This is a genomic window from Pseudomonas sp. PA-5-4B (genome assembly GCF_021606215.1).
Classification (GTDB): Bacteria; Pseudomonadota; Gammaproteobacteria; order Pseudomonadales; family Pseudomonadaceae; genus Aquipseudomonas; species Aquipseudomonas edaphica.
This window is the reverse complement of the sequence record NZ_WKDB01000049.1, coordinates 1-51,934: the sequence shown is the minus strand read 5'-3', so window position 1 is coordinate 51,934 and position 51,934 is coordinate 1. Positions and strand designations below refer to the sequence as shown.

The following is a 51,934-nucleotide window of genomic DNA, read 5'->3' as shown; positions in this document are numbered from 1 at the left end:
CGATGGCCGAACGCAGGCTTGAATCCGTGGGTAACCCGGCAGGACGCCGGGTTAGCCGCGCTGGGCCAAGGATGGCCCATCGCGGCGGCCCACGGATTCAAGCCGGAGTGAGGGCATGCCGAGCCTAGGCGAGGCACCGAGTGGTGGGGCGAAGACCTTTTGGTTACTTTTGGGGCGTTTGCTGTACGGACCGGACACATGGTTGACACATGTGCGGGGACATGGTGGACGCATTATTGACCATAATCAGGCTTACTAATGTCGATTGTTCGCAAAAAGTGATGGCAGAAATAGACGTCGAACAGACCATCGCTTTCTGCGTTCGGGCGGATTGCTATGTGCTGTCCTACCAAGCCTTTTGCGATGCTGAAGTAGCGTTTTTGGAAGCGAAAACGGCTGTGATAAACCTTGGCTAACACGTCGTCTGGTCCGTATTCAAACTCAGGTAGCTTTTGCGGATAAGCCCAAGGACTGCTGCGATAGCGGTCCATGGGCACCTTGTATTCCAGCGCCTGATGAGGACGTTGCAGGTTGTATATTTCACGCCATTGATCGAATGCTGATTGAGCATCCGCTAGCGTAGAAAAGTGACGCCCGTTAAGGACTTCTGCCTTGAGTGATCGATGAAAACGCTCGATTTTCCCATTTGTTTGCGGATGGTAGGGACGACTGAAACTTATCCGAATTCCCAAACGCACCAGCCAAATACTCAACTCTGTGATCTCGCCAGGATTACGCGGTGAGCCCCATGGCGCGCCATTGTCGACGTTGATACGTGCCGGTAAACCGTAAGTTTCAAATACCTCGCTCATCTTCTGTTTTACGGTGGTGCCTCGCTCGTTATCACACGCTTGGATGGCCAGGTTGAACCGCGAATGATCGTCCAGGATGGTCAGGGGGTGGCATCGGCCTTGCTGCATTGCAAAGTGGCCTTTGAAATCCATCTGCCAAAGATCGTTGGGCTCAGGATGTTCAAATCTCAGCCGGGCCTCTGGTTCTTTCTCTGAAGGCTTAATCAAGCTGTGCCGGTGCAGGACATTAGTGACAGTACTGGGAGCAATTCGCTTGTCCAGCATGCTGCTAATTGTGCGTCCGCCCCATGCCGGATGATCTTGGCGAAGTGCAACGACCTCAGCCTCCAGCTCGGCCCGGGTCAGTTTGGGGCTGCTGGCGGGCCTGCGTGACTTCTCTTGCAAACCTGCAGAGCCGCCGGCCTCGTAACGCTTTAGCCACTTGTAGGCGGTTTGCGGACTTATACCAAATCGTCGACACAGCTCTCGCTTATTACTGCCGGGTTTCTTTGCTAAGGAAACAAACTCTTGTTTTAGGCTCATGGCGTCTCTCGTGTTCCAGGGCATGATGGCCTCCCGGCGAAGCTGGCTTCGCCGAGAAGTGTCCACCATGTCCCCGCACACCCGTCAACCATGTGTCCGGTCCGTACATGTCTTTACAAAAGTGACCCGCCGTAAGGGCGGAACCCTAAGCAGCCGTTACCGCAGCAACGGATATGTACACCACCAAAAGACCGCCATCGCAGACAAGCCAGCTCCCACAGTCGGACTGTGTTGCACATCAGCATCAAAGCGCAGCCTTGACCAGCATCCCCGCAGCCACCACCACACACAGGCTGGCAAACCCCACCTGCAACGCCCGCGCCGGGATCACCGAACACAAACGCCGACCAGCCAACATGCCGACAATACTCGCACCGATAAACACCCAGCCCATCGGCTCAATGCTCACACCGGCCTGCATCGACCCAGCCACGCCGATCAGCGAAATCAGGCTGATCACCATCAAAGAGGTGGCGACAATCCCGCGCATCTGCACATCGGTCAGTTGCTTGAACGCCGGCACGATCAGGAAGCCACCACCCACGCCAAGCAAGCCCGATACCGCGCCAGTTACCGCACCCAACGCGGCCAGAGTGGCACTGCATTTGGCAGTCCAGGCCAGGCGCCCGGTCTGCTGGTTGAGCATGCAGTTTTTCTGGCCCCAGGACGCGGCGCCATGGTCGCTTGGCCCGGCCTCGACCTTTTCGCGTTGCAACATGCGCCACGCCACCAGCACCATCAAGGCGCTGAACAGGCCCATCAGCAGGTGTTCGGGCAACTGGTGCGCAATAAACACACCCAGTGGCGAAAACAGCGCACCGAGCAAGGCGATCAATAACGCGGCGCGGTAACGCACCAGGCCATGGCGCAACCCGTCAATGGCGCCGACCGCCGCCGCCGCGCCCACGGCGAGCAACGACACCGGCGCCGCCTGGGTCATGGTCAAGCCCAGCCCCAGCACCAACGCCGGCACCCCGAGGATGCCACCGCCCGCGCCGGTCAGGCCCATGACCAGGCCCATCAATAAACCCAACAGACTTGCCAGCAGCATTTAATCCACCTTGCTCAGGCGGGTCAGCCACTCGCGGCCCTTGAGCATGCCGTTCCAGTAGAACCACGGCAGCAGCGTGGCCTTGAGGAACCACATCGAGCGACGTGCCTGGGTCGGGTCCAGCGGGAAGGTCGGCAGCAGCTTGCCGCCATAGCCGAACTCGGCCAGCACCACCTTGCCCTTCTCCACCGTCAACGGGCAGGAACCATAGCCGTCGTACTTGAGCGGCAGCGGCGCCTGTTTGCGCAGGGCCAGCAGGTTTTCGGCCACCACCACGATCTGCTTGCGCACGGCGGCTGCGGTCTTGGCGTTGGTGGTGCCGCACACATCGCCGAGGCCGAAGATATGCGGGTAGCGCAGGTGTTGCAGGCTGTGCGGGTTCACCTCGCACCAACCGGCGGGGTCGGCCAACGAGCTCTGGCGGATAAAATCCGGGGCCACTTGCGGCGGGACCACGTGCAACAGGTCGAAGGATTTTTCTTCGACGGTGGCCTTGCCTTCGGCGTCTTTGACTTCAAACCAGGCTTTGCGCGCCGGGCCATCGACCTTGACCAGGTTGGCGTTGAACGCCAGGCGGGCGTTGTATTTCTCTACGTACTTCATCAATGGCGGCACAAAGGTCGCCACGCCAAACAGCGCGGCGCCGGCCAGGTTGAATTCGACGTCGATGTTTTTCAGGTTACCCTGCTTGAGCCAGTGATCGCAGGACAGGTACATGGCTTTTTGCGGCGCGCCTGCACATTTGATCGGCATGGCCGGCTGGGTAAAGATCGCCTTGCCGCCTTGCAACTGCTGCACAAGCTGCCAGGTGTAGGCCGCGTGCTCGTAGCTGTAGTTGGAGGTCACGCCGTTCTGGCCAAGGGTCTGTTCCAGGCCGTCGATTTTTTCCCAGGCCAGGCGCAGGCCGGGGCACACGATCAGGTTGTTCCAGCTCACGCGCTGGCCGTTGTCGAGCACCAGGGTTTGCTCGTCGGGCAGCAACTCGGCGACAGCGGCCTGCACCCAGGCGACGCCATTGGGCAGTACGTCGGCCAACGGCCGTCGGGTCTTTTTCAGGTCGTAGGCGCCGCCACCGACCAGCGTCCAGGCCGGCTGATAGCAGTGGTAGTCGTTAGGTTCGATGAGGGTGATGTTCAGCTGCGGGTCGCGTTTGAGCAGGCTGGCCAGCAGGCCGATGCCCGCCGAGCCGCCGCCGATGACTACGATGTCGCCACTGATGGTCGGTCCCCAGTGTTGCTCGGTCATGGTCTTTTGCCTTTTATCGTCAATGCACACAAGGGTCGTTGCCGTATGGCGTCACGCCCAGCTTTTTATGACCGCGCCGCAGTACAAGCCGGACAAGGTCTTCATCACTTGAATCACTTCGTGGCTGGCCAGCCCGTAGAAAATGTATTTACCTTCCCGACGGGTGGCGACCAACCCTTCGTCACGCAAAATGCCCAACTGTTGTGACAGGGTGGGCTGACGCACGCCGGTCATGGTTTCCAGCTCGCCGACGTTGCGCTCGCCCTGGGTCAACTGGCACAGGATCAACAGGCGGTCCTCATTGGCCAGTGCCTTGAGCAAGGAGCACGCCTTGGACGCCGATGCGCGCAACTGGGCGACTTCGCCCTCACTCAGAGTAGATTCCATTTGCCTCGGGTCCTTTATGTCACTTAAGCTCAAAACATTATGTGTAAACGTAAACTGATTGTAACCACTTTTTTCGTTTCCGGGGACCGCCGCCATGCCAGCGTTGATTCAAGCCTTTCTGGACGAGGCATCGTCGACCTTCACCTACGTCATTTATGAACACGATGGCGGCCCGTGCGCCATCGCCGATTCGGTACTCAATTACGACCCCGCGTCCGGGCGCACGGATACCGCCCAAGCCGATAAAGTCATCGCGTTCGTGCGTGAGCACGGCTTGCAGGTGCAGTGGCTGCTGGAAACCCATGCGCATGCCGATCACTTGTCCGCTGCGCCTTACCTGCGCCGCACGCTCGGCGGCAAAATCGCCATCGGCCAATCCATCAGTAAGGTCCAGGATGTCTTCAAGAGCCTGTTCAACCTGGAGCCGGAATTCCGCGTCGATGGCTCGCAGTTCGACCACCTGTTTGCGCCGGATGAAATCTTTCATATCGGCAACTTGAAGGCCCAGGCGCTGCATGTGCCTGGCCACACCCCGGCCGACATGGCGTACCTGATCGACGGTCGTTTGATTCTGGTAGGCGACACGCTGTTCATGCCGGATGTAGGCACCGCGCGTTGCGACTTCCCTGGTGGTGACGCGCGACAGTTGTATGCGTCGATGCGCAAGCTGCTGGCCTTTCCATTGGAGACTGAACTGTACGTGTGCCATGACTACCCGCCTGAAAGCCGCGAGGCCAAGTGCCTGACCACGGTCGCCGAGCAGCGCGCGGGCAATATTCATGTGCATGACGGGGTGGATGAGGCGGCGTTTGTAGAGATGCGCACCCAGCGTGATGCCGGGTTGGGAATGCCGACGCTATTGCTGCCGGCGATTCAGGTAAATGTGCGCGCGGGGAATATGCCGCCGGCGGAAGCAAACGGGGTGACGTATCTGAAGATTCCGCTTAACCAACTGTAAAAAGCGCCGATTCCTTTGTGGGAGCTGGCTTGCCTGCGATAGCGATGCATCAGTAACCCGTGTGTCAACTGGCCCACCGCTATCGCAGGCAAGCCAGCTCCCACAATTGTCCTGTGTTGTGTCAGGAACCCAGGCTGATGCCATTAGCCGGCAACGGCAGCGCGGTCTTGTAGCGCACCTGCTTGAGCGCAAAGCTCGAGCGAATATTGGCCACGCCCGGCACCTTGGTCAGAAAGTCCATCATGAAACGCTCCAGCGACTGGATCGTCGGCACCAGCACCCGGATCAGATAATCCGGGTCGCCCGCCATCAGGTAACACTCCATCACTTCCGGCCGGTCAGAAATCGCGCCTTCGAACTGCTGCAATGCCAGTTCATTCTGCTTTTCCAGGCTCACATGAATGAACACATTCACGTGCAGCCCCAGCAGATCGGCGTCCAGCAACGTGACCTGATCACGGATAAGCCCCAATTCCTCCATGGCCTTCACCCGGTTAAAGCATGGCGTGGGCGACAGGTTGACCGAACGGGCCAGGTCGGCGTTGGTAATGCGGGCGTTCTCCTGCAGGGCATTGAGAATGCCGATATCGGTACGGTCCAGTTTGCGCATGAGACAAAATCACCTGTTTATTATGTTTATGCAGTTTTTTTATCCGCAAATGGTCTTGAGCGCAATGAAACACAGATAAATATTCTTCTACGCCACGCCTATGATGTTTGTAGGACAAGATTTCTCCTATCCGGAGACTGACTGTCAGCTAGCGCGCCCACTACAAGAAATTCACAAGATCGAGCGTAGAAAGCCATGAACCAGCCGTATGCACCACTGCGCCTGCACGTTCCCGAACCCTCGGGCCGCCCAGGCTGCAAGACCGACTTTACCTACCTGCGCCTGACTGACGCAGGTACGGTGCGCAAACCCGCCATCGACGTAGAACCCGCCGACACCGCTGACCTGGCCAAGGGCCTGATCCGCGTGCTTGACGACCAGGGCCAGGCTCTTGGCCCGTGGGCTGAAGGGGTATCCGCCGAGATCATGCGTAAAGGCATGCGCGCCATGCTCAAGACGCGCATCTTCGACAACCGCATGGTGGTCGCACAGCGTCAGAAAAAAATGTCGTTCTACATGCAAAGCCTTGGCGAAGAAGCCATCGGCAGCGCCCAGGCGCTGGCCTTGAATATCGACGACATGTGCTTCCCCACCTACCGCCAGCAAAGCATCCTGATGGCCCGCGAAGTGCCGCTGGTGGACCTGATCTGCCAACTGCTGTCCAACGAGCGCGACCCGCTCAAGGGCCGTCAGTTGCCGATCATGTACTCGGTCAAGGACGCCGGGTTCTTCACCATTTCCGGCAACCTCGCCACCCAATTCGTGCAAGGCGTGGGCTGGGGCATGGCCTCGGCGATCAAGGGCGACACCAAGATTGCCTCAGCCTGGATCGGCGACGGCGCCACCGCCGAATCGGATTTCCACACCGCCCTCACCTTCGCCCACGTGTACCGCGCGCCGGTCATTCTCAACGTGGTCAACAACCAGTGGGCCATCTCCACCTTCCAGGCCATCGCCGGCGGTGAAGCCACCACCTTCGCCGGACGCGGCGTGGGTTGCGGCATCGCCTCCCTGCGTGTGGACGGCAACGACTTTATCGCCGTGTATGCAGCGTCTGCCTGGGCCGCCGAGCGTGCGCGCCGCAACCTTGGGCCAACCCTGATCGAGTGGGTCACCTACCGCGCCGGCCCGCACTCCACCTCGGACGATCCGTCCAAATACCGCCCGGCCGATGACTGGAGCCACTTCCCGCTCGGCGACCCGATTGCGCGCCTCAAACAGCACCTGATCAAAATTGGCCAGTGGTCCGAAGAAGAGCACACGGCAGTCAGTGCCGAGCTTGAGGCCGAAGTGGTCAAGGCGCAGAAAGAAGCCGAACAGTACGGCACCCTGGCCGGCGGCCAGATTCCAAGCGCCGCGACCATGTTCGAAGACGTTTATAAAGAGATGCCGGAGCACTTGAAGCGCCAGCGTCAAGAGTTGGGGGTCTGACATGAACGATCACAACAACAGCATCGAATTGGAAACCGCCATGACCACCACCACCATGACCATGATCCAGGCCCTGCGCTCGGCCATGGATGTGATGCTTGAGCGTGACGATAACGTGGTGGTGTTCGGCCAGGACGTCGGCTACTTCGGCGGCGTATTCCGTTGCACTGAAGGTTTGCAGAACAAGTACGGCAGCTCGCGGGTGTTTGACGCGCCAATCTCCGAAAGCGGCATCGTCGGCGTTGCCGTGGGCATGGGTGCCTACGGCCTGCGCCCGGTCGCCGAGATTCAATTCGCTGACTACGTGTACCCGGCCACCGACCAGATCATCTCCGAAGCCGCCCGCCTGCGTTATCGCTCGGCCGGCCAGTTCACCGCACCCTTGACCATGCGCATGCCGTGCGGCGGCGGCATCTACGGCGGCCAGACCCACAGCCAGAGTATTGAAGCGGTGTTCACCCAGGTCTGCGGCCTGCGCACGGTGATGCCGTCCAACCCGTATGACGCCAAGGGTCTGTTGATCGCCTCGATCGAAAACGACGACCCGGTGATCTTCCTCGAGCCTAAGCGCCTGTACAACGGCCCGTTCGATGGCCACCACGATCGCCCGGTCACACCCTGGTCCAAACACCCGCAAGCGCAAGTGCCGGACGGTTACTACACCGTACCGCTGGACGTGGCCGCCATCGTGCGTCCGGGCTCGGCGGTGACGGTGCTGACCTACGGCACCACCGTATACGTGTCGCAAGTCGCCGCCGAAGAAACCGGCATCGACGCCGAGGTCATCGACCTGCGCAGCCTGTGGCCGCTGGACCTGGAAACCATCGTCAACTCGGTGAAAAAGACCGGCCGTTGCGTGGTGGTGCATGAAGCCACCCGCACCTGCGGCTTTGGTGCCGAACTGGTGTCGCTGGTGCAAGAGCATTGCTTCCATCACCTGGAAGCGCCGATCGAACGCGTCACCGGTTGGGACACGCCCTACCCGCACGCGCAAGAGTGGGCGTATTTCCCAGGGCCGTCCCGCGTGGGCGCGGCGTTGAAACGGGTCATGGAGGTCTGAATGGGCACGCACGTTATCAAGATGCCGGACATTGGCGAAGGCATTGCAGAAGTTGAACTGTCGGTATGGCATGTAAAAGTCGGCGACCTGGTGGTTGAGGACCAGGTGCTGGCGGATGTGATGACCGACAAGGCGATGGTGGACATTCCCTCGCCGGTGCACGGCAAAGTGATTTCTCTGGGCGGCGAGCCCGGCGAAGTCATGGCGGTGGGCAGTATTTTGATCAGCATTGAAGTCGAAGGCGCCGGGAATGCCAAGGATGCGCCGGTGGTGGCTGAGCCGGTGAAAGCTGCGCCAGCGCCGGTGGTTGAAGCCAAGCCAGCGCCTGCGCCTGTGGCTGAAGCAAAGCCAGTTGCCAAACCTGCTGCGGCACCGGTTGCGCGTGACGCGAACGAACGCCCGTTAGCTTCGCCTGCCGTGCGCAAACACGCGCTGGATGCCGGCATTCAGCTGCGTCTGGTACAGGGCAGCGGCCCGGCAGGTCGGGTGCTGCACGAAGATCTGGACGCTTACCTGCAACAAGGTGCAACCCAGGCTTCGGCAACCGCCAACCCTTACGCCGAACGCAACAGCGAAGAACAGATCCCGGTGATCGGCATGCGCCGCAAGATCGCCCAGCGCATGCAGGACGCCACCCGCCGCGCCGCGCATTTCAGCTACGTGGAAGAAATCGACGTCACGGCGCTGGACGAGCTGCGCGTGCACCTTAATGAGAAGCACGGCGCCACACGCGGCAAATTGACCTTGCTGCCGTTTATCGTGCGCGCCATGGTCGTGGCGTTGCGCGACTTCCCGCAGATCAACGCACGCTACGACGACGAAGCCCAAGTCATCACCCGCCTGGGCGCGGTGCATGTGGGCGTCGCCACCCAAAGCGATGTGGGCCTGATGGTGCCGGTGGTACGTCACGCCGAAGCCCGCAGCCTGTGGGGCAACGCCGAGGAAATCGCACGTTTGGCCAGCGCCGCGCGCAATGGCAAGGCCAGTCGCGATGAACTGTCGGGCTCGACCATCACCCTGACCAGCCTCGGCGCGTTGGGCGGCATTGTCAGCACGCCGGTGCTGAACCTGCCGGAAGTCGCCATTGTCGGCGTCAACCGCATCGTTGAACGGCCGATGGTAATCAAGGGCCAGATCGTGGTGCGCAAGATGATGAACCTCTCCAGCTCCTTCGATCACCGTGTGGTCGACGGCATGGACGCGGCGCAATTCATCCAGGCCATTCGTGGCCTGCTCGAACAACCCGCCAGCCTGTTTTTGGAGTAAGGCATGCCTCAGACATTGAACACCACGCTGCTGATTATCGGCGGCGGCCCTGGCGGTTATGTGGCGGCGATCCGTGCCGGCCAGCTGGGCATCCCGACCATTCTGGTCGAGGGCCAGGCGCTGGGCGGCACCTGCCTGAACATCGGCTGCATTCCCTCCAAAGCCTTGATCCACGTGGCCGAGCAGTTCCAGCAAACCGTGCACCACAGCCAAGGGTCGCAACTGGGCATTGAAGTGGATGTGCCGACCCTGGACATCCGCAAGAGCGTGGAATGGAAAGACGGCATTGTTGATCGCCTGACCACCGGCGTGGCCGCCTTGCTCAAGAAGCATAAAGTGCAGGTGATCCACGGCTGGGCCAAGGTGGTGGACGGCAAGACCGTCGACGTCGGCGACCAGCGCATTCAGTGCGAGCACCTGCTGCTGGCCACCGGCTCGAAAAGCGTCAACCTGCCGATGCTGCCGATTGGCGGGCCGATCATCTCGTCAACCGAAGCACTGGCGCCGACCCGCGTGCCCAAGCGCCTGATTGTGGTGGGCGGCGGCTATATCGGCCTGGAGCTGGGCATTGCCTATCGCAAGCTCGGCGCCGAGGTCAGTGTGGTCGAGGCACAGGAGCGTATCCTGCCGGCCTACGATGGCGAACTGACGCTGCCGGTGGCCGAATCGCTCAAGCAGTTGGGGGTCAAGCTGTACCTCAGCCACAGCGTCACCGGTTTCGAAAACAACAGCCTGCAGGTACGTGACCCGAACGGCGACACGCTGTCGCTGCAAACCGATCAGGTGCTGGTGGCCGTGGGCCGCAAACCCAACACCCAGGGCTGGAACCTCGAAGCGCTGAACCTGGCGATGAACGGCGCGGCGATCAAGATCGACAACCGTTGCCAGACCAGCATGCGCAATGTGTACGCCATCGGCGACCTGAGCGGTGAGCCGATGCTGGCGCACCGGGCCATGGCCCAGGGCGAGATGGTCGCCGAACTGATCAGCGGCAAACACCGCGAGTTCAACCCGGCGGCGATCCCGGCGGTGTGCTTTACCGACCCTGAGCTGGTGGTGGTCGGCAAGACCCCGGACGAAGCCAAGGCGGCCGGCCTGGACTGCATCGTGTCGAGCTTCCCGTTTGCGGCCAATGGCCGGGCGATGACGTTGGAGTCGAAAACCGGCTTTGTGCGCGTGGTCGCGCGGCGTGACAACCACCTGATTGTCGGCTGGCAGGCGGTGGGGGTTGGTGTGTCCGAGCTGTCTACGGCCTTTGGCCTGTGCCTGGAGATGGGTTCGCGCCTGGAAGATGTGGCGGGCACGATCCATGCGCATCCGACCCTCGGCGAAGCGGTTCAGGAAGCGGCTTTAAGAGCATTGGGCCACGCGCTGCACCTGTAAAACCGTGGTGAGGCCATCGCAGGCAAGCCAGCTCCCACAGGGCAATGTATTCCAAATGTGGGAGCTGGCTTGCCTGCGATAGCGGTGTATCAGCCAATACACACGCTCAATGGTCCGCCCACCTGCTCCCACACCGGCCAAGAATGAAGTATTGTTGCGCCCATCCAGAAAAAAACCGACAAGCCTGCCTTCGACCAGGCGGTTGACCAGAGATAGAGGGTGTCATGGGTAACGAAAGCATCAATTGGGACAAATTGGGTTTTGACTACATCAAGACCGACAAGCGGTTTCTCCAAACCTGGAAAAACGGCGAATGGCAAACAGGCACCCTGACCGACGACAACGTGCTGCACATCAGCGAGGGCTCGACGGCCCTGCACTATGGCCAGCAGTGCTTTGAAGGCCTCAAGGCCTACCGCTGCAAGGACGGCTCGATCAACCTGTTCCGTCCGGACCAGAACGCCGCCCGTATGCAACGCAGCTGCGCACGCTTGCTGATGCCGCATGTGACCACCGAAGACTTCATCGAAGCCTGCAAACAAGTGGTCAAGGCCAACGAGCGGTTCATCCCGCCGTACGGCAGTGGCGGCGCGCTGTACCTGCGCCCGTTCGTGATCGGCACCGGTGAAAACATCGGCGTGCGTAGCGCACCGGAGTTTATCTTCTCGGTATTCGCCATCCCGGTCGGCGCCTACTTCAAGGGCGGCCTGGTGCCACACAATTTCCAGATCTCCACGTTCGACCGCGCCGCGCCACAGGGCACCGGCGCCGCCAAGGTCGGTGGCAACTATGCGGCCAGCCTGATGCCGGGCGCTGAAGCAAGGAAATCCGGTTTCGCCGACGCGATCTACCTGGACCCGATGACCCACTCGAAAATCGAGGAAGTCGGTTCGGCCAACTTCTTTGGTATCACCCGCGACAACCAGTTCATCACGCCGAAGTCGCCTTCGGTGCTGCCAGGCATCACCCGCCTGTCGCTGATCGAACTGGCCGAGACCCGCCTGGGCCTGAAAGTGGTCGAGGGCGACGTGTTCATCGACAAACTGGACCAGTTCAAGGAAGCCGGCGCCTGCGGCACCGCTGCCGTGATCTCGCCAATCGGCGGCATCCAGTACGACGGCAAGCTGCACGTGTTCCACAGCGAAACCGAAGTGGGCCCGATCACCCAGGCGCTCTACAAAGAACTGACCGGCGTGCAGACCGGCGACGTTGAAGCGCCAGAGGGTTGGATCGTCAAGGTCTAACCCCAAAAAACGCAAAACCCAATGTGGGAGTGGGCTTGCCAGCTCCCACATTTGATTTCGGTGTGCTCACAAGTCCTTGGGAATATTCACCGCAATCTTCTTGCCCATGCTGATCCTCGGCTCCACCCCATACCCCAACGCCTCGTAGAACCCCACCACCGCGTCATTGCCCCCCGTAATCTGCAGGTTGATCTTCATGCAACCCAACGCAGTCAACGCCTGCTCGGCATAGCGCACCAGCGAAGCACCCAGGCCCTGCCGACGATAATCGCGGTGCACCGCCACCGAATACAACCAGCCGCGATGCCCGTCATAGCCGGCCAGAATAGTGCCGATCACGGCCTTTTTATCCGTCGCCACAAAGAACAACCCATCGTTTACCGCCAGCTTTTTGTCGATTGCCAGGCTTGGCAGGTTGTGCGCGGTGTCATAGCCAAACGCCTGCTGCCACAGCGCCACCACCTGGGATCGGTGCGGACGATCGCGATATGGCCCGATGGGATGGCGCGATAACAAGGCCTTCTCCATCACGAGCGTGCGCTCATTGCCATGGTAAACGTCGCGTACCGTGTGAAAGCCCAGCTTGGTATAAAACGGCTCGGCCGTCAGCGATGACGGCACGCTCAGGACCGTCACCCCGGCTTCAACGGCCCGCAGCTCAATCTCGATCATCAGCAGCCGGCCAATGCCCTGCCCTTGCAACGCCGGGTTGACGAATACCGAGCGCACCACATTGCCATCAAGGGCGGCGGTGGCGACGATCATCTGATCCTGGGTCGCCACCAGCACCACCCGGCGCTGGAGCAAGGCCAGCACGGCGTCGGGTGTGAAGTTGCTGGCAACCCGAGCAATCACATCTGCCGGGTAGTCCCGCGCATTGCTGCTGTGCAAGGCTGCCAGGATGACCTGGCTGATGCCCTCGGCATCGGTGGGTTGGGCAAGACGAACAGCGGTAGACATGCATTCTCCTTCCTGGCTCGGGTTTCGCGACCGCCACCATACTAATGTGGGAGCTGGCTTGCCTGCGATAGCGGTCTGTCAGTCAGCGCATCTGGCGCAGACAGACCGCCATCGCAGGCAAGCCAGCTCCAACAGTTTGATTGCATTTCAACTCGCCAGCCGATTCGGCTGCCCTACCCCACTTTTCAGCTTTCCCGGCTGAGCCGCCCCGCTATATCAGCCGGGATTCACCCGCCACAGCGCACAAAATAGCCCCACTGCTCAACCCATGGATTCGTGCCCCCATGCAAACCACCAACACCGTCTTGATGATTCGCCCGGCGCGCTTTGCCTTCAACCCGGACACCGCGATCAACAACCGCTTCCAACGCCAGCCACTTGACCCGCTGAGCGTGCAGCAAAAAGCGCTGCAGGAGTTCGACGGTTATGTCGATACCCTGCGCCAACATGGCGTAGAGGTGCTGGTGGTGCAAGACACCCCGGCGCCCCACACGCCCGACTCGATCTTCCCCAACAACTGGTGGAGCAGCCACGCCGATGGCAGCCTGGTGCTGTACCCGATGGAAGGCCAGAACCGACGACTGGAGCGCAACAAAGGTGTGCTGCAAGTGCTGGAGCAGCGTTTTGCGATCCATAGCACCATCGACCTCAGCCCCCTCGAACAACAGAACATCTTCCTCGAAGGCACCGGCAGCATGGTGCTCGACCGCCAGCACCGTATCAGCTATGCCTGCCACTCCGGGCGCACCCACCAAGACGCCTTGCGCCAGTTCGCCGAACGCCTCGACTACCAACTCTGCGTCTTCCACGCCGTCGACCGCCACCACGCGCCGATCTACCACAGCAACGTGATGATGAGTGTCGGCCGCGACCTCTCGGTGGTGTGCCTGCAAGCCCTGCCCGATGCCAGCGAACGCCAGGCCCTGGAACGCTCGCTGCGCGACACCGGCAAAGACATCCTTGCCCTCGACTTCGACCAGCTCGAAGCCTTCGCCGGCAACATGCTTGAAGTCCACGACCGTGACGGCCAGCCGCTGCTGGTGATGTCGGCCAGCGCCTGGAGCGCCCTGCACCCGGCCCAGCGCACGCATGTAGAACGCCACACCCGCCCGGTGGTGGTGAACATCGACAACATCGAACGCATCGGCGGCGGCAGTGCCCGCTGCATGCTGGCGGAAGTGCACCTGCCCGCCCGCGCCTCATTTCAATAAGGAGTCTTGCCATGACCCGTTATATCGACGTCAACGACCTCAGCTACCTGGTTTCACAAAAAGGCCTGCAAACCTGCATCAGCGAAATGGCCGAATACATCCGCGCCGACTACCTGCGCTGGCAGGACTTCGAAAAGTGCGCGCGCCTGGCCAACCATTCGCCGGACGGCGTGATCGAGCTGATGCCGGTGTCCGACGCCTCGCTGTACGCCTTCAAGTACGTGAACGGCCACCCGAAGAACACCCTGGCCGGCATGCTCACAGTGATGGCCTTTGGCGCCCTGGGCGATGTCGACACCGGCAAGCCGGTGCTGCTGGCCGAAATGACCCTGACCACCGCGATCCGCACCGCGGCCACCTCTGCCCTGGTAGCCCGCTACCTGGCGCGCGACAACAGCCGCAGCATGGCGTTGATCGGCAACGGCTCGCAAAGCGAGTTCCAGGCCCTGGCCTTCCACGCCATGCTCGGTATCACCGAAATCCGCCTGTTCGATATCGACGCCAAGGCCACTGCCAAGCTGGCGGCCAACCTCAAGGCGTTCCCGGCGATCAAGGTGATCCTGGCCGCCAGCGTGGCCGAAGCGGTCAAAGGCGCGGACATCGTCACCACCGTCACGGCCGACAAGGCTTACGCCACCATCCTCACCGACGACATGATCGAGCCCGGCATGCATCTGAATGCCGTGGGTGGCGACTGCCCCGGCAAAACCGAGCTGGACCGCCGCATCGTCGAGCGCGCCCGGGTGATCGTCGAGTACGAACCGCAAAGCCGTATCGAAGGTGAAATCCAGCACATGCCGGAAGATTCGCCGGTGACCGAGCTGTGGCAAGTGATCAATGGCCAGCAGCCCGGCCGCGAGAACGCGCGCCAAGTCACGCTGTTCGACTCGGTGGGTTTTGCCATCGAAGACTACTCGGCCCTGCGTTACGTGCTGGACGTGGCCAAGGCGCTGGATGTGGGCAGCACACTTGAGCTGGTGCCGGACCTCGCCGACCCGAAAGACCTGTTTGCACGCCTGGCCCAACAGCCACGCGTACAGCACAAAAAGCGCGCCTGAAACCGCTCTGGCCTGCCGCTTTGCGCCCAAGGCAGGCCGGATTTACATCAGTTAAAAGCCGATTTTGCGCGTGCCGCAGCCGATTCCGCTGCATTGCGCTTTTTAACAGCGCAATTTGCGCTTTATGCACGGGGTAAACGACACAAAAAACGCACCACCATGAAGCATTCTCTGCTCCCAGCGATTCACCGCCCTTACATCAATTACAAAATATAGGGACTGTCACATGACTCCATTGCGATCACTCTTCGCCGCGTTGCTGTTGCCACTGTGCGCCAGCGTCGCCCACGCCCAGGACTGGAAAGAAATCCGCTTCGGCGTGTTCCCCGAATACCCGCCCTTTGAGTCCGTCGCCGCCGACGGCAGCCTGCAAGGTTTTGATATCGAGTTGGGCAACGCCATCTGCGCCAAGCTCGAAGTCAAATGCACCTGGGTGCACAACGAATTCGACGGCATGATCCCGGCCTTGCGCGCGCGCAAGTTCGACGCGATCATGTCGTCCATGGCGGTCACACCGGCTCGCGAAAAAGTCATCGACTTCAGCGACCGCCTGTTCCTCAGCCCCACCTCGGTGATCACCCGTAAAAACGCCGAGTTCGGCGACACGCCGGAGTCGCTCAAAGGCAAGCAGGTGGGCGTGCTGCAAGGTTCACTGCAGGAAGCCTATGCACGTGCGCACCTGGCCAGGCTCGGCGCGCAGATCAAGGCGTACCAGTCCCAGGAGCAGAACTACGCCGACCTGCAAAACGGCCGCCTCGACGCCACCCTGACCGACAAGCTCGAAGCCCAGCTCAACTTCCTGTCCAAGCCTGAAGGCGCCGACTACAAGACCGGCCCGGCCTTCAAAGACCCGACCTTGCCGCTGGATATCGCCATGGGCTTGCGCAAGAACGACGCCGAACTGCGTGCGCTGATCAATAAGGGCATCGCCGCCGTGCAGGCCGATGGCACCTACGCACAGATCCAGAAGAAGTACTTCGGCGATCAGGATATCTACAACGAGTAAGCCTGTGGGAGCGGGCTTGCCCGCGATAGCGGTGGGTCAGCCACTGTAAATGTTGACTGATAGGCCGCCATCGCAGGCAAGCCAGCTCCCACACAAGCCAGCTCCCACCGTTAATCTCTGTGCTTGATCGAGATCTCCTCAATGAACGAACTCCTCAACCTGCAAGGCTACGGCCCGATGCTGGCCCAGGGTGCCTGGATGACGCTCAAGCTGGCGTTGCTGGCGCTGACCCTGAGCCTCGCCCTGGGCCTGATCGCCGCCGGCGCCAAGCTTTCGAGCGCCAAATGGCTGCGCGTGCCCGCCACCCTGTACACCACGCTGATACGCAGCGTACCGGACCTGGTGCTGATCCTGCTGATTTTCTACAGCCTGCAACTGTGGCTCAACGACCTGAGCGAAGTGTTCGGCTGGGATTACTTTGAAATCGATCCGTTTACCGCCGGGGTGATCACCCTGGGGTTTATCTACGGCGCGTATTTCACCGAAAACTTTCGCGGCGCCATTCTCAGTGTGCCGGCCGGGCAACTGGAAGCCGCCACCGCCTACGGCCTGAGCCGCTGGCAGCGTTTTCACCTGGTGCTGTTCCCGCAACTGATGCGCTTTGCCCTGCCGGGCCTGGGCAACAACTGGCTGGTGCTGCTCAAGTCCACGGCGCTGGTGTCGATCATCGGCCTGTCGGACCTGGTCAAGGCTGCGCAAAACGCGGGCAAGACCACCAATGAGCCACTGTACTTCCTGATCCTCGCGGGCCTGGTGTACCTGGTGATCACCACCCTCTCCAACCGCATCTTCAAGCGCCTCGAACGGCGCTACAACCTCGGCATCAAGGGGATGGCGCGATGATCGAACTGTTCCAGCAATACGGCCTGGCCTACCTGTTCAGCGATGGCACAGGGTTGTCCGGAGTCGCCATGACCTTGTGGCTGTTTATCATCTCGGTGGTCGCAGGTTTTGTGCTGTCGATCCCGCTGGCGCTGGCGCGCGTCTCGCAGCACGTCTGGCTGCGCTGGCCGGTGGAGGTCTACACCTATCTGTTTCGTGGCACGCCGCTGTATATCCAATTGCTGATTTGCTACACCGGGCTTTACAGCCTGGAAGTGGTGCAGGACAACGCGCTGCTTAATCAGTTTTTCCGTAATGCGCTCAACTGCACGTTGCTGGCGTTTGTGCTCAACACCTGCGCCTACACCGTGGAAATCTTCGCCGGGGCGATCCGCAACATTCCCCACGGCGAAATCGAAGCTGCGCGTGCCTATGGCCTGCACGGCTGGCGCCTCAACCTGTTTGTGGTGGTGCCCGCCGCGCTGCGCCGTGCGCTGCCGGCCTACAGCAATGAAATGATCCTGATGTTGCACGCTACCTCGCTGGCCTTTACCGCCACCGTCGCCGATATCCTCAAGGTCGCCCGCGACGCCAACGCCGAGACGTTCCTGACGTTCCAGGCTTTCGGCATCGCCGCCCTGCTCTACATGCTGCTGTCCTTTGCACTGGTGGGCCTGTTCCGACTGGCCGAACGTCGCTGGATGCGTTTTCTTGTTCCTACCCGAGGCTAACCCATGAATCAGTCCGCGCAGGCCCTGGCCGCTTACCCTGTTGACGCCCCCGTTGCCAAACCGGCAACCGCTGCGATCAAGCTTCAAGTCGAAGGCATCCACAAACGTTACGGCGACCACGAAGTGCTCAAGGGCGTATCCCTCAATGCACGCAACGGCGACGTCATCAGCCTGATCGGCGCCAGCGGTTCGGGCAAAAGCACGATGCTGCGCTGCATCAACTTTCTCGAACAGCCGGACGCCGGGGTCATCACCCTCGATGGCATCAGCATCGAAATGCGCCAGGGCCGTGCCGGCACCCGCGCGCCGCACCAGGAACAACTGCAAAACCTGCGCACACGCCTGGCCATGGTGTTCCAGCACTTCAACCTGTGGAGCCACATGACCGTGCTGGAAAACATCACCATGGCCCCGCGCCGGGTGTTGGACGTGAGCGCGGCAGAGGCGGAAAAACGCGCACGCCTGTACCTGGACAAGGTCGGCCTGCCCGGCCGCGTGGCCGATCAATACCCGGCGTTTCTGTCCGGCGGCCAGCAACAACGCGTGGCCATCGCAAGGGCATTGGCGATGGAGCCGGAAATTATTCTGTTCGATGAACCGACCTCAGCGCTGGACCCGGAACTTGTAGGAGAAGTCCTCAAAGTCATACAGACGTTGGCCGAGGAAGGTCGTACCATGCTGATGGTCACCCACGAAATGGGCTTTGCTCGCCAGGTGTCCAGCCAAGTGCTGTTTTTGCACCAGGGCCGAGTCGAGGAACAAGGCGGCGCCGAGATCCTCGACCATCCCAACAGCGAACGCTTGCAGCAATTTCTTTCCAACCGTTTGAAGTGAACTCATGGATACCAAGGCCAACGGACCCCACTCTTCGCCCACGCTGGACCGCATCGATGAGGCGATCATCGACGTGTTGCGCCACCAGGGGCGTATCACCTACGAAAAGCTTTCCTCGCTTGTACACCTGACACCCAGGCCGTGCCTGGAACGGGTGCGCAAGCTGGAGCGACGCGGGGTGATCCGTGGTTATGGGGCGATCATCGATGTGCAGATGGTCTCGCCAGGGCTGTCGCTGCTGGTGCTGGTGGCCTTGTCCAATCAGAGCGGGCGCTCGGCGCAGAAGGCCTTTGAGGCCTGCGTCAAAGCCTGCCCGCAGGTGTTCGAGTGCCAACTGATCAGCGGGCCGTTCGACTACAGCTTGCGCATGCGCTGCCGGGATATGGAGCATTACCGGGTGCTGACGGAGACCTGGCTGAACAACGATGAGCTGCACATCGATAAGTTGGTGGCGCATCCGGAGTTGGCGGTGGTCAAAAACACCGCGACCGAACTGGCCTGAAACCCACGCTAGATCGTTCCCACGCTCCGCGTGGGAATGCATCCAGTGACGCTCCGCATCACGACCTCAAAGCAGACGCGGAGCGTCCAGGGCGGCATTCCCACGCAGAGCGTGGGAACGATCATCGAGCCAGCTCCCACATTTTTAACTGTGCCCGCTTGAGATTTTCTTGCCCGGTCTGGCCCCGATCAGCTTCGCCTGCCCATCCTTCTGCTTGCCCGTGCGCGCCTCGCTGATCAACCCCGGTATCAGCTTGCCCTCCGGCAGATTCTTCCAGAACCGGCTGGGCAAATGCCCTTCCATCACTTTGGGGTTTAGCCGCGCCGGGTTGAAGATATGGCTGTAATAGGTCAGCCACATCGCACTGTGTGGGTCTTCGACATTTTGCGCCAACTGTTGCCATGCCTCAGGGCACTGGCGTTGATGAATCAACTGCTCACCGTCGTAATACACACCGTCCAAAGGCGTTGCGATCATCCAGCGATGGCGGCCCATGCGCCCGACAAAATGCTGGCTGGCGGACTTCAAGATGTCATGGGCCGGCTCATGCCACGCCACATACTCCGGCAACTGCGGGCCGGCCTGCGCAGGCAAGGCAATAAACCGCACAAACGCATGCAGGTGATGGGCCTCGCGGCTGACCTGTTTGATGCGCCGCTGTAACTCACTGCCCAACTTGTCCCCGGCCAGCATCGCGGTGCGGTCGCCATGGCTGACACGCCACAACACCTCATACAACAGGCTCCAACGTTGATCACCGTGGTAACACGCGGCCGATTCCAACAACTCCAGCAACGCCTTGGGGATTCGTGCCTGAAACGGCCCGAGCTGCTCAGGCACAGGCTCGTCCGTGGCAAACAGGTCCGCCACTTCGGCCTCACCCCAGCTCACCTGGCTGGGGTCGACCTGATGGCTGAGCAGCCAGCGCGCCTGCTCGCGCCAGGTGCTGAACAGGTTGTCGCATTCCAGGCTGATCATCCCCACAGCCCCATTTGTTGCGGCTGAGGGCGATCGCGCAATTGCTCGCGCAGCAGCACGCTGGTGCTGTCTGCCTGTTGCGGGTGGTAGTCGCTGGTGATGAAAAACGGCTTGGCCTTGGCCAGCACGCAACGCATGCGCGCCAGGTCTTCAAAGCGAATTTTGCGTTCGCGGCGCAGGTCGACCAGGCGCTGGGTGGTGCGCAGGCCAATGCCGGGGATACGCGCGATCAGCGTGGGTTCGGCGCGGTTCAGGTCCAGCGGGAACACCTCGCGGTGCTCCAGCGCCCACGCCAGCTTGGGGTCGATATCCAGCGCCAGATGGCCTGGGCCTTCGAACAGCTCATTGGCGCTGAAACCGTAACTGCGCAGCAGAAAGTCGGCCTGGTACAGGCGGTGTTCACGCATCAGCGGCGGCGCGGCCAGCGGCACACTTTTGGGGCTGTTGGGGATGGGGCTGAACGCCGAGTAATACACGCGCCGCAGCTTGTAGTTGCCATACAGTGCCTCGGCACCGTGCAGGATGGTGCTGTCGTCGGTGTCATCGGCGCCGACGATCATCTGCGTGCTCTGCCCCGCTGGCGCAAAACGCGGTGCGCGCGGCTCGTTGAACACCGTCTGCTCGCCGGTGTAGATGGTCTGCATGGCTTGCTTGATCGAGCCGATCTGCTTCTCCGGCGCCAAGGTTTGCAGGCTGGCGTCGGTGGGCAACTCGATGTTCACGCTGAGGCGATCGGCATAACGCCCGGCTTCGACGATCAGCGCAGGGTCGGCTTCGGGAATGGTCTTGAGGTGGATGTAACCGCGAAAGTCATGCTCTTCGCGCAACAGTTTGGCGACTCGAACCAGTTGCTCCATGGTGTAGTCGGCCGAGCGGATGATGCCGGAGCTGAGAAACAGCCCGCTGACGCAATTGCGTTTGTAGAAGTCCAGGGTCAGGGTAACCACCTCCTCCGGGCTGAAACGCGCACGGGGCACGTCGCTGGAGCGGCGGTTGACGCAGTATTGGCAGTCGTACAGGCAGAAATTGGTGAGCAACACCTTGAGCAACGACACACAACGCCCGTCCGGCGTGTAGCTGTGGCAAATGCCCATGCCATCGGTAGAACCCAGCCCGGCCTTGCCCTCGGAGCTGCGCTTGGGCGCGCCACTGCTGGCGCAGGAAGCGTCGTACTTGGCGGCGTCGGCGAGGATGCTGAGTTTTTCGATCAACTGCATGAAGGGCTACCGATACTGGTTTTTTGTACAGTACCAATAGCCCGACGTTGTCACAAGTGCCGTCTGTAGGAGCGCGCCTTTTGTGGCGAGGGAGCTTGCTCCCGCTGGGCTGCGAAGCGGCCCCAAAAACGTGCGGGCGCTACGCACCCGAGCGGGAGCAAGCTCCCTCGCCACAGTAATCAGCTGGCAGTGGCCAGCAGTAAATCCTGCACCGAGCGCGCCTTGCCACGGTGACGATCGTTTTCATACAACGAGGCGGCAATCTCATCGGCCCGAATCGGCAGTACCGACAGCAAGGTGTCGCTCAAACCATGGCTGGCCTGGCTGAACCCCTGGATATAGATACCGGCCTTGCAGCGCTCGTCGGTGACGATCCGATAGTCGCGGGCCACTTCGAAGTCGCCCATATAGGCTTGCAGGGGCGCCAGCAGTTCGCGGTGCATCTGGCGCTCATAGCCGGTGGCCAGGATCACCGCATCGTAATGGCTCACGCTGGTGTCGCCGTTGGCGTTGTTGCGCAGCACCAGTTCGATGCCCAGCGGCCCGGCCGTGGCTTGCTCGACCACGGTCATGGTGCGGAAGGCCTGGCGGTTGATACCGGAGACTTTCTGGCGGTAAAAAATCCCGTAGATGCGCTCGATCAGGTCCAGGTCGACCACCGAATAGTTGGTGTTCTGGTACTCGGCCACCAGGCGCTCACGCTCGGCGCCGACTTGCTGGAACACCAGGTCGGTAAAGGCCGGCGAGAACACTTCGTTGACGAATGGGCTGTCGTCCGCCGGTTTGAGCGCCGAACCGCGCAGGATCATGTCCACCTGCACCGACGGGAAGCTGTCGTTGAGGTCGATAAAGGCTTCGGCCGCGCTCTGCCCGCCGCCGATGATGGCAATGCGCATAGGCTTGCCGTCCACGCACGGCTGCTGGGCCATGCGCTCGAGGTATTGGGAATGGTGAAACACCCGGCCGTCGTCCTTGAGCGCCTTGAACGCCTCCGGCACACGTGGCGTGCCGCCGGCGCTGACCACCACCGAACGGGTGGTGCGCACATGCTGTTCGCCCTGGGCATCACGGGAAATTACGCGCAACGCTTCAACCTGCTGCTGGTGCAGGATCGGCTCGATGGCCAGCACTTCCTCGCCATACCGCGCCTGGGCCTGGAACTGCCCGGCGACCCAGCGCAGGTAGTCGTTGTACTCCATGCGGCACGGATAGAAAGTGCCCAGGTTGATGAAGTCCACCAAACGGTCGTGGGCCTTCAGGTAGTTGACGAACGAGTACGGGCTGGTGGGGTTGCGCAGCGTCACCAGATCCTTGAGGAACGAAATCTGCAGTTCGCTCTGGGTGACCAGGGTATTGCCGTGCCAGCGGTAGTCGGCCTGCTTGTCGAGAAACACCACGTCCAGTTTGCCCTGGGCTTTTTCACGCTCCTGCAGGGCGATGGCCAGCGCCAGGTTCGAAGGGCCGAAACCGATCCCGATCAGATCGTGAACCGCGGGCGAAGCAATTGCCTGTGTCATTCCAGTGTCCTCTGGATAAGCCCCTTGGCGGTGGGGCGGGAATACCTGCAAAGCCTGAACAACAGGCCATGTGTTGATAGGAAACGAGGACAATGAAATAAAATTTAACTGATCTGTGATCAGTGCGCGTCCCACTCACGCATGCGCACCCGGCAATGCTTCATGGCGTTGACGATATGTTTTTCCACCAGGCTGCGGGAAATGCTCAGGCGCTCGGCGATCTGCGGGTGAGAAAGGCCGTCGAGCTTGCGCAGCAGGAAGCTGTCGCGGCAGGCGCTGGGCAGCTCGGCCAGGGCACGTTCGAGCAGGGCCAGGCGCTGGGCCTGATCGTGGCTGGCGTGGGGCGAACTGGTGGCGAAGCGTTCTTCGCTGTCCAGCACCTCCAGCGGCTCGGACTGGCGCAAGGCATTGCGCCGATGGCCGTCGATCACCAGGTTCAGCGCAGTACGGTACAAAAACGCGCGCGGCTGTTCGATCGGCGTGTCGCTGGCGCGCTCCAGTACTCGCACGTAGGCGTCATGCACCACATCTTCGGCCACCTGACGGTTGCCCAGCTTGGCGTTGAGGAAACACACCAGCTCGCGATAGTAGTTTTCCAACATGACTCCCGACCGTCTGGGGGGACGGCATCAGTTCCTTGAGTGCTTACGAAGACAGGCCATGGATGATGGCAGTTTGAGTGCGTGCAATTTATAGTAATTCTCATCTACTTTTAAAGAAGTCTTGCATCAACCGTCGATTTTTTTATTCGACAGAGCTGTTACTACCTATGTAAGCGCCTAAATCGTCGGGCAATTTTCTCGTATAACTGTCAGCCCTCCGCTAACTGCGGTCCACACTTCCCGGCTGGAACCAACGCATGAAACGCCCTCGCCCCGCCCGACGCGCCCTGCTGGTTGTCGCGTGCCTGATTCCCATCGTTGCCCTGGCGGCCTGGCAGATACTGCCGCCGGGCCGCGACAGCCTCGCCACTGTCACCGTCACTCGCGGCAATATCGAAAACAGCGTCACGGCGCTGGGCACCCTGCAACCACGCCGGTATGTCGATGTGGGCGCACAGGCATCCGGGCAGATCCGCAAGATCCATGTCGAGGCCGGTGACCAGGTCAAAGAAGGCCAGTTGCTGGTCGAAATCGACCCGGCCACGCAGCAGGCCAAGCTCGATGCCAGCCGCTATGCCATCGACAACCTCAAGGCCCAGTTGCAGGAACAGACCGCCCAGCACCAACTGGCGCGCCAGAAGTACCAGCGCCAGCAACGCCTGGTGGCCGGCAACGCCACCCGCGAAGAAGACGTGCAAACCGCCAAGGCCGAGCTGAGTGCCACCCAGGCACGGGTCGACATGTTTCAGGCGCAGATCCGCCAGGCCCAGGCCAGCCTGCGCAGCGACGAGGCCGAATTGGGCTATACACGCATCTTCGCGCCGATGAGCGGCACGGTGGTGGCGGTGGATGCGCGGGTCGGCCAGACCCTCAACGCCCAGCAGCAGACCCCGTTGATCCTGCGTATCGCCAAGTTGTCGCCGATGACCGTATGGGCCGAGGTCTCCGAAGCCGACATCGGCCACGTCAAACCCGGCATGACTGCTTATTTCACCACGCTCAGCGGCGGCGGCCGGCGCTGGACCAGTACCGTGCGCCAGATCCTGCCGATCCCGCCCAAGCCCCTGAATGAAACCAGCCAGGGCAACGGCAGCCCCAGCAGCACCAGCAAAAGCGGGAGCGGCCGCGTGGTGCTCTACACCGTGCTGCTGGATGTGGACAACGCCGACAATGCCCTGATGGCCGAAATGACCACCCAAGTTTTTTTCGTCGCCAGCCAGGTCAAGGATGTGCTCACCGTGCCGGTTGCGGCCTTGCTCGGCAGCCACGGCAGCGATAAACAGACCGCCCACGTCGTGGCCAAAAACGGCTCAATCGAAGAACGCGACGTGCGCCTGGGCATCAGTGACCGTTTGCGCGTCGAAGTGTTGGACGGCCTCAGCGAGGGCGACCACGTGTTGATCGGCCCAGCCGACGGCAATGGGGGTTGAGTTGACCACGCCGCTGATCGAACTCAAGAACATCCGCAAATCCTACGGCGGCGGTGACAGCCCGCAGGTCGACGTGTTGCGCGGCATCGACCTGTCGATCCACGCCGGGGAGTTCGTCGCCATTGTCGGCGCATCCGGCTCCGGCAAGTCCACGCTGATGAATATCCTCGGCTGTCTCGACCGCCCTTCCGAGGGCGACTACCTGTTCGCCGGCGAAAACGTCGCGCACCTGGGCAGCGACGAACTGGCCTGGCTGCGCCGCGAGGCCTTTGGGTTTGTGTTCCAGGGCTACCACCTGATTCCGTCCGGTTCGGCCCAGGAAAACGTCGAGATGCCGGCGATCTATGCCGGCATCAGCGCCACCGAGCGGCATGCCCGCGCCAAGGCCCTGCTCACGCGCCTGGGCCTGGCCGACCGCACCGCCAACCGCCCGCACCAACTCTCCGGCGGCCAGCAGCAACGGGTGTCGATCGCCCGCGCCCTGATGAACGGCGGGCATATCATCCTCGCCGACGAACCCACCGGCGCCCTCGACAGCCACAGCGGCGCCGAGGTGATGACGCTGCTGGACGAACTGGCGAGCCAGGGCCATGTGGTGATCCTGATTACCCACGACCGCGAAGTCGCGGCGCGGGCCAACCGCATCATCGAGATTCGTGACGGCCAGATCATCAGCGACTCGGCACACAGTGACACCCATGTACCGGCCATGGCCAACAGCGACGCGCTGCAAGCCGTCGACCTGCGCCAGCGCCTGGCCGACGGTGCCGAGCACAACGGTGCCTGGAAAGCCGAACTGCTCGATGCGGTCCGCGCGGCCTGGCGAGTGATGTGGATCAATCGTTTTCGCACCGCGCTGACGCTGCTGGGGATCGTGATTGGCGTGGCGTCCGTGGTGGTGATGCTGGCCGTCGGCGAAGGCAGCAAGCGCCAGGTGATGGCGCAGATGGGCGCGTTCGGCTCCAATATCATTTACCTCAGCGGCTCCTCGCCCAACCCGCGCACGCCGCCGGGTATCGTGACCCTCAACGATGTCGCGGCACTGGCGATGTTGCCCCAGGTCAAGCGCATCATGCCGGTCAACGGCAACGACGCGGGGGTTCGCTTTGGCAACCTGGATTACCTGGCCTATGTGGGTGGCAACGACGTCAACTTCCCCGAGATTTTCAACTGGCCGGTGGTCGAGGGCAGCTATTTCACCCAGGAAGACGAGCGCGCCGGCGCCACCGTCGCGGTCATCGGCCACCGTATCCGCGAAAAGCTGTTCAAAAACGTCGCCAGCCCGATCGGCCAATACATCCTGATCGAAAACGTGCCTTTCCAGGTCATCGGCGTCCTCGCCGAAAAAGGCTCCGCCTCCGGCAATAAAGACAGCGATGACCGGGTCGCCATCCCGTATACCGCCGCCAGCGTGCGCCTGTTCGGCACTTATAACCCCGAATACGTGGCGATTGCCGCCGCCGATGCGCGCAAGGTCCATGAGGCTGAAATGGCCATTGATCAACTGATGCTCAAGCTGCACAACGGTAAACGTGACTACCAGTTGACCAACAACGCCGCGATGATCCAGGCCGAAGCCCGCACGGCCAACACGCTGTCGCTGATGCTCGGTTCGATTGCGGCGATTTCCCTGCTGGTGGGCGGGATCGGTGTAATGAACATCATGCTGATGACCGTGCGTGAACGCACCCGCGAAATCGGCATTCGCATGGCCACCGGCGCGCGCCAGCGCGACATCCTGCGCCAGTTCCTAACCGAGGCGGTGATGCTCTCGGTGGTTGGCGGCCTGTTCGGCATCGCCCTCGCGCTGCTGGTGGGCGGCGTGCTGGTACTGGCCGAGGTGGCGGTGCAATTTTCCCTGGTGGCGGTGTTTGGCGCGTTTGGCTGTGCGCTGGTCACCGGTGTCGTATTCGGCTTTATGCCGGCCCGTAAAGCTGCCCGGCTCGATCCGGTTAAGGCGTTGACCAGTGAATAAACGATCTTCCCTGCTGGGCGTGTGCCTGTTGCTCAACGCCTGTACCGGCAACCCGCCGAGCGTCGACAGCGGCCTCGCGCCGCCGCCCGCCTGGCAGTACGCCGAACGCGATGCCACGCAGGCGACCAACCAACGCTGGTGGACACACTTCGGCAGCCCGCCGCTCAACCGCCTGATCGACCAGGCGCGACGCGACAGTTATGACGTGGCCGCCGCCATGGCACGCGTGCGCCAGGCCCAGGCGAGTGCGGTAATTGCCGGGGCGCCGTTGTTACCTGAGGTCAAGTTCAACCTCACCGCCAGCCGTGAAAAACTGCTGCGCGGCAGTGGCAATGCCTCGTTGGACGCCACCGACAGCAACAAGACCGTCGACAGTTTCGGTGCCAACCTCTCAGCCAGCTATGAACTGGACTTCTGGGGCGGCCGCGTTGCCGCCCGCGACAGCGCCCTGCAAAGCCTGCGCGCCAGTGAGTTCGACCAGGCCACCGTGGAGCTGACCCTGCTCAGCAACGTCGCCGACCGCTACGCGCAAACCCTCGCCGCGCAGCAACGCCAGCAGATCGCCGAGCTGAACCTGGCCAATGCGCGCAACGTGCTGGACCTGGTGCAAACCCGCTACAGCGCAGGCTCCGCCACCGCCCTGGAGCTGGCCCAACAGAAAAGCCTGGTGGCCGGCCAACAACGGCAATTGCCGCTGATTGCGCAAGTGGCCGAAGAATCGCGGATCACCCTCGCCGCCCTGCTCGGTCAACCCGTACAAGCCCTGGACCTGGGCACCGAGCCGTTCCAGGCGCTGACCTGGCCAACCATTGGCCCGGGCGTGCCGAGCCAATTGCTCAGTCGTCGCCCCGACCTGGCCCGCGCCGAGGCGCAACTGGCGGCGGCCAGTGCCGACGTCACGGTGGCACGCGCAGCGATGCTGCCCAGCGTAACCTTGGGCGCGACAGTTGGCTCCGGTGCCTATAAGGCCGAAGACATCCTGCGCAGCCCGTTCTACAACCTGACCTCGGGGCTGGTCGCGCCGATCTTCAACAATGGCCGATTAAGCGCCGAGCGCGACAAGGCTCGCGCCCGCCAGGATGAACTGCTGCAAACCTATCGCGGTGCGATCATCAACGGCTTTGCCGATGTGGAGAAAGCCCTCAGCAGCATCACGCGCCTGGACCAGCAACGCCAATGGCAGGCCGAGGAGCTGCAACAGGCCCAGGCCGCCTTCCAGATCTCCGAGAGCCGCTACCAGGCAGGCGCCGAGGACTTGCTGACGGTGCTGGAAACCCAACGCACCTTGTATGCGGCCCAAGACTCGAACGTGCAACTGCGGCTGTCGCGTCTGCAAGCCAGCATTGCCTTGTACAAAGCGCTGGGCGGCGGCTGGGATACGCAGATCCGACAATAAAACTGTAAACTCCTACACAAAGCGTTTATTCGCCCTACATTCTTCGACCCTGGGTCCTTGGTAAAAAAGCCGTCCTCATACGGCAGCCCGGACCCTCCTGATGAAACCCAGCGTTCTGGTAAAAAACCTGGCGTGTATCGGCCTCTGGCTGATCGCCGGCCAGGCGTTGCCCGAGCCGCTGATCGCGCCGACCGCGATTGACTGGCTGCTGGATTGCCCCTTCCCCGCCCAGGAGCGGCCGGACCCCGAAGTGCTGGAACGCACCCAATGCGCCAGTGTGAATGTGCCCCGCGACTATGCCGCGCCCAAACGCGGCAGTGTGCGCCTGGCCCTGACCCGCGTGGGCGCCCGCCAGCCGCTCAGCCGTGAAGGTGTGGTGTTTATCCAGGGTGGCGAGCCGCCAAAGGGCCAAGGCGCAACCTTCGCCCTGCACCTGACCAGCCGTTGGGAGTCCTATGCTACCCAGGCCTATCGCACCTTGACCAACCGCTATGACGTGATCGAACTGAGCCCCCGTGACCTGAGCCAGCCCAGCGGCGTAGAGCAAGCGGCGCGTGATATGGAGTATGTGCGCGCCCAACTCGGCGAGGCCCAGCTCAATTACCTCGGCAACGCGCAGGCCACCCGCCTCGGCAGCCGCTATGCCGCGCTGTTTCCCGAGCGCGTCGCACGCATGGTGCTGGTCAATGCCGAGCAGGCCGAGCCGGTCGCTGCCGGCATCGAGCAATTGCTGCTCAAAGAGCCAGCCCGGCCTGGCACCGCCGCCGGGTGCATTAACCGCTGGGTCGGCGATTTTCTCGTATTCGGCAAACAGCCGCCCGCGTCCACACGCTGCCTAGACCTCGGCAGCTGGGAATAACCCGCGCATTTGCGACCACTTCAGGCCGAAAACGACACCTTGCGTTGACGCTCCGGCTCAATCGTTATTAAGTGCTATTAATCCGCATTAATAGGATCAATAGAACAGCATGCTCAGCCGCCCGCTACGACGCAAACGCCAGAAGCTTTCCGATGTGATTGTCGAGTCGGTCAAACGCTCGATCGTCACCGACGCGCTCAAGCCCGGCGACCGCCTGCCTACCGAGCGCGAGCTGATGGAAAGCTTCCAGTGCTCCAAAGGCTCGGCCCGTGAAGCGCTCAAGGCCCTGGAAGTGGAAGGCCTGGTGAGCACACGCACCGGCCCCAGTGGTGGCGCCTACCTGAACCAGGCCGGCACTGAACCGGCCAGCCGCGCGTTGCGTAACTACCTGCACTTCCAGCACCTGGATGGCGAGCAGGTGTACCAACTGCGCAAGGTCATCGAGGTAGAACTGGCAGTATCGGTGCTGGGTCGTTTGAGCGAAGACGACTATCAAGCCCTGCAAGACAACGTGGATTTTTGCAGCGCACCCGAAGACAGCGAAGCCGGCCAGCGCGAACAGCGCCTGGCGGAACTGGAGTTCCACAACCTGTTGGCCAAGGCCTGCCCCAACCCGCTGCTGAGCTTTATGGCGCAGTTTCTCAACGACCTGTTGCGCGACCTGGTGGTGCTGAAAAAAGCCTACAAGCCCAAGCGCAAACAGTTTGACGCGGCCAACCTGGACTATCACAAGCAGTTGCTGCTGGCCTTTCGCGCCGGTGATGAAACGGCCGTGCGCAACCTGATGCATGAACATATGTGCGACGCCGAACACCACATGACGGCGCTGGAAGGCGAGGTCAGCCCGCACTTTTTGCTGGAGTTTGATCATAGCTGAGGCGCACCCCATCCCAATATGAAAACCCAATCAATGTGGGAGCTGGCTTGCCTGCGATGCGGGCGCCTCGGTGTATCAGTTGAACCTGACTGATGCCATCGCAGGCAAGCCAGCTCCCACACTTGAGCCGGTTCCAACCGTTACACCGTTTCACCCAATTTAATAACAGGCCTGCCCACAGGCCCTTGCTCCACCGTATCGCCCTTGCCGCTCCTGCCAATAACTAAACCAGGGAGTCACCCCATGCAGCGTCGTACGTTGTTGAAAGCCAGTCTTACCGCCGCAGCCGCGCTCAGCCTTCCGCTGAGTGTGCGCTCTGCATTCGCCGCCGAGCCTTTTACCTTTTACGGCCTCAAGTCCATGTCCGGCGCGTTTGCCAGCTATGGCAAGTTTGCCGACATGGGTTCGCGCCTGGCGGTGGAACAGCACCCCGAGTTACTCGGCCGCCCGCTCAACTACAAGGTCATCGACACCGAAGGCAATGCCGGCAAAGCCGTGCGCAAGGTCCAGGAAGCGATCCAGCAGGACGGCGCGCGGTTCTTCCAGGGCTGCACGTTGTCGTCCTCCGCGCTGGCGGTGGCCAAGGAAGTCGACAAAGTCGGCGGCGTGTTCATGACCCCGGTGGGCGCCGATGAAGTCACCGGCAAAGACTGCAACAAGGCGACCTTCCGCTGGTCGGTGCCCACCTACGGCGCGATCCGCGAAACCATGCTGCCGCTGATCAAGCTGCTGCCTGACGCCAAACGCTGGTACACCATCACCCCGCAGTACGTGTTTGGCGAAGCCTTGCTCGAAGGCGCGAAAACCGTGCTCAAAGACAACGGGCTGGAACACGTCGGCAACAGCTACCACTCATTGCAGGAACAGGAGTTCTCCGGCTACCTGACCAACGCCATCGCCGCCAAACCCGATGTGCTGGTACTGCTCAACTTCGGCAGCCAGTCGTCCAACACCCTGCGCCAGGCGGTGAACTTCGGTATCAAGGAGCGCATGAAAGTGCTGCTGGTATGGTCCGCCGGGCTCGACCAGTTCCAGGAACTGGGCAGCGACGTGCTCGAAGGCGTGTACCTCGGCGCCCAGTATTGGCACCAGGTCGACACCCCGCTCAACCGTGAACTGGTCAAGCTCACTCAAGCCAAATACGGCATCAACCCCACCTACCCGCTGGCGGCTGATTACATCAGCACCAAAGTCATGCTGGAAACCATCATCAGCACCGGCAGCTTCGACGGCCCGACCGTGGCCAAAGCCCTGCAAGGCTTGAGCTACGAAGGCCCGACCGGCAAGGAGTCGATCCGCGCCGGCGACCATCAGGTGATCAAGGATTACTACCTGCTGATCGGCAAAGCCACCAGCGACATGGCCGACAAGGACGACCTGGCCAAGGTGCTCAGCGCCGGGCAATCGTTCCCGCCGGTCGAGGCGACGGGCTGCACGCTCGCCTGATCCCCTGAATTGCTTAGCGCAGGGCCGCGCGAGCGGCTGCCTGCCGAGGGTTTCTGCATGCTTAATCTTTACCTGTTCCAGATCCTCAACGGCCTTGGGTTGGGGATGATCTACTTCCTGATCGCGGTCGGGCTGACGATCATTTTCGGCCTGCTCAACTTCGTCAACTTCGCCCACGGCGCGTTCTTTCTGCTGGGTGCGTACATCTGCTACACCGCCGTAAGCCTCACCGGCAACTTCTGGCTGGCGCTGCTGATCGCGCCGCTGGTGGTGGCCGCGCTGGCGTGGGTGATCGAGCGATTATTGATCCAGCGGATTTACCACTTGCCACACATGTTCCAGATTCTGGTGACCCTGGGGATCGCGCTGATCATCCAGGAAGCCAGCGTGATGATCTGGGGCCCGGTGGGCAAAAGCGTCGCCGTGCCGGAACTGCTGCGCGGCGTGCTGGTGGTGGGCGATTTCGTCTACCCCTACTACCGCCTGTTTCTCATCGTGTTTTCCGCGCTGATCGGCCTGGCCTTGTGGCTGCTGCTGGAGCGCACGCGCTTCGGCGCCCTGGTACGCGCCGGCAGTGAAAGCACCGAAACCGTGTCGCTGCTGGGCACCAATATCTTCCGTCTGTTTTCCATGACCTTTGCCCTTGGCGTGGCCCTGGCCGGTGTCGCGGGTGTGCTGTTTGCACCGTTGCGCGGCGCGCAACCCTTTGTCGGCCCGGAGATCCTCGGCGTGGCCTTCGTGGTGGTGGTGATCGGCGGCATGGGTTCGTTCAGCGGCGCGCTGGTCGGCGGTTTACTGGTGGGCGTGGTGCAAAGCCTGATGACCACATTCTGGCCCCAAGGCGCGAGCCTGATGATCTACGGCGCGATGGCCGTGGTGATTCTGGTGCGCCCTTACGGCCTGTTCGGGAGAGCCTGACATGAGCGAGAAAAACCCCCTGCCGTTTGCCAAAACCCAATCCAAAGCCATGTTGCTGTGGGTGCTGGCGGTGCTGATCGGCTTGCCGTTGATTCTACCCTCGGCCACCCTGGCCACCGAGATCCTGATCTTTGCCCTCGCCGCGCTGGCCTGCAACCTGTTGCTGGGCTACACCGGGCTGTTGTCGTTCGGCCAAGGCATCTTCTTTGGTGCCGGTGCGTATTGCGCGGCGCTGCTGATGATCCACTTGCAACTGGGCTTGTTCACCGCGTTGCTCGGCGCCGCCCTTGCCGGCGGTTTCCTGGCGTTTCTGGTCGGTGCGCTGGCAATCCGGCGCACCGGCATTTACTTCGTGATGCTCACATTGGCGTTCAGCCAGATGGCCTACTTCGTCGCCTACACCTTGAGCGACTGGACCGGCGGCGACAACGGCCTGCTCAGCGTGCCGCGCCCGGAGATCCGTCTCGGTGACACCGTGCTGCTGTCGCTGGCCGATGCCCGGGTGTTCTATGGTTTTGTCGCGGTGCTGTTCCTGCTGATCTTTATCGGCGCGCGCCGGGTGATCGCCTCGCCGTTCGGCAGCACCTTGATGGCGATCCGCGAAAACGAAACCCGCGCCTCGGCCATCGGCTATGACACGCGCCACTTCAAGATCCTGGTGTTCGTGCTGTCCGGCGCGGTCACCGGCATCGCCGGGGCGCTGTACGCCATGCTGCTGCACTTTGTGCCGCTGTCGAACATCGACCTGGCGATGTCCGAGAACATCCTGATCATGACCATCGTCGGCGGCACCGGCTCGCTGTTCGGCTCATTGCTGGGCGCAGGCTCCATCGTGCTGTTGGGGGACTTCCTCTCCGACCTGTGGCCACGCTGGCTGATGCTGCTGGGTGTGATCCTGATCTTTGTGGTGATCTTCATGCGCGGCGGCTTGTGGGGCGGCCTCGCATCGTTGTTCGAACGGGTACGCGGCAGCCGCAAGACCCCCGTCGTCGCCAAGGAGGAAGGGCTATGAGCATCCTGCTGGAAACCAAAGACCTGGAACTGGCCTATGGCGCGTTCCATGCGGTCAACGGCGTCAACCTCAAGGTCGAAGCCGGCACCATTCACACCATCATCGGCCCCAACGGCGCGGGCAAGACCAGCCTGTTTCACTGCCTCACCGGCGAGCGCCAGGCCACCGCCGGGGCGATTCATTTTGACGGCAAGAACCTGATACGCAAACCGGCCCACGGCCGTGTGGGCCTGGGCATGGCGCGCTCGTTCCAGCTCACCAGCCTGTTCCAGAACCTCAGCGTGCGCGAAAATCTGCGCCTGGCCGCCCAAGGCCGCGACGGCGCGCGGGCGCTGAACTTCTGGCGCCGCGTCGACAGCAAGCGCGAGCATCTGGAGATGGCCGATCAAGTCCTCGAACGCCTGCAACTGACCCGCCGCGCCGACACCCTGGCGGGTGAGTTGTCCCACGGCCAGCAACGCGTGCTGGAGGTGGGCATGTCGATCTGCTCCAAACCCAAACTGCTGATGCTCGACGAGCCCACGTCGGGCATGGGCATCGATGACATTCCGATCATGACCCAGCTGATCAGCGACCTTGGCCGCGACCACACGGTGCTGTTGATCGAACACAACATGAGCATTGTCATGTCCATCAGCCAACGCATCACCGTGATGAGTCACGGGCAGATCCTGGTGGAGGGTACGCCGGAGTTTGTGCGTGCCGATGAGCGTGTGCGTACGGCTTATCTTGGGGAGGCTGCCTGATGCTGATTGTCGAGAATATCCATTCCTACTATGACAAGAGCCATGTGTTGGAAGGCGTGTCGCTGACCGTCAACCCCGGTGAACTGGTGACGCTGCTGGGCCGCAATGGCGCGGGCAAGACCACCACGCTGCGCAGCATCCTCGGGATTATCTGCCCGCGCCAGGGCCAGATTCACTTCAACGGCCAGGCGTTGGTGGGCCAGAAGATCTTTGAAATCGCCCGTCAGGGCTTGGCGCTGGTGCCGGAGAACCGCGGGATTTTCCGCCTGCTGACGGTCGAGGAAAACCTGCGTATCGCCGTGCGCAAGACCAGCCGCTGGCAACTCGAAGACGTGTACGGCATGTTCCCGCGCCTCAAGGAGCGGCGTAAAAACGCCGGCCACGCGCTGTCCGGCGGCGAGCAACAGATGCTCGCCATCGCCCGTGCGCTGCTCAACGACCCCAAGCTGCTGATCCTCGATGAGCCCACCGAAGGCCTGGCGCCGGTGATCGTTGACGAGCTGGTGAAAATCCTGCGCAAGGTCAAGGACGACGGCCTGCCGGTGTTGCTGGTGGAACAAAACCTGATGGTCTGCGACAAGCTCGCCGACCGCCATTACGTGCTCGAACAGGGCCGCGTCGTATACGAGGGCAGCGCCGCTGACTTCCGCGCCGACCCGACCATCAAGAACCGCTACCTGGCCCTGAGTGCCTGACCGGAGATTTGCACATGAATAGTTTTGCGCAACCGCTCAAGAGCAATGCCCCGTTGATCAACCGCGACCGCTTGTGGCAATCGTTGATGGACTTGGCTCAGCTCGGCGCTACGGTCAAAGGCGGCGTGTGCCGCCTGGCGCTCACCGACCTCGACCGCCAGGCCCGCGACCTGTTTGTGCAATGGTGCGAGGCCGCCGGGTGCAGTGTCAGTGTCGATGCCATTGGCAATATCTTTGCGCGGCGTGCCGGACGCAATCCGGTCCTGGCGCCGGTGATGACCGGCAGCCATATCGACACCCAGCCCACCGGCGGCAAGTTCGACGGCTGCTACGGCGTGATGGCCGGGCTGGAAGTGATCCGCACCTTGAATGACCTGAATATTCAGACCCAGGCCCCCATCGAGGTGGTGGTGTGGACCAACGAAGAAGGCTCGCGCTTTCCGCCGTGCATGATGGGTTCCGGGGTGTTTGCCGGCAAGTTCGACTTGCAGGACACCCTCGACAAACTCGATGACCAAGGCCTGTCCGTGGGCGCCGAATTGCAGCGCATCGGCTACGCCGGCTCCCGCGCGGTGCTTGGCCACCCGGTCGGCGCATATTTCGAGGCGCATATCGAGCAAGGCCCGGTGCTGGAAGACCGCGCCACCACCATCGGCGTGGTCATGGGCTGCCTCGGCCAGAAGTGGTTCGACCTGACCCTTACCGGCGTCGAAGCCCACGCCGGCCCAACGCCCATGCACTTGCGCAAGGACGCCCTGGTGGGCGCCGCCGAAGTGGTCAGCGCGGTCAACCGCATCGCCCATCAACAGCAACCGCACGCCTGCGGCACGGTCGGTTGCCTGAACCTGCACCCCGGCTCGCGCAATGTGATTCCAGGCCAGGTGCACATGACCATCGACCTGCGCCACCTGCATGCCGACAAACTGCAAGCCATGGTCGATGAAGTGCGCGGCGTGATCGAAGCCACCTGCGCCCGGCATGGCCTGACCTTTGAACTGACGCCCACCGCCGACTTCCCGCCGCTGGACTTCAACCCAGCCTGCGTCAACGCCGTGCGTGACGGTGCGCAGGCATTGGGCTTGAGCCACATGGACATCGTCAGTGGCGCCGGGCATGACGCGATTTTCGTCGCCAAACTCGGCCCGGCCGGGATGATCTTTGTGCCGTGCGAAGGCGGCATCAGCCATAACGAAATCGAAAACGCCGCGCCGGATGACCTGGCAGCGGGCTGCGCGGTGCTGTTGCGCGCCATGGTCAACGCGGCGCAGGGAGAGGTGGCATGAGTGAGATTGGCCAACTGACGGCGGTGCAACTGCTGCAGCATTTTCGCGACAAGACCCTGTCACCGGTAGACGTCACTGAAGACGCTCTGCTGCGGATCGAGCGCTATAACCCGGTGGTGAACGCCTATTGTCACGTAGACCCTGAAGGCGCATTGAACGCTGCGCGGGCCTCGGAACAACGCTGGTTGAAAGGTGAACCCTGCGGCGCACTGGACGGCGTGCCTGCCTCGATCAAAGACCTGACGCTGACCATTGGCATGCCCACCCGCAAGGGTTCGCGCACCTCCTCTGCCGACGGGCCGTGGGATGTGGATGCGCCCTTCTCGGCTTTTATGCGCAAAGCCGGCGCGGTGCTGCTAGGTAAAACCACCACGCCGGAATTCGGTTGGAAAGGCGTCACCGACAACCCGCTGTACGGCATCACGCGCAACCCGTGGGACACGCGCACCACAGCGGGCGGTTCGTCGGGTGGCGCCGGTGCGGCGGCGGCGCTGAACCTGGGCGTGCTGCACCAGGGCAGCGATGCCGGTGGCTCGATCCGCATTCCCTGTGCGTTCACCGGTACGTTCGGCATCAAGCCAACTTTCGGGTATGTGCCGCAGTGGCCGGCCAGTTCCATGACGATTTTGTCGCACCTGGGGCCGATGACCCGCACGGTGGAAGACACGGTACTGATGCTGCAAACCGTGGCCCAACCGGATGCGCGTGATGGCCTGATCGGGGCGCCGCGCCATACGCCGTGGTTATCGGGCGCTACGGATTTGAAGGGTTTACGCGTGGCCTATAGCCCTACGTTCGGGTATGTGGACGTGGACCCGCAGGTGGCCAAAGTGGTTGCCCAGGCGGTTGAGGGACTTGTGCAACTGGGGGCGCATGTCGAGCAGATCGACCCAGGTTTCAGCGACCCGCTGGAGGTATTCAGCACCTTGTGGGCAGCCGGTGCGGCTCGCCTCACGGGTTCCATGAGTGATGCGCAAAAACAATTGCTGGACCCTGGTTTGCTGCGTATTGCCGAACACGGCCAGCAGTTGAGCCTCGGCGATTTTAACGACGCCCTTGAAGCCCGTGCGGCGTTGGTGGCGAGGATGGCGGCGTTTCATGAGCATTACGATGTGCTGGTCTCTCCGATGATGCCGATTACAGCGTTTGCAGCTGGGCATAATGTGCCGCCGGGTTCGTCGATGAAAGCGTGGATGGAGTGGACGCCGTTTACTTATCCCTTCAATTTGACGCAGCAACCGGCAGCTTCGGTGCCCTGCGGGTTGGCAGCGAATGGTTTGCCGGTGGGTTTGCATGTGGTGGCTGCGCGGTTTGCGGATGAGCAGGTGTTGAGGGTGTGTCAGGCTTATGCCAAAGCCTTTCCTACTGAACACCTTGAAGCACCGCGGGTGCTCTGAACCCTGCATGTGCGGTCGCATCCGGCTTATAATCCGCGCTTCATTTTTTGTTGAGCGGGTTGTTTTAGATGCTATTTACAAGGACTTTTATGGCGAGTGCAGTGCTCGCCGTCCTGCCGGTTATGGTCCATGCCACAGCGTTGGACTTGAGCTACGAAGCGCCTGTGCTTGAGGCGGTGCCACACGATGCACCGGCGACGGCCAAATCGTTGTTCCCGGTTCAGACCCAGGCGCCGGTGACGTTTGAGTACAAGTGCAAGGGGCCGCGTTGTCAGTATGAGGATGACCTGGAGCAGCGGCACGAAGACCAGACCACGCAGAGTTGGTCCATCGGTATTCACTAGGGTTCGGACTGCCTTGGGCTGAAATGCGATCAACTGTGGGATGTGGTTAGTTTGCGGTGGCGGTTTGTCGGTGTGTATATCCGTTGCTGCGGTAACGGCGGCCTATGGTTCCGCTCTTACAGCGGCTCACTTTTTGAAGGACCAAAAAGTAAGCAAAAAGTCCTCGCCCCAACACTCGGTGCCTCGCTATGGCTCGGCATGCCCGCAATCCGACAGCGATTTGGGGGGCCGCCGCCACGCGCCATCCATGGCGCGGGGCGGCTAAACCGGCATCCCTGCCGGTTTACCCCCCAAATCCCTATCGAATTCCGGCCATCGTGTTTGACGGGGCGATTTCAGATCAAGATCAAAAGCGCAGATCAAAAGACCGCTGACTTCGTCATCGAAAAGGATGTAAGGGCCGGAGCAACAGCAACAGCAACAGCAGAGCCATACTCGGTCAAAGGTGGGAGCTGGCTTGCCTGCGATGGCATCAACTCGGTGTGCCTGATACACCAAGGTGTCTGCATCGCAGGCAAGCCAGCTCCCACAGAAAAGCAGCTCTTCAGTGTATGCAAATCCGCCTTTCGCCTTTCGTTTTTGATTCAACCACTCAGGTCGGCTACTAGGCCGCCGTGCTCTGCTTTTGATCTTGCTTTTGATCTGAGGCGCCCCGTTAACCACGATGGCCGAACGCAGGCTTGAATCCGTGGGTAACCCGGCAGGACGCCGGGTTAGCCGCGCTGGGCCAAGGATGGCCCATCGCGGCGGCCCACGGATTCAAGCCTTCGTTCTGGCACACCGAGCCTAAGCGAGGTGCCGAGTGGTGGGGCGAAGACCTTTTGGTTACTTTTGGCTGGGCCGGCATTCCGGGCGTTTGCCAAAAGTGACCCGCTGTAAGAGCGGAACCATAAGCCGCCGTTACCTAAATAACGGATATACACCCAACAACCCCACACACACGCCAGCTTCGAGCACATTCCATTACACTGTCCCCCATTCATCCCCGGGGGCTTCATGGACATCGAACTGGCACGCACCTTCCTCGAAATCACCCGCTGCGGCAGCCTGGCCGCGGCAGCCGAGAAACTGCACGTCACCCAGACCGCCATCACCGCACGGGTCAAAAGCCTGGAAAGCCAGTTGGGCAGCACACTGTTTGTGCGTAACCGCGCAGGCGCCAGGCTCACCGCCGATGGCGAAGCGTTTGTGGTCTACGCCAACCAATTGCTGCAAACCTGGGAAGCCGCCAAGCGCGACCTCCCGCTGCCCGATGGCTACCGCAATGTGCTGCATATCGGCGGCGAAGTCAGCCTGTGCAACCCGTTGATGCTGGGCTGGGCCAAGGCCTTGCGCGAACAGATCCCCGGCCACGCGCTGCGCACCGAAGTGCGTGAAGGTGAATACCTCTTGCGCCAACTGGAACTGGGCGTGCTCGATGCCGCGCTGGTATTCCAGCCGCAATACTGGCCTGGCCTGCAGGTCGAGCAAGTACTGGAAGAAAAACTGATCCTGGTGCAGTTAACAAGCAAACCCGCCCCTTACGTGTATATCGACTGGGGCCCAGGCTTTCGCCAGCAACACGACGCCGCGCTGCCCGACAAAGCCCGCGCCGCGTTGAGTTTCAACCTCGGGCCGCTGGCCTTGCAGTACATCCTGGAAAATGGCGGTGCCGGGTATTTTCGCACGCGGGTGGTGCAAAGCTACCTGGACAGCGGCGTCATGCAACGCGTCCCGAAAGCGCCGGAATTCAGCTTCCCGACCTATCTGGTCTACTCACGGGCGCGGGATTCGGCGGTATTGCAGCAGGCGCTGGGGCTGCTGCGCGAGGTGGTCAAGGCCGAAAGCGACTGGTCACAACGCTGGGACCCGCTGATTTGAATCACCCTACGCCCGCGCGCATGCTAGCCTGCGGATGTTTCCCAGCGCAGCCTTACCGATGAACAAGAAAAAGTCCGTCACCATCAGCGACATCGCCGAACGGGTGGGCATGACCACCATCACGGTGTCCCGCGCACTGAGTAAGCCCGACCTGGTCAAGCCCGCCACCCTGGCGCGCATTCTCGAAGTGGCGCGCGAGCTGGACTACGTGCCCAACGCCTTCGCACGCGGGCTTAAGCGCAGTGAAAGCCTGATCATCGGCGTGATCACCGCCTCGGTCGACAACCCGTTCTACAGCGAGATGATCAAGGCGATTTCCCGCGAGGCGAAGAAGCACGGCTACACCATCATGCTGGTGGACACCGATGAGCTGGAAGAACTCGAAAGCAAAGCCGTCGATACCCTGCTGGGCTATCGCGTGGCGGGGATTATCTTGTCGCCGGTCTCGGACGAACCCAGCTACCAACCCGACTATCTGGAGCGCCTGGGCAACGGCAAAACTCCGGTGGTGTTGCTCGACCGCACGATCCACGACAGCCCGTTCAGCCGCGTGGTGCTCGACAACTACCACAGCGGTATCCAGGCGGCGCACTACCTGCTGCGCCAGACACCCGACCTTAAACGCCTGCTGGTGCTGACCGGCCCGCAGCACTCACGTATCACCGTGGAGCGCCTCAAAGGGTTGCGCGAAGTGCTGGCTGAACACCCCCATGTTCAGGTCGAAGTGCAGGCCGGTGACTACACGCTGATGCCGTCTTACCTGCACACTCTCGACTACCTGGCCGAGCACTCGGCGCCCGATGCAATCATGGGTTTCAACCAGTTGATCACCCTCGGCGCCCTGCGTGCCTTGCGCATGCACAACATCGCCCACGACAGCCTGACCATTTGCGGCATCGACCGCCTGCCCTTCGCCGATATCTTCGGCGTGCCGATCGCCTGCGTGGCCCACGACGCCTCACTGGCCGGCAGCAGCGCGGTACGCCTGCTGCTTGACCGCTTGCAAGACCCGTACAAGCCACGGGACAAAGTGGTGATCGCCGGCGTGCTGGAAAACGGCTAGCGGCTGGTGTAGCCGCCATCGATCGGCAGGCTCACGCCGCTGATCATGCTGGCGGCATCGCTGAGCAGGAACAGCACCGGCAATGCGACTTCCACGGTTTGTGCGAAACGCCCCAGCGGAATGGCCGCCAGCGCCGGGTCGCGTTTGGCCGGATCCGACCAGGCCTTTGTCGCCATTGGCGTAAGTGTGACCGTGGGGTTGACGCTGTTCACACGAATGCCAAAGCGCCCCCACTCGGCGCACTGCACGCGGGTGATCGCGTCCAGCGCGGCCTTTGAGGCGCAGTAGCCGAGGTGATCGTCCAGCGCCACCAGTGACGCCTGGCTTGAGACATTGACGATGCTGCCGGGGATTTTCGCTTCGATCATTTTTGCCGCCACTCGGCTGGCGACCTGTGCGGCGGCGCGGGCGTTGACCTGCATGACCTGATCGAACGCCTCCGCGCTGATGGCGGCGGCGGGCTCCAGGCGTGAGATACCGGCGCAGTTGACCAGACCGTTCAGCGGCGGCAAGTCTGACAGGGCTTTGTCCAGAGCGATGCTGTCGGCGATATCCACGCATAAGCTGTTGCAGCCCAGCTGTGACAAGGCTTGCGCGTCGCGGCCAAGGGCGAAGACTTCGGCACCGGCGGCAATCAGCTGTTGAGCGATTTCGCGACCGATGCCGCTGCTGGCGCCGGTGACGAGAATGCGCTGGCGGGTGAAGTTGAAGGTGGTGGTCATGGTCACTTCTCGATAAACAATCAAGATCCCTGTGGGAGCTGGCTTGCCTGCGATAACAGAGTGTCAGCCAGCACATTTGGCACTGATACACCGCTATCGCAGGCAAGCCAGCTCCCACATTTTTGATCTGTGTTGGGTCAGTTGGTTTGCAGGCTATGCATGATCGGCTTGAGGGCTGGATACAGCTTCAGGTACTCGGCAAACGCCCGGTCATACGTCATGACATTCTCGCGCTTGGGCTGCGCCCGCAGTTCCAGTTGCACCCAGCCTTTGTCCATCTCGTCATCACTCACCAAGCCCACCGTATGCGCCGCCAGCAACGCCGCGCCCAAGGCCGCTTCCACCTCCTGCACAATGGTGTAGACCGGGTAGCGCGTGACATCGGCAATAATCTGCATCCACAAATCCGAATGGCTCGCGCCTCCCACCACAATCAAGCGCGGGTCCAGCGAATGCGCGCCCTGGGTACCGGCTTCAATGTTGTGGCGCAGGGCAAAACTCACGCCTTCAAGCACCGCGCGGTACAGGTGAATACGGCTGTGATACAGGTTCAGCCCGACAAAGCTGCCGCTGGCGCGGTCGTCCCATACCGGGCTGCGTTCGCCCATCAGGTACGGCAAAAACAACAAACCTTCGCTGCCCGCCGGAACCTGGGTGGCGCTCTGCTCCAGCAACACCAGGCTGTCCTGGCCGGTGGCCTGGGCCTGCTGTTCTTCGGCCTGGCAGAACTGTTCGCGAAACCAGCTGACCGACGCCCCGGCGGTGATCGCACCGCCAAAGATGTACAGGTCTCGATGGCCGTTGTAGACGTGAGGCATGCTCACCAGGCCGTGATGTGCGTCCACGTGCTGGTTCAAATACCCCCAGCACATGCTGGTGCCGATCATCGCCACATGGTTACCCGGCTGCGTAACACCCGCTGCCAATGTCGCCATCGCCGCATCCACACCGCCGGCGAGGAGTGGCGTGCCTGCCTGCAAGCCCAGGCGCGTGGCCCAGCTTTCGAGCAAACCGCCCACCACGTCACCGGAGTACACCAATCGCTCGGGCATCATGGCCTGTGGAATGCCCAATGCATCGAGCATCTCGGCGGACCAGCCGCGCGCCTTCACATCGTAAACCCCACCGATATTGCCGGCGCTGCTATGGTCCACCGCCAATTCGCCGGTAAGGCACCAGTTGATATAGCTGTTGGGCGGCAGCAGGTAGCGCGTGTCGGCCCACACCTGCGGCTGATGCTGCTTGAGCCAGAGCATCTTGGTGAAGCCGTAATAGCTGTCCACCGAGTTACCCGTTACTTCGAACAAGCGTTCCTGGTCCAGGTGCTCACGCACCCACGCCACCTGCTCGCCGGCGCGCCGGTCCATCCAGATAAGGCACGGGTGCAGCGGCGTCATCTGCGCGTCAACGGCAATCCCCGAACCGCCATACAGGCTGCTGATGCACATCGCCTTGACCTGCCCGGCCGCCACGCCGGATTTGGCCATGCACTGCGCCACACACGCCTCGACGGCCTCCAGCCACACCTGCGGCCATTGCTCGGCCCAGCGCACTTTCGGGGTATCGACGCGATACCCCTGGCTGTGCTGGGCGATGATCGTACCTTGACCATCCACCAGCAGCGCCTTGGTGCTCTGGGTTCCTATATCGACACCCATTACGTAGTTCATAGATCAAATCACCGGCTTCAACAGCACCTTGATCGACTTGGTCGAGTTGGCCAACGCGAAGGCCTCGGCAAAATCATCCAGCGGGAAGTCATGGGTAACAATGCCCTTGGACGTCACCAGGCCGCGCTCAAACAGGTCGATAGCGATCGGGTAGCAATATGGGCCGAGGTGCGCGCCGCGTACGTCCAGCTCCTTGCGGTCGCCGATGATCGACCAGTCGACGCTGGTTTCGGCGCCGAACACACTGAACTCGACAAAACGCCCGAGCTTGCGGATCAGGTCCAGGCCTTGGGTCACTCCGGCGGGCACGCCCGTGGTTTCGATGTACACGTCGCAGCCATAGTTATCGGTGAGGCCATTGATAATCTCGCGGGCATTGTCGCGGGACGGGTTGATCACCACGTCGGCGCCAAACTGCTTGGCCAGTTCCAGGCGCTCGTCGACCATGTCGATCACCACCAGTTTTTTCGGGGTTTTCAGCGCCGCCACCTGGACCATGCACAGCCCCAGCGTACCGGCACCGGCGATCACTACCACATCATCGAGCTGGATTTCGCCACGGTTGACGGTGTGGATCGAACACGCCATCGGCTCCACCAATGCGGAGTCTTCCAGCGACACCGACTCGGGAATCTTGTGCACGATGGCGGTCTTGGGAATGCGCATGTACTGGGCCATGCCGCCTTCGGCGACTTCACGCTGGAAGCCGAAGATATTGTGCACTTCACACATCCAGTACTTGCCCGACTTGCAGAAGCGGCACTTGCCGCACGGCACGATCTGCTCGGCGATCACCTTGTCGCCCACCGCCACTTCAAAGTGTTCCTCGGCGCCCTCGCCCACTTCTTCCACGTAGCCGAAAAACTCATGGCCCGGCACCACCGGCGCCTTGACCCACGGGTTATCGCCACCCCAGAACATCGCCGCGCCGGAATGGCACTTGCAGTCACTGGCGCAGATGCCGCAGGCGGCGATACGGATCACCAGTTCATTGGGGCGCGCCTTGGGTTTGCCGATGCGTTCCAGGCGGTAGTCTTTCGGGCCGTGGCAAACGACGGCTTGCATCTCGGTGTGCTTGTCCATGTGTTCGGTCCTTTCTTGTCAGGTGTTTATTTATGGCGCTGACGGCTGATGAAAATCGCCAGCAAAATGATCCCGCCCTTGATCACGCTCTGGACGTAGGGCGAGACCCCGAGCATGTTCAATCCGTTATTGAGTACGCCCAGCAGCATCGCGCCGAGCAAGGTGCCGACAATGACCCCGCGCCCGCCGGCAATCGACGCACCGCCAAGGACCACCGCCGCAATCGCATCCAATTCGAACGACACGCCGGCATTCGGCTGGCCGCTCATCAAGCGTGAGGTGAGCACCAGACCGGCAATCGCTGCGGTCAGGCCGCTGATGCCGTACACCAGCAACTTGAAGCGCGCCGCCCGCACGCCCGACAAACGCACCGCTTCTTCATTGCCGCCGATGGCGTAGATGTAGCGGCCGATGCGCGTGTGTTGCAGCAACACATAGGCGGCAAAGTAGGTGACCAGCATGATCAGGATCGGCACGTCGACGCCGAACAGGCTCTGGCGGCCGAAGAAACCGAACCACTCCGGCAACCCCGAAATCGGGTAGCCGTCGGTGTACATCAGGCCCAGGCCACGGGCGATGCCCATGGTCGCCAGGGTGACGATGATCGGCGGCATGTGCAGGTAGGCGACGAACACGCCATTGCCGATGCCGAAGGCCACGCCGATCAGCAGGCCGGCGCCAATCGCCAGGCCCGGCGGCAGGCCCGCGACCATCAGCCCTGCGGTCAAGGTGCCCGACAGCGCCATCACCGGGCCTACCGACAGGTCGATGCCACCGGTGAGAATCACGCAGGTCATGCCCACCGCGATAATCGCGTTGATCGACACCTGGCGCGCAATGTTCGACAGGTTGCTGGTGGTGAGGAAGTTATCGCTGGCGAAGATCATCACCAGGGTCACCACCACCAACCCGACGAAGGGATAAAACGCCGGCGAGCGCAACAGCCGTGCCAGGTTCAGGCGCAGTCGGCGGGTGTCGCCGGTATTAATGGACATATTCACTTGAGCCCCCTGTTGCATGGCGCATGACCTCTTGTGGGTTGACGGCGGCCGCTTCCAGCAGCTTGACGATGGCGCCCTTGTGGAACACGGCGACGCGGTCGCACATGCCAATGACTTCGGGCAGTTCGGAAGAAATCATGATGATCGCGTAGCCTTGTTCGGTGAGGCTGCGCATCAGGGCGTAGATCTGCGCCTTGGCGCCGACGTCGATGCCGCGTGTGGGTTCATCGAACACCAGCACGTCGCAGTGGTGGTTGATCCAGCGTGCGATCACAACCTTTTGCTGGTTGCCGCCGCTGAGGTTGAACACCCGGCTTTCGCCGCTGGGCGCCTTGATCGACAGCTGGCGCATCAGCGCGTCGACGCTGGCGCACTCTTTGCTCTTGTCGATCAGGCCCGTGGCGTTCTGATATTTGGGCAGGTTGTTCAGGGAGATGTTTTCGCGAATGCTGAAATCGGTGATCAGCCCTTCGCTCTTGCGGCTTTCCGGGAGCAGCCCGATGCCGTGGGCCAAGGCTTGCGCCGGGTCATCCAGGCTGACTTTCTCGCCGCGCAACCACACGTCTTTGCTCACCGACGGCAGCGCACCCATCATGCCCAGCGCCAGTTCGGTACGACCGGAGCCGACCAGCCCGGCAAAGCCGAGGATCTCGCCCTTGTGCAACTGAAAGCGATTGTGCGGGCCGTTGCGCACCAACTGGATGTCCTTGACCTCCAGCAACAGCGGGCCACGCTCCTTCGTGGATTTGGGTGGAAAACTGTTTTCCAGGCGCCGGCCGACCATCATTTCGACGAGCCGGTCGATATCGCTGTCGGCCACATCGGTCACGCCTACGTTACCGCCATCGCGCAGCACGCTGATGCGGTCGCACACCTGGAAAATCTCCTCCAGGTGGTGAGAGATAAAGATCACCGCCACACCCTGGCGCTTGAGTTCGCGCATGATCTCGAACAACAGTTCGGCTTCGCTGGGCGTGAGCGTAGCGGTCGGTTCATCGAGTACCAACAGGCGCGCATCCAGGGCCAGGGCCTTGGCGATTTCGACGAATTGCTGCTCGGCCACGCTCAGGTGCTTGATCGCACATTGCAGGTTGATACTCACGCCCAAGCGCTTGAACAACGCCTGACTGGCCTCGACCATTTCACGTTTGCGCAGCAGGCCGAAGCGGTTGCTCAACTCATGCCCGAGGAAGATGTTTTCCACCGCCGTGAGATAGGGAATCAGGCTGAATTCCTGGAACACAATGCCGATACCGGCGGCGATCGCATCGCGGTAAGTGGCAAACTTTTGCACCTGGCCATCGATTAAAATCTGCCCTTCGTCCTGATGCTCGACGCCGCCGAGGATCTTCATCAGGGTCGACTTGCCCGCGCCATTTTCACCCAGCAACGCATGGATTTCGCCGCGTTCGACCTGCAGGTTGATGGACTTGAGGGCTTGTACGCCCGGATAGCGCTTACAGATATTTTCCAGCTTCAGAAGACTGCTCATGCCGCCGACCTCGTATTCAGAAGGAGACCTCAAGCCCCACGGTTCACGTGGGGCCGGGGCGATTTACCAGCTGAAGTCCTTGGCCTTGGCCTGGTCGATCAAGGTGATGTCGACGGGAATGGTGGCCGGCACTTGCGAGCCCCACTTCTTGGCCAGGGCGATGCCCAGAGCCAGGCGGATCTGATCGCGCGGGTATTGCGCCGAGGTGGCGATGAACTTGCTACCGGGCTTCTGGATCGCCTTGATGGCTTCCGGTGCGCCGTCGACGCTGACCAGTTTTACGTCCAGGCCGCTGGCTTCGATGGCCGACAGTGCGCCGAGGGAGCCGTTGTCATTCACGCTGAAGATGCCCTTGAGGCTCGGCTGGGCCTGCAGCATGTTTTCGGTGACGGTCAGCGCCTGGTCACGTTCCTGCTTGCCATTCTGGACGCTCACGATCTTGATGTCCGGGTGCTTGGCCACCGCTTCTTTGCAGCCGCGCACACGCTCAAGGATCGGCACCACGGCGATGCCGTCGAGGATCGCGATATTGCCTTTGTCGCCGATGTTCTTGGCCAGGTATTCACAGGCCTGGAAGCCGGCGTCGAAGTTTTTTGAACCGACAAAGGAGTCCAACGGGCCGTCGGCCTGGGCGTCCACTGCGACCACGACCACACCCGCGGCGTGCGCAGATTTGACCGCCGATTGCACGCCAACCGAGTCGGTGGGGTTGATCAGCAGGATATCGATGCCTTTTTGCAGCATGTCCTCGACGTCGCTGACCTGCTTGGACACGTCATGGCGGGCATCGGTGATGATCAGCTTCGCACCGATGGTTGCGCCGGCTTCTTCCAGGGCGTTTTTCATGGTGACGAAATAGGGGTTGTTGATTTCCTGGAAGGAAGCGCCGATGCGGATCGGTTTGGCGGCGTCGGCAAACGCTGCGCTGGTTGCGCCGAGGGTGATGCTGACAGCCAGTAAACACAGGGTTTTCGGGAGCATTTTCATGGCGTGGTTCTCTGTTTTGTTTTTATTTTTAGAGCAAATGTTATCGATAACATTTTGCGAGAAGCTAGCAAGTAAATCAGGCCTGTGCAAGCCCCCGTCGGTCGCCCGCGGTTCAAGTGTGGGAGCTGGCTTGCCTGCGATAGCATCTACTAGCTCTACCTGACACACCGAGGTGTGTGCATCCCAGGCAAGCCAGCTCCCATAAAAGCCTGTTTCCACACAAGCCAGCTCCCACACTTGAACCGCGGACTGCGCAAAAACTCGCACTATCTCGCGTACCAACTAAGCTCAGGCTCCAACAAAAAAACCAGAGCGTGCCGCCATGGCCCATCCCACCGAGACCTTCCGCGCCGGCTACCGCGCCGCCGTGAGCGCCCGTTACAACCCCTGGCTGCACGCCAGTTTCGTGCTGGGCTACGGCCTTGTCTGCATCGCCCTGGCCTGGTCCTCCACCACGCACATCACCGCGCTGCAGTGGCTGACCGTGCCGCTGACGCTGGTGTTCTTCAACCTGTGCATCTACCTCGTACACCGCCACCTCGGCCATCACAAACACAGCCTGGCCCGGCTGTTCTATGCGCGCCACACAGGTGACCACCACAGTTTCTTTACTCCCGGCCACATGACCTATGACAGCCCGCGAGACTGGCGTGTGATTCTATTCCCGGCCTGGCTGATCGTGCTGCACAGCCTGACGATCACCCTGCCCGCCTGGTGGCTGCTCAAACAATTGAGCCCCAACGTCGCCGGGTTGTTTGCCGGGTGCATGATCCTTGGGTATTTACTTTACGAAGTGTTTCACGCCTGCGAACACCTGCCCGCCGAGCACCCGGTGGCGCGCTTGCCATGGATTCGCCAGATGCACCAATTGCATGCCCTGCACCACCGCCGTGAGCTGATGCAGGGGCGCAACTTCAATATCGTCCTCCCCCTGATGGATTACCTGTTCGGCACCCTGCACTGGGAGCCGAACGCCCACGACAACCAGGAATAGTCATGAGTACCCGCCCCAAAAAACTGCGCCATTTGCTGTTCGTACTGCTGCTTGCAGTCATCGCTTTTCTGCTGCTGATGCCCACCAAAGTGCAACCGGTGAACTGGTCGCCGCCCAAGGCGCCCTCGCTCAAAGACGGCGCCTACGCCGAGAACCAGCGGCTCAAGGGCATTGAAAAAATCGGCGCACAGGACATCGCCGGCCCCGAAGCCTTGCTGCTCGACCCCCAGGGCTTTCTGATCAGCGGCCTGCAAGACGGGCGCATCATCCGCACCTCGCCGGACAGCCACACGCTGGAAGTGCTCGCCAACACCGGCGGCCGCCCGCTCGGCCTGGCGTTGCACCCGGATGGGCGCTTGATCATTGCCGATGGGGTCAAGGGGTTGCTTGCCCTGGATGCCAATCGCCAACTCAAGCCATTGAGCAGCAGCGCTGACGGCGTACCCTTTGGCCTCACCGACGATGTGACCGTCGATGCCAGCGGGCGCTATGCCTACTTCAGCGACGCATCAAGCCGCTGGGGCTATGGCCAGGACGGCACAGCAGTGATTGAGCATGGTGGCGACGGCCGGTTGCTGCGCTATGACTTCAACAACGGCACCACAGAGGTGTTGCTGGACCGGCTGCAATTTGCCAATGGCGTGACCCTGGGGCCGGATGAAAACTACGTACTGGTGAATGAAACCGGCGCCTACCGTATCAGCCGCTACTGGCTCAAGGGCGAGCGCAGCGGCACCCATGACCTGTTTATCGACAACCTGCCGGGCCTGCCGGACAACCTCAGTTTCAATGGCCGCGATCGCTTCTGGGTTGCCCTGTATTCGCCGCGCAACCCGTTGCTGGACGGTTTCGCCGGCTACCCGCTGTTGCGCAAGGTGATGGTGCGCGCACTGATGGTGGTGCCCAAGCCCATCGAGCGTAAAGCCTTTGTGCTGGGGCTGGACATCGATGGCAAGGTCATCGCCAACTTGCAGGATGGCAGTGCGGGCAATTACTCGCCGGTCACTACCGCACGCGAATACGGCGACTGGTTGTACCTGGGCTCGCTCACGAGCACCAGCATGGCGCGCCTGCCGTTGAAGCTGGCGCTGGCCAGCGAATAACAAAAAGGGGCAGCCTGTTCAGGCTGCCCCTTCTGATTTACATCACGGTATCAATGGATGATGTCCTGGGTGCAGATGTGCCCAAAGGTCACATACTGCACGTTATCACCGCCGACACCCACGCCCGGGAACTCGTCCAGCTCGATACGCCAGCCGCCGAAGTTGAAGGTGGTGTCCCAGGTGTACTGCACGCCGGTGCTGCTGTCCGGGTACTGCACACGGTTATCGCCAAAGCAGGTACCGAGCGCAGCACTGGCCTGGGATGTGCCGGCACTGTTGGTGGTGGCCTTGAAGTCGGTCCAATGAAACTCGGAGCCCTCAAAGCGCTTGTCGACACGCAGCACAGGTGTGACGCCCAGCAGCGGCGCGCCCGTGGAGTCGGACCAGTTGGTGGTCCAGTTCAATGTGCGCCCCGCCTGCGTCGCCATCCAGAATATCGATGCCGGCACCCGCACGATGTTGTCACCGGTTACCTGCGAGCTGTTCAGCCGTGGCGCAGAGCCGAGGCTCAACTTGTAATATTTGCTTGGATCCTGCGTCACAGCCGGGTTGGCCCGCACACGCACCTTGACGGTCGTACCCGGCGTGACGCTCGGGTAGGTGGACGTAGAGCCGGCCGGTACGACGATCCAGTTGACGCCATCAAAGCGCTCGAAGATCCATTGGTTACGGCTGCCACTGTCATCGCCTGCCAGGTACATGCTCACGGCCTGGCCACGCACGGCCTTGAAGTCGAAGTAATCGACGTCGTTGGCGTTGTCCAGGTTGCCGCTCACCTTGTTCATGGTGTCCGGCAGCGCAAAATCATCTTGCGGCGAGTCGTTGGGCTCGAAGGCATCGATGTTGGTGTCTGCCGCCACGCCGAAACTGAACTGCGCGTTGGTTGCAGTCTTGGCCACCATGTACCAGTAGTAGTCACCAGCCGGCAGCACGCCGTCGATGTATTCATCGGCATTGCCGGCGTTATCGGCGGTGGCCAGCAGTTGCAGGTTGCCTTGGCCGTCGTCGCGGAACAGGCTCAGCGACATGTCGGCGCCGGCACTCTGGTTGATCAACTGCACCAGCACCCGCGCGCTTTTTGGCAGGTTGAAGTGGTAAGGGAAATCCTGGCCCGTTTGCACTTCGCTGATGGTGTAGAGGGTGTTGATATCCAGGGTCGGAAACAGCGGAACAAAGTCGGCGACCGCTGCACTTTTCAGCTCGCTCTGGCTCGGCTTTTTCAACGTGCCGATAACGGTGTTGAACGGTGCGGACCTGGCCGCTTTAGTGACCGCCTTGGTCTTGCCGTCCCGTGCATCCAGCAGCTTTTGCCGCAGCGCCTCCGAAATCGGCACCGCAGTGAGCGTGCCGCCAGGTTTGAGCGCGTCAATCTCGCTTTGGCTGACTGTGCCGGGGGTGAGTTTGGGAAGGTTCAGGTCGGCCAGGGCAGAGGCCGAGATAAAGCAGGAGGCCATCATGGCCGCGCCCAGCATAAGGGCTTTGGTTGGTTTCATTTTTTATCCATCCATAGTTAAAAAATTGATGCTCAGGTGATCGGTGACATCCGGTCACCTGGGATGGAATGTAGAACAATACTGTATGCATGAACAGTATTTTTTAGAAAAAATTAACCTCCTTCAAATAGGTAAGTCACCCCACCTGCGCCAAACGGACCAGACCACGGTTGTGATCAGCCAGGTAAACCCCAGGTAATAGGGCCATAACACCCAGCGTTTGAGCGCTAAAGGCACAGACGCCAGTTCGGCCTCGGTCACAACACCGGCTTTCACGTGGCGCTTTGAATCGGACAGAAACTCAAAAATCAGCAACATGCGGTACTGCCTGTCAATCCACTCCTTTCGTCTCCAAAAACGTTTGTTGCCACGAACCCGCTCGTTGTGACTGAAGTAACTTTCCACCTCATCGAGTTTTGTATATTCGGCAAAAAGCATCAGCCCCAGAACGACGAACATCCAAACAAACCACACAATTGAGTAGACCAGAAAAAAATCCATGGTTACGCGCCCTCTGGCTCGAAGATCAAATCACCATTGACCTCCAGGATTTTCCCACCCAGAAGCGCTCCATAATCACCACCTTCATTGCCTACGCCATACCCTCCAGCGGCGCCTCCAATAACGCCACAGGCAAGCGCACCATTCCCCTTCATAGAAATACCCAACACGATGTTGCAT

48 protein-coding genes are annotated in these 51,934 nt (G+C 61.5%); 30 read left to right on the top strand and 18 right to left on the bottom strand.

The features are described 5' to 3' along the window. Positions 1–233: 233 nt before the first annotated feature. The 4 genes from GIW28_RS21820 to GIW28_RS21805 form a co-directional block, all read right to left on the bottom strand. The gene (locus GIW28_RS21820) at positions 234–1,358 is read right to left on the bottom strand and encodes an IS481 family transposase (RefSeq protein WP_017135449.1); all 1,125 of its coding nucleotides are present in this window, start codon (positions 1,356–1,358) and stop codon (positions 234–236) included. A gap of 220 nt (positions 1,359–1,578) precedes the next feature. After that, positions 1,579–2,385: a sulfite exporter TauE/SafE family protein gene (locus GIW28_RS21815; protein ID WP_017136251.1), complete on the bottom strand. Its 807-nt coding sequence runs from the start codon at positions 2,383–2,385 to the stop codon at positions 1,579–1,581. Continuing rightward, the gene (locus GIW28_RS21810; RefSeq protein ID WP_236447926.1) at positions 2,386–3,630 is read right to left on the bottom strand and encodes an NAD(P)/FAD-dependent oxidoreductase; all 1,245 of its coding nucleotides are present in this window, start codon (positions 3,628–3,630) and stop codon (positions 2,386–2,388) included. 51 nt (positions 3,631–3,681) lie between these two features. Continuing rightward, positions 3,682–4,017, bottom strand: a complete 336-nt coding sequence (locus tag GIW28_RS21805; protein ID WP_017136253.1) for an ArsR/SmtB family transcription factor — start codon at positions 4,015–4,017, stop codon at positions 3,682–3,684. 94 nt (positions 4,018–4,111) lie between these two features. On the opposite strand from GIW28_RS21805, the gene GIW28_RS21800 reads away from it, so the two are divergent. Next, positions 4,112–4,975, top strand: coding sequence for an MBL fold metallo-hydrolase (locus GIW28_RS21800; RefSeq protein WP_017136254.1), 864 nt, complete (start codon positions 4,112–4,114; stop codon positions 4,973–4,975). A 121-nt stretch (positions 4,976–5,096) separates the two neighbouring features. On the opposite strand, the gene bkdR is transcribed toward GIW28_RS21800, so the two are convergent. Then, complete coding sequence (gene bkdR / locus GIW28_RS21795; protein WP_017136255.1) at positions 5,097–5,585, bottom strand: Bkd operon transcriptional regulator BkdR; 489 nt, start codon at positions 5,583–5,585, stop codon at positions 5,097–5,099. A gap of 195 nt (positions 5,586–5,780) precedes the next feature. Between bkdR and GIW28_RS21790 the strand changes: the two genes are divergently transcribed. From GIW28_RS21790 to GIW28_RS21770, 5 genes are all read left to right on the top strand, one after another. Continuing rightward, a complete protein-coding gene (locus GIW28_RS21790) occupies positions 5,781–7,016 on the top strand; it encodes a 3-methyl-2-oxobutanoate dehydrogenase (2-methylpropanoyl-transferring) subunit alpha (RefSeq protein WP_017136256.1) in 1,236 nt (411 codons plus the stop codon). A gap of 1 nt (position 7,017) precedes the next feature. Further along, positions 7,018–8,076, top strand: a complete 1,059-nt coding sequence (locus GIW28_RS21785; RefSeq protein ID WP_138450567.1) for an alpha-ketoacid dehydrogenase subunit beta — start codon at positions 7,018–7,020, stop codon at positions 8,074–8,076. Further along, positions 8,077–9,342, top strand: a complete 1,266-nt coding sequence (locus GIW28_RS21780; RefSeq protein ID WP_169988133.1) for a dihydrolipoamide acetyltransferase family protein — start codon at positions 8,077–8,079, stop codon at positions 9,340–9,342. A gap of 3 nt (positions 9,343–9,345) precedes the next feature. After that, positions 9,346–10,725 carry a dihydrolipoyl dehydrogenase gene (lpdA, locus tag GIW28_RS21775; RefSeq protein WP_017136259.1) on the top strand — a complete coding sequence of 460 codons (1,380 nt, stop codon included), beginning with the start codon at positions 9,346–9,348 and terminating at the stop codon, positions 10,723–10,725. 224 nt (positions 10,726–10,949) lie between these two features. Next, a complete protein-coding gene (locus GIW28_RS21770; protein ID WP_177034293.1) occupies positions 10,950–11,969 on the top strand; it encodes a branched-chain amino acid aminotransferase in 1,020 nt (339 codons plus the stop codon). Positions 11,970–12,035: 66 nt separating this feature from the next. Here GIW28_RS21770 and GIW28_RS21765 read toward each other — a convergent pair whose 3' ends face one another. Continuing rightward, positions 12,036–12,929, bottom strand: a complete 894-nt coding sequence (locus GIW28_RS21765; RefSeq protein WP_169988131.1) for a GNAT family acetyltransferase — start codon at positions 12,927–12,929, stop codon at positions 12,036–12,038. A 284-nt stretch (positions 12,930–13,213) separates the two neighbouring features. Here GIW28_RS21765 and ctlX point away from each other — a divergent pair, with 284 nt between their 5' ends. The 7 genes from ctlX to GIW28_RS21730 all read left to right on the top strand — a co-directional run bounded on the left by ctlX (position 13,214) and on the right by GIW28_RS21730 (position 19,093). Beyond that, on the top strand, positions 13,214–14,140 hold the full coding sequence (gene ctlX, locus GIW28_RS21760; RefSeq protein WP_017136261.1) for a citrulline utilization hydrolase CtlX: 927 nt from the start codon (positions 13,214–13,216) through the stop codon (positions 14,138–14,140). 11 nt (positions 14,141–14,151) lie between these two features. Next, a complete protein-coding gene (locus GIW28_RS21755) occupies positions 14,152–15,198 on the top strand; it encodes an ornithine cyclodeaminase (RefSeq protein ID WP_170040874.1) in 1,047 nt (348 codons plus the stop codon). A 226-nt stretch (positions 15,199–15,424) separates the two neighbouring features. Beyond that, a complete protein-coding gene (locus tag GIW28_RS21750; RefSeq protein ID WP_236447801.1) occupies positions 15,425–16,204 on the top strand; it encodes an ABC transporter substrate-binding protein in 780 nt (259 codons plus the stop codon). Positions 16,205–16,345: 141 nt separating this feature from the next. Continuing rightward, entirely contained in the window at positions 16,346–17,047 is a 702-nt protein-coding gene (locus GIW28_RS21745; RefSeq protein ID WP_017136263.1) for an ABC transporter permease, read from the top strand. Then, complete coding sequence (locus GIW28_RS21740) at positions 17,044–17,757, top strand: ABC transporter permease (protein WP_056861353.1); 714 nt, start codon at positions 17,044–17,046, stop codon at positions 17,755–17,757. The genes GIW28_RS21745 and GIW28_RS21740 overlap by 4 nt, the downstream gene beginning before the upstream one ends. 3 nt (positions 17,758–17,760) lie before the next feature. After that, on the top strand, positions 17,761–18,591 hold the full coding sequence (locus GIW28_RS21735) for an ABC transporter ATP-binding protein (RefSeq protein WP_178111031.1): 831 nt from the start codon (positions 17,761–17,763) through the stop codon (positions 18,589–18,591). Between the two features lie 4 nt (positions 18,592–18,595). Beyond that, entirely contained in the window at positions 18,596–19,093 is a 498-nt protein-coding gene (locus GIW28_RS21730) for an Lrp/AsnC family transcriptional regulator (RefSeq protein ID WP_003192319.1), read from the top strand. A gap of 144 nt (positions 19,094–19,237) precedes the next feature. On the opposite strand, the gene GIW28_RS21725 is transcribed toward GIW28_RS21730, so the two are convergent. The 4 genes from GIW28_RS21725 to GIW28_RS21710 form a co-directional block, all read right to left on the bottom strand. Further along, positions 19,238–20,071 (bottom strand): TIGR03915 family putative DNA repair protein, encoded by an 834-nt coding sequence (locus tag GIW28_RS21725; protein WP_017136265.1) that lies wholly within the window; start codon positions 20,069–20,071, stop codon positions 19,238–19,240. Continuing rightward, a complete protein-coding gene (locus tag GIW28_RS21720) occupies positions 20,068–21,288 on the bottom strand; it encodes a putative DNA modification/repair radical SAM protein (protein ID WP_017136266.1) in 1,221 nt (406 codons plus the stop codon). Before GIW28_RS21720 ends, GIW28_RS21725 begins: the two co-directional genes overlap by 4 nt. Before the next feature lie 179 nt (positions 21,289–21,467). Further along, complete coding sequence (locus tag GIW28_RS21715) at positions 21,468–22,805, bottom strand: lysine N(6)-hydroxylase/L-ornithine N(5)-oxygenase family protein (RefSeq protein ID WP_017136267.1); 1,338 nt, start codon at positions 22,803–22,805, stop codon at positions 21,468–21,470. Between the two features lie 119 nt (positions 22,806–22,924). After that, positions 22,925–23,407, bottom strand: a complete 483-nt coding sequence (locus GIW28_RS21710; RefSeq protein ID WP_017136268.1) for a sigma-70 family RNA polymerase sigma factor — start codon at positions 23,405–23,407, stop codon at positions 22,925–22,927. A 257-nt stretch (positions 23,408–23,664) separates the two neighbouring features. Here GIW28_RS21710 and GIW28_RS21705 point away from each other — a divergent pair, with 257 nt between their 5' ends. The 15 genes from GIW28_RS21705 to GIW28_RS21635 all read left to right on the top strand — a co-directional run bounded on the left by GIW28_RS21705 (position 23,665) and on the right by GIW28_RS21635 (position 40,708). Further along, positions 23,665–24,837: an efflux RND transporter periplasmic adaptor subunit gene (locus GIW28_RS21705; protein WP_236447973.1), complete on the top strand. Its 1,173-nt coding sequence runs from the start codon at positions 23,665–23,667 to the stop codon at positions 24,835–24,837. Further along, positions 24,827–26,812: a MacB family efflux pump subunit gene (locus GIW28_RS21700; protein ID WP_169988122.1), complete on the top strand. Its 1,986-nt coding sequence runs from the start codon at positions 24,827–24,829 to the stop codon at positions 26,810–26,812. The genes GIW28_RS21705 and GIW28_RS21700 overlap by 11 nt, the downstream gene beginning before the upstream one ends. Then, positions 26,805–28,208 (top strand): efflux transporter outer membrane subunit, encoded by a 1,404-nt coding sequence (locus tag GIW28_RS21695; protein ID WP_169988120.1) that lies wholly within the window; start codon positions 26,805–26,807, stop codon positions 28,206–28,208. Before GIW28_RS21700 ends, GIW28_RS21695 begins: the two co-directional genes overlap by 8 nt. Positions 28,209–28,308: 100 nt before the next feature. Next, on the top strand, positions 28,309–29,067 hold the full coding sequence (locus GIW28_RS21690) for an alpha/beta fold hydrolase (protein WP_017136272.1): 759 nt from the start codon (positions 28,309–28,311) through the stop codon (positions 29,065–29,067). 109 nt (positions 29,068–29,176) lie between these two features. Then, entirely contained in the window at positions 29,177–29,944 is a 768-nt protein-coding gene (locus tag GIW28_RS21685; RefSeq protein ID WP_017136273.1) for a FadR/GntR family transcriptional regulator, read from the top strand. Positions 29,945–30,187: 243 nt separating this feature from the next. Next, entirely contained in the window at positions 30,188–31,390 is a 1,203-nt protein-coding gene (locus GIW28_RS21680; RefSeq protein WP_236447286.1) for an ABC transporter substrate-binding protein, read from the top strand. Between the two features lie 57 nt (positions 31,391–31,447). Continuing rightward, a complete protein-coding gene (locus GIW28_RS21675) occupies positions 31,448–32,308 on the top strand; it encodes a branched-chain amino acid ABC transporter permease (protein ID WP_017136275.1) in 861 nt (286 codons plus the stop codon). A 1-nt stretch (position 32,309) separates the two neighbouring features. Further along, positions 32,310–33,320, top strand: a complete 1,011-nt coding sequence (locus GIW28_RS21670; protein WP_236447287.1) for a branched-chain amino acid ABC transporter permease — start codon at positions 32,310–32,312, stop codon at positions 33,318–33,320. After that, positions 33,317–34,066, top strand: coding sequence for an ABC transporter ATP-binding protein (locus GIW28_RS21665; protein ID WP_017136277.1), 750 nt, complete (start codon positions 33,317–33,319; stop codon positions 34,064–34,066). The genes GIW28_RS21670 and GIW28_RS21665 overlap by 4 nt, the downstream gene beginning before the upstream one ends. Further along, positions 34,066–34,761: an ABC transporter ATP-binding protein gene (locus GIW28_RS21660; protein WP_017136278.1), complete on the top strand. Its 696-nt coding sequence runs from the start codon at positions 34,066–34,068 to the stop codon at positions 34,759–34,761. The genes GIW28_RS21665 and GIW28_RS21660 overlap by 1 nt, the downstream gene beginning before the upstream one ends. Before the next feature lie 14 nt (positions 34,762–34,775). After that, positions 34,776–36,044 (top strand): Zn-dependent hydrolase, encoded by a 1,269-nt coding sequence (locus GIW28_RS21655; protein ID WP_236447288.1) that lies wholly within the window; start codon positions 34,776–34,778, stop codon positions 36,042–36,044. Beyond that, positions 36,041–37,441 carry an amidase gene (locus GIW28_RS21650; RefSeq protein ID WP_236447289.1) on the top strand — a complete coding sequence of 467 codons (1,401 nt, stop codon included), beginning with the start codon at positions 36,041–36,043 and terminating at the stop codon, positions 37,439–37,441. Before GIW28_RS21655 ends, GIW28_RS21650 begins: the two co-directional genes overlap by 4 nt. An 89-nt stretch (positions 37,442–37,530) precedes the next feature. After that, positions 37,531–37,785, top strand: coding sequence for a hypothetical protein (locus GIW28_RS21645; protein WP_017136281.1), 255 nt, complete (start codon positions 37,531–37,533; stop codon positions 37,783–37,785). Positions 37,786–38,781: 996 nt separating this feature from the next. Further along, positions 38,782–39,645 (top strand): LysR family transcriptional regulator, encoded by an 864-nt coding sequence (locus tag GIW28_RS21640; RefSeq protein ID WP_099549979.1) that lies wholly within the window; start codon positions 38,782–38,784, stop codon positions 39,643–39,645. Between the two features lie 58 nt (positions 39,646–39,703). After that, complete coding sequence (locus tag GIW28_RS21635) at positions 39,704–40,708, top strand: LacI family DNA-binding transcriptional regulator (protein ID WP_099549998.1); 1,005 nt, start codon at positions 39,704–39,706, stop codon at positions 40,706–40,708. Here GIW28_RS21635 and GIW28_RS21630 read toward each other — a convergent pair. The 6 genes from GIW28_RS21630 to GIW28_RS21605 all read right to left on the bottom strand — a co-directional run bounded on the left by GIW28_RS21630 (position 40,705) and on the right by GIW28_RS21605 (position 47,663). Beyond that, positions 40,705–41,430: an SDR family oxidoreductase gene (locus GIW28_RS21630; protein ID WP_099549978.1), complete on the bottom strand. Its 726-nt coding sequence runs from the start codon at positions 41,428–41,430 to the stop codon at positions 40,705–40,707. The genes GIW28_RS21635 and GIW28_RS21630 overlap by 4 nt on opposite strands. 137 nt (positions 41,431–41,567) lie before the next feature. Beyond that, positions 41,568–43,100: an FGGY-family carbohydrate kinase gene (locus tag GIW28_RS21625; RefSeq protein ID WP_236447290.1), complete on the bottom strand. Its 1,533-nt coding sequence runs from the start codon at positions 43,098–43,100 to the stop codon at positions 41,568–41,570. A 3-nt stretch (positions 43,101–43,103) separates the two neighbouring features. Next, positions 43,104–44,183 (bottom strand): alcohol dehydrogenase catalytic domain-containing protein, encoded by a 1,080-nt coding sequence (locus tag GIW28_RS21620; RefSeq protein WP_169988701.1) that lies wholly within the window; start codon positions 44,181–44,183, stop codon positions 43,104–43,106. Between the two features lie 26 nt (positions 44,184–44,209). Further along, entirely contained in the window at positions 44,210–45,202 is a 993-nt protein-coding gene (locus GIW28_RS21615) for an ABC transporter permease (protein ID WP_236447291.1), read from the bottom strand. Further along, positions 45,168–46,676, bottom strand: a complete 1,509-nt coding sequence (locus GIW28_RS21610; RefSeq protein WP_236447292.1) for a sugar ABC transporter ATP-binding protein — start codon at positions 46,674–46,676, stop codon at positions 45,168–45,170. The genes GIW28_RS21615 and GIW28_RS21610 overlap by 35 nt, the downstream gene beginning before the upstream one ends. Positions 46,677–46,739: 63 nt before the next feature. Further along, positions 46,740–47,663: a substrate-binding domain-containing protein gene (locus tag GIW28_RS21605; RefSeq protein ID WP_236447293.1), complete on the bottom strand. Its 924-nt coding sequence runs from the start codon at positions 47,661–47,663 to the stop codon at positions 46,740–46,742. A gap of 322 nt (positions 47,664–47,985) precedes the next feature. On the opposite strand from GIW28_RS21605, the gene GIW28_RS21600 reads away from it, so the two are divergent. Then, positions 47,986–48,657, top strand: a complete 672-nt coding sequence (locus tag GIW28_RS21600; protein ID WP_236447294.1) for a sterol desaturase family protein — start codon at positions 47,986–47,988, stop codon at positions 48,655–48,657. A 2-nt stretch (positions 48,658–48,659) separates the two neighbouring features. After that, a complete protein-coding gene (locus GIW28_RS21595; protein ID WP_236447295.1) occupies positions 48,660–49,760 on the top strand; it encodes an SMP-30/gluconolactonase/LRE family protein in 1,101 nt (366 codons plus the stop codon). Between the two features lie 50 nt (positions 49,761–49,810). Here the strand turns inward: GIW28_RS21595 and GIW28_RS21590 are convergent, their stop codons facing one another. Then, complete coding sequence (locus tag GIW28_RS21590) at positions 49,811–51,253, bottom strand: hypothetical protein (protein WP_236447296.1); 1,443 nt, start codon at positions 51,251–51,253, stop codon at positions 49,811–49,813. Between the two features lie 123 nt (positions 51,254–51,376). Further along, entirely contained in the window at positions 51,377–51,754 is a 378-nt protein-coding gene (locus GIW28_RS21585; RefSeq protein WP_017139558.1) for a hypothetical protein, read from the bottom strand. Positions 51,755–51,934: the final 180 nt, after the last annotated feature.

Bases quoted from the DNA above. Each gene is read 5' to 3' on its own strand.
- GIW28_RS21675 (WP_017136275.1), top strand. From the start codon at position 31,448: ATGCTTAATCTTTACCTGTTCCAGATCCTCAACGGCCTTGGGTTGGGG.
- ctlX (WP_017136261.1), top strand. From the start codon at position 13,214: ATGCAAACCACCAACACCGTCTTGATGATTCGCCCGGCGCGCTTTGCC.
- GIW28_RS21780 (WP_169988133.1), top strand. From the start codon at position 8,077: ATGGGCACGCACGTTATCAAGATGCCGGACATTGGCGAAGGCATTGCA.
- GIW28_RS21615 (WP_236447291.1), bottom strand. From the start codon at position 45,202: ATGCAACAGGGGGCTCAAGTGAATATGTCCATTAATACCGGCGACACC.
- GIW28_RS21665 (WP_017136277.1), top strand. From the start codon at position 33,317: ATGAGCATCCTGCTGGAAACCAAAGACCTGGAACTGGCCTATGGCGCG.
- GIW28_RS21640 (WP_099549979.1), top strand. From the start codon at position 38,782: ATGGACATCGAACTGGCACGCACCTTCCTCGAAATCACCCGCTGCGGC.
- GIW28_RS21770 (WP_177034293.1), top strand. From the start codon at position 10,950: ATGGGTAACGAAAGCATCAATTGGGACAAATTGGGTTTTGACTACATC.
- GIW28_RS21820 (WP_017135449.1), bottom strand. From the start codon at position 1,358: ATGCCCTGGAACACGAGAGACGCCATGAGCCTAAAACAAGAGTTTGTT.
- GIW28_RS21605 (WP_236447293.1), bottom strand. From the start codon at position 47,663: ATGAAAATGCTCCCGAAAACCCTGTGTTTACTGGCTGTCAGCATCACC.
- GIW28_RS21700 (WP_169988122.1), top strand. From the start codon at position 24,827: ATGGGGGTTGAGTTGACCACGCCGCTGATCGAACTCAAGAACATCCGC.
- GIW28_RS21735 (WP_178111031.1), top strand. From the start codon at position 17,761: ATGAATCAGTCCGCGCAGGCCCTGGCCGCTTACCCTGTTGACGCCCCC.
- GIW28_RS21815 (WP_017136251.1), bottom strand. From the start codon at position 2,385: ATGCTGCTGGCAAGTCTGTTGGGTTTATTGATGGGCCTGGTCATGGGC.
- GIW28_RS21725 (WP_017136265.1), bottom strand. From the start codon at position 20,071: ATGATCAGCCTGGAATGCGACAACCTGTTCAGCACCTGGCGCGAGCAG.
- GIW28_RS21610 (WP_236447292.1), bottom strand. From the start codon at position 46,676: ATGAGCAGTCTTCTGAAGCTGGAAAATATCTGTAAGCGCTATCCGGGC.
- GIW28_RS21755 (WP_170040874.1), top strand. From the start codon at position 14,152: ATGACCCGTTATATCGACGTCAACGACCTCAGCTACCTGGTTTCACAA.
- GIW28_RS21600 (WP_236447294.1), top strand. From the start codon at position 47,986: ATGGCCCATCCCACCGAGACCTTCCGCGCCGGCTACCGCGCCGCCGTG.
- GIW28_RS21730 (WP_003192319.1), top strand. From the start codon at position 18,596: ATGGATACCAAGGCCAACGGACCCCACTCTTCGCCCACGCTGGACCGC.
- GIW28_RS21785 (WP_138450567.1), top strand. From the start codon at position 7,018: ATGAACGATCACAACAACAGCATCGAATTGGAAACCGCCATGACCACC.
- GIW28_RS21800 (WP_017136254.1), top strand. From the start codon at position 4,112: ATGCCAGCGTTGATTCAAGCCTTTCTGGACGAGGCATCGTCGACCTTC.
- GIW28_RS21705 (WP_236447973.1), top strand. From the start codon at position 23,665: ATGAAACGCCCTCGCCCCGCCCGACGCGCCCTGCTGGTTGTCGCGTGC.
- GIW28_RS21745 (WP_017136263.1), top strand. From the start codon at position 16,346: ATGAACGAACTCCTCAACCTGCAAGGCTACGGCCCGATGCTGGCCCAG.
- GIW28_RS21650 (WP_236447289.1), top strand. From the start codon at position 36,041: ATGAGTGAGATTGGCCAACTGACGGCGGTGCAACTGCTGCAGCATTTT.
- GIW28_RS21740 (WP_056861353.1), top strand. From the start codon at position 17,044: ATGATCGAACTGTTCCAGCAATACGGCCTGGCCTACCTGTTCAGCGAT.
- GIW28_RS21645 (WP_017136281.1), top strand. From the start codon at position 37,531: ATGGCGAGTGCAGTGCTCGCCGTCCTGCCGGTTATGGTCCATGCCACA.
- GIW28_RS21715 (WP_017136267.1), bottom strand. From the start codon at position 22,805: ATGACACAGGCAATTGCTTCGCCCGCGGTTCACGATCTGATCGGGATC.
- GIW28_RS21805 (WP_017136253.1), bottom strand. From the start codon at position 4,017: ATGGAATCTACTCTGAGTGAGGGCGAAGTCGCCCAGTTGCGCGCATCG.
- GIW28_RS21655 (WP_236447288.1), top strand. From the start codon at position 34,776: ATGAATAGTTTTGCGCAACCGCTCAAGAGCAATGCCCCGTTGATCAAC.
- GIW28_RS21630 (WP_099549978.1), bottom strand. From the start codon at position 41,430: ATGACCACCACCTTCAACTTCACCCGCCAGCGCATTCTCGTCACCGGC.
- lpdA (WP_017136259.1), top strand. From the start codon at position 9,346: ATGCCTCAGACATTGAACACCACGCTGCTGATTATCGGCGGCGGCCCT.
- GIW28_RS21625 (WP_236447290.1), bottom strand. From the start codon at position 43,100: ATGAACTACGTAATGGGTGTCGATATAGGAACCCAGAGCACCAAGGCG.
- GIW28_RS21635 (WP_099549998.1), top strand. From the start codon at position 39,704: ATGAACAAGAAAAAGTCCGTCACCATCAGCGACATCGCCGAACGGGTG.
- GIW28_RS21765 (WP_169988131.1), bottom strand. From the start codon at position 12,929: ATGTCTACCGCTGTTCGTCTTGCCCAACCCACCGATGCCGAGGGCATC.
- bkdR (WP_017136255.1), bottom strand. From the start codon at position 5,585: ATGCGCAAACTGGACCGTACCGATATCGGCATTCTCAATGCCCTGCAG.
- GIW28_RS21690 (WP_017136272.1), top strand. From the start codon at position 28,309: ATGAAACCCAGCGTTCTGGTAAAAAACCTGGCGTGTATCGGCCTCTGG.
- GIW28_RS21585 (WP_017139558.1), bottom strand. From the start codon at position 51,754: ATGGATTTTTTTCTGGTCTACTCAATTGTGTGGTTTGTTTGGATGTTC.
- GIW28_RS21680 (WP_236447286.1), top strand. From the start codon at position 30,188: ATGCAGCGTCGTACGTTGTTGAAAGCCAGTCTTACCGCCGCAGCCGCG.
- GIW28_RS21810 (WP_236447926.1), bottom strand. From the start codon at position 3,630: ATGACCGAGCAACACTGGGGACCGACCATCAGTGGCGACATCGTAGTC.
- GIW28_RS21660 (WP_017136278.1), top strand. From the start codon at position 34,066: ATGCTGATTGTCGAGAATATCCATTCCTACTATGACAAGAGCCATGTG.
- GIW28_RS21790 (WP_017136256.1), top strand. From the start codon at position 5,781: ATGAACCAGCCGTATGCACCACTGCGCCTGCACGTTCCCGAACCCTCG.
- GIW28_RS21590 (WP_236447296.1), bottom strand. From the start codon at position 51,253: ATGAAACCAACCAAAGCCCTTATGCTGGGCGCGGCCATGATGGCCTCC.
- GIW28_RS21685 (WP_017136273.1), top strand. From the start codon at position 29,177: ATGCTCAGCCGCCCGCTACGACGCAAACGCCAGAAGCTTTCCGATGTG.
- GIW28_RS21750 (WP_236447801.1), top strand. From the start codon at position 15,425: ATGACTCCATTGCGATCACTCTTCGCCGCGTTGCTGTTGCCACTGTGC.
- GIW28_RS21620 (WP_169988701.1), bottom strand. From the start codon at position 44,183: ATGGACAAGCACACCGAGATGCAAGCCGTCGTTTGCCACGGCCCGAAA.
- GIW28_RS21670 (WP_236447287.1), top strand. From the start codon at position 32,310: ATGAGCGAGAAAAACCCCCTGCCGTTTGCCAAAACCCAATCCAAAGCC.
- GIW28_RS21710 (WP_017136268.1), bottom strand. From the start codon at position 23,407: ATGTTGGAAAACTACTATCGCGAGCTGGTGTGTTTCCTCAACGCCAAG.
- GIW28_RS21720 (WP_017136266.1), bottom strand. From the start codon at position 21,288: ATGCAGTTGATCGAAAAACTCAGCATCCTCGCCGACGCCGCCAAGTAC.
- GIW28_RS21595 (WP_236447295.1), top strand. From the start codon at position 48,660: ATGAGTACCCGCCCCAAAAAACTGCGCCATTTGCTGTTCGTACTGCTG.